Origin of the sequence: Sulfuriferula plumbiphila, from assembly GCF_009938015.1 — a bacterium.
Taxonomy (GTDB): domain Bacteria; phylum Pseudomonadota; class Gammaproteobacteria; order Burkholderiales; family Sulfuriferulaceae; genus Sulfuriferula; species Sulfuriferula plumbiphila.
In genome coordinates this window covers 3248361-3304541 of record NZ_AP021884.1, presented here as the reverse complement: position 1 = coordinate 3304541, position 56181 = coordinate 3248361, and the positions used below count along the sequence as shown (strand labels likewise).

60 protein-coding genes, 1 tRNA gene, 1 other RNA gene and 1 riboswitch (1 of these 63 cut by a window edge) are annotated in these 56181 nt (G+C 59.8%); of the genes, 43 read left to right on the top strand and 19 right to left on the bottom strand.

The genetic code is table 11. The features are described from left to right. Positions 1-483: the 5' portion of a LysR family transcriptional regulator gene (locus GZH91_RS16910; protein WP_147075038.1), read on the bottom strand. Its footprint begins 441 nt before the window's first position; only the first 483 of its 924 coding nucleotides appear in the window; the start codon lies at positions 481-483; its stop codon lies beyond the left edge, outside the window. Positions 484-689: 206 nt separating this feature from the next. Between GZH91_RS16910 and GZH91_RS16905 the strand changes: the two genes are divergently transcribed. The 22 genes from GZH91_RS16905 to GZH91_RS16805 all read left to right on the top strand — a co-directional run bounded on the left by GZH91_RS16905 (position 690) and on the right by GZH91_RS16805 (position 19567). After that, complete coding sequence (locus GZH91_RS16905; protein WP_161984313.1) at positions 690-2111, top strand: form I ribulose bisphosphate carboxylase large subunit; 1422 nt, start codon at positions 690-692, stop codon at positions 2109-2111. An 81-nt stretch (positions 2112-2192) separates the two neighbouring features. After that, entirely contained in the window at positions 2193-2525 is a 333-nt protein-coding gene (locus GZH91_RS16900; RefSeq protein ID WP_147075151.1) for a ribulose bisphosphate carboxylase small subunit, read from the top strand. A 71-nt stretch (positions 2526-2596) separates the two neighbouring features. Then, positions 2597-4933, top strand: coding sequence for a CsoS2 family carboxysome shell protein (locus GZH91_RS16895; RefSeq protein WP_147075149.1), 2337 nt, complete (start codon positions 2597-2599; stop codon positions 4931-4933). A 39-nt stretch (positions 4934-4972) separates the two neighbouring features. Next, positions 4973-6556 (top strand): carboxysome shell carbonic anhydrase, encoded by a 1584-nt coding sequence (locus GZH91_RS16890; protein ID WP_147075147.1) that lies wholly within the window; start codon positions 4973-4975, stop codon positions 6554-6556. A gap of 18 nt (positions 6557-6574) precedes the next feature. Then, positions 6575-6826 (top strand): carboxysome peptide A, encoded by a 252-nt coding sequence (locus GZH91_RS16885; RefSeq protein WP_147075145.1) that lies wholly within the window; start codon positions 6575-6577, stop codon positions 6824-6826. 1 nt (position 6827) lies between these two features. Beyond that, positions 6828-7085, top strand: a complete 258-nt coding sequence (locus tag GZH91_RS16880; protein WP_147075143.1) for a carboxysome peptide B — start codon at positions 6828-6830, stop codon at positions 7083-7085. 31 nt (positions 7086-7116) lie between these two features. Next, the gene (locus GZH91_RS16875; RefSeq protein WP_161984312.1) at positions 7117-7410 is read left to right on the top strand and encodes a BMC domain-containing protein; all 294 of its coding nucleotides are present in this window, start codon (positions 7117-7119) and stop codon (positions 7408-7410) included. A gap of 41 nt (positions 7411-7451) precedes the next feature. Continuing rightward, positions 7452-7745, top strand: coding sequence for a BMC domain-containing protein (locus tag GZH91_RS16870; protein WP_161984312.1), 294 nt, complete (start codon positions 7452-7454; stop codon positions 7743-7745). A gap of 41 nt (positions 7746-7786) precedes the next feature. Beyond that, positions 7787-8113 (top strand): BMC domain-containing protein, encoded by a 327-nt coding sequence (locus GZH91_RS16865; protein ID WP_161984311.1) that lies wholly within the window; start codon positions 7787-7789, stop codon positions 8111-8113. Positions 8114-8137: 24 nt separating this feature from the next. Continuing rightward, complete coding sequence (locus GZH91_RS16860; protein ID WP_223264667.1) at positions 8138-8581, top strand: ferritin-like domain-containing protein; 444 nt, start codon at positions 8138-8140, stop codon at positions 8579-8581. Then, a complete protein-coding gene (locus GZH91_RS16855; RefSeq protein WP_147075177.1) occupies positions 8581-8862 on the top strand; it encodes a hypothetical protein in 282 nt (93 codons plus the stop codon). The genes GZH91_RS16860 and GZH91_RS16855 overlap by 1 nt, the downstream gene beginning before the upstream one ends. A gap of 61 nt (positions 8863-8923) precedes the next feature. Then, positions 8924-9559, top strand: coding sequence for a ParA family partition ATPase (gene parA, locus GZH91_RS16850; protein WP_147075176.1), 636 nt, complete (start codon positions 8924-8926; stop codon positions 9557-9559). Further along, a complete protein-coding gene (locus GZH91_RS16845; protein ID WP_147075175.1) occupies positions 9550-9756 on the top strand; it encodes a hypothetical protein in 207 nt (68 codons plus the stop codon). The genes parA and GZH91_RS16845 overlap by 10 nt, the downstream gene beginning before the upstream one ends. 139 nt (positions 9757-9895) lie before the next feature. Continuing rightward, entirely contained in the window at positions 9896-10699 is an 804-nt protein-coding gene (locus tag GZH91_RS16840; protein ID WP_147075189.1) for a CbbQ/NirQ/NorQ/GpvN family protein, read from the top strand. 124 nt (positions 10700-10823) lie between these two features. Further along, positions 10824-13175: a nitric oxide reductase activation protein NorD gene (locus GZH91_RS16835; protein ID WP_147071070.1), complete on the top strand. Its 2352-nt coding sequence runs from the start codon at positions 10824-10826 to the stop codon at positions 13173-13175. Between the two features lie 8 nt (positions 13176-13183). Beyond that, positions 13184-14398 (top strand): SulP family inorganic anion transporter, encoded by a 1215-nt coding sequence (locus GZH91_RS17895; RefSeq protein WP_198415343.1) that lies wholly within the window; start codon positions 13184-13186, stop codon positions 14396-14398. Next, entirely contained in the window at positions 14395-15282 is an 888-nt protein-coding gene (locus GZH91_RS17890; protein WP_198415342.1) for a SulP family inorganic anion transporter, read from the top strand. The genes GZH91_RS17895 and GZH91_RS17890 overlap by 4 nt, the downstream gene beginning before the upstream one ends. Before the next feature lie 9 nt (positions 15283-15291). After that, entirely contained in the window at positions 15292-16197 is a 906-nt protein-coding gene (locus tag GZH91_RS16825; RefSeq protein ID WP_147071034.1) for a class II fructose-bisphosphate aldolase, read from the top strand. Between the two features lie 59 nt (positions 16198-16256). Beyond that, on the top strand, positions 16257-16664 hold the full coding sequence (locus GZH91_RS16820) for a phosphate-starvation-inducible protein PsiE (protein WP_147071031.1): 408 nt from the start codon (positions 16257-16259) through the stop codon (positions 16662-16664). Between the two features lie 13 nt (positions 16665-16677). Beyond that, positions 16678-17169, top strand: a complete 492-nt coding sequence (gene purE / locus GZH91_RS16815) for a 5-(carboxyamino)imidazole ribonucleotide mutase (RefSeq protein ID WP_147071030.1) — start codon at positions 16678-16680, stop codon at positions 17167-17169. A 12-nt stretch (positions 17170-17181) separates the two neighbouring features. Then, positions 17182-18303: a 5-(carboxyamino)imidazole ribonucleotide synthase gene (locus GZH91_RS16810; RefSeq protein WP_147071069.1), complete on the top strand. Its 1122-nt coding sequence runs from the start codon at positions 17182-17184 to the stop codon at positions 18301-18303. Positions 18304-18364: 61 nt separating this feature from the next. Continuing rightward, positions 18365-19567 (top strand): NAD(P)/FAD-dependent oxidoreductase, encoded by a 1203-nt coding sequence (locus tag GZH91_RS16805; protein WP_147071028.1) that lies wholly within the window; start codon positions 18365-18367, stop codon positions 19565-19567. Here the strand turns inward: GZH91_RS16805 and GZH91_RS16800 are convergent. The 8 genes from GZH91_RS16800 to GZH91_RS16765 form a co-directional block, all read right to left on the bottom strand. Continuing rightward, positions 19564-20604 carry a DUF3108 domain-containing protein gene (locus GZH91_RS16800; RefSeq protein WP_147071026.1) on the bottom strand — a complete coding sequence of 347 codons (1041 nt, stop codon included), beginning with the start codon at positions 20602-20604 and terminating at the stop codon, positions 19564-19566. The two genes, GZH91_RS16805 and GZH91_RS16800, sit on opposite strands and share 4 nt — an antisense overlap. A gap of 205 nt (positions 20605-20809) precedes the next feature. Beyond that, entirely contained in the window at positions 20810-21496 is a 687-nt protein-coding gene (locus tag GZH91_RS16795) for a DUF3108 domain-containing protein (protein ID WP_147071024.1), read from the bottom strand. Then, entirely contained in the window at positions 21493-22131 is a 639-nt protein-coding gene (gene purN, locus GZH91_RS16790; protein ID WP_170227428.1) for a phosphoribosylglycinamide formyltransferase, read from the bottom strand. The genes GZH91_RS16795 and purN overlap by 4 nt, the downstream gene beginning before the upstream one ends. Then, a complete protein-coding gene (locus tag GZH91_RS16785; protein ID WP_147071020.1) occupies positions 22131-23726 on the bottom strand; it encodes an ABC-F family ATPase in 1596 nt (531 codons plus the stop codon). The genes purN and GZH91_RS16785 overlap by 1 nt, the downstream gene beginning before the upstream one ends. A gap of 90 nt (positions 23727-23816) precedes the next feature. Next, positions 23817-26240 (bottom strand): EAL domain-containing protein, encoded by a 2424-nt coding sequence (locus GZH91_RS16780; protein ID WP_147071018.1) that lies wholly within the window; start codon positions 26238-26240, stop codon positions 23817-23819. Then, positions 26237-27082 carry a phosphate/phosphite/phosphonate ABC transporter substrate-binding protein gene (locus tag GZH91_RS16775; protein ID WP_147071016.1) on the bottom strand — a complete coding sequence of 282 codons (846 nt, stop codon included), beginning with the start codon at positions 27080-27082 and terminating at the stop codon, positions 26237-26239. The genes GZH91_RS16780 and GZH91_RS16775 overlap by 4 nt, the downstream gene beginning before the upstream one ends. Positions 27083-27091: 9 nt before the next feature. Beyond that, positions 27092-28411 (bottom strand): amino-acid N-acetyltransferase, encoded by a 1320-nt coding sequence (argA, locus tag GZH91_RS16770; protein WP_147071014.1) that lies wholly within the window; start codon positions 28409-28411, stop codon positions 27092-27094. Positions 28412-28474: 63 nt separating this feature from the next. Beyond that, a complete protein-coding gene (locus GZH91_RS16765) occupies positions 28475-29200 on the bottom strand; it encodes a 16S rRNA (uracil(1498)-N(3))-methyltransferase (RefSeq protein WP_147071012.1) in 726 nt (241 codons plus the stop codon). A gap of 69 nt (positions 29201-29269) precedes the next feature. Between GZH91_RS16765 and GZH91_RS16760 the strand changes: the two genes are divergently transcribed. The 9 genes from GZH91_RS16760 to GZH91_RS16720 all read left to right on the top strand — a co-directional run bounded on the left by GZH91_RS16760 (position 29270) and on the right by GZH91_RS16720 (position 40500). Next, positions 29270-29830, top strand: a complete 561-nt coding sequence (locus tag GZH91_RS16760) for a thioredoxin family protein (RefSeq protein WP_147071010.1) — start codon at positions 29270-29272, stop codon at positions 29828-29830. 183 nt (positions 29831-30013) lie between these two features. Beyond that, positions 30014-30799 carry an inositol monophosphatase family protein gene (locus GZH91_RS16755; protein WP_198415341.1) on the top strand — a complete coding sequence of 262 codons (786 nt, stop codon included), beginning with the start codon at positions 30014-30016 and terminating at the stop codon, positions 30797-30799. Between the two features lie 351 nt (positions 30800-31150). Beyond that, entirely contained in the window at positions 31151-33136 is a 1986-nt protein-coding gene (gene tkt, locus GZH91_RS16750; RefSeq protein WP_147071008.1) for a transketolase, read from the top strand. Between the two features lie 121 nt (positions 33137-33257). Beyond that, positions 33258-34256, top strand: a complete 999-nt coding sequence (gene gap, locus GZH91_RS16745) for a type I glyceraldehyde-3-phosphate dehydrogenase (RefSeq protein WP_147071006.1) — start codon at positions 33258-33260, stop codon at positions 34254-34256. A 136-nt stretch (positions 34257-34392) separates the two neighbouring features. After that, positions 34393-35577, top strand: a complete 1185-nt coding sequence (locus tag GZH91_RS16740) for a phosphoglycerate kinase (RefSeq protein ID WP_147071004.1) — start codon at positions 34393-34395, stop codon at positions 35575-35577. A gap of 101 nt (positions 35578-35678) precedes the next feature. Further along, on the top strand, positions 35679-37115 hold the full coding sequence (pyk, locus tag GZH91_RS16735) for a pyruvate kinase (protein ID WP_147071002.1): 1437 nt from the start codon (positions 35679-35681) through the stop codon (positions 37113-37115). A gap of 48 nt (positions 37116-37163) precedes the next feature. Next, positions 37164-38228 carry a class II fructose-bisphosphate aldolase gene (gene fba, locus GZH91_RS16730; RefSeq protein ID WP_147071000.1) on the top strand — a complete coding sequence of 355 codons (1065 nt, stop codon included), beginning with the start codon at positions 37164-37166 and terminating at the stop codon, positions 38226-38228. A gap of 241 nt (positions 38229-38469) precedes the next feature. Continuing rightward, positions 38470-39771, top strand: a complete 1302-nt coding sequence (locus GZH91_RS16725) for a cytochrome C (RefSeq protein ID WP_223264485.1) — start codon at positions 38470-38472, stop codon at positions 39769-39771. Positions 39772-39855: 84 nt separating this feature from the next. After that, on the top strand, positions 39856-40500 hold the full coding sequence (locus tag GZH91_RS16720; protein WP_147070998.1) for a c-type cytochrome: 645 nt from the start codon (positions 39856-39858) through the stop codon (positions 40498-40500). A 16-nt stretch (positions 40501-40516) separates the two neighbouring features. On the opposite strand, the gene GZH91_RS16715 is transcribed toward GZH91_RS16720, so the two are convergent. The 6 genes from GZH91_RS16715 to lgt form a co-directional block, all read right to left on the bottom strand. Further along, complete coding sequence (locus GZH91_RS16715; protein ID WP_147070996.1) at positions 40517-41344, bottom strand: HlyC/CorC family transporter; 828 nt, start codon at positions 41342-41344, stop codon at positions 40517-40519. 1 nt (position 41345) lies between these two features. Beyond that, positions 41346-41771: an rRNA maturation RNase YbeY gene (gene ybeY, locus GZH91_RS16710; RefSeq protein WP_223264484.1), complete on the bottom strand. Its 426-nt coding sequence runs from the start codon at positions 41769-41771 to the stop codon at positions 41346-41348. Between the two features lie 46 nt (positions 41772-41817). Beyond that, positions 41818-42759, bottom strand: a complete 942-nt coding sequence (locus GZH91_RS16705; protein WP_147070993.1) for a PhoH family protein — start codon at positions 42757-42759, stop codon at positions 41818-41820. After that, positions 42759-44087, bottom strand: a complete 1329-nt coding sequence (miaB, locus tag GZH91_RS16700; RefSeq protein ID WP_198415509.1) for a tRNA (N6-isopentenyl adenosine(37)-C2)-methylthiotransferase MiaB — start codon at positions 44085-44087, stop codon at positions 42759-42761. Before miaB ends, GZH91_RS16705 begins: the two co-directional genes overlap by 1 nt. 41 nt (positions 44088-44128) lie before the next feature. Next, positions 44129-44205 (bottom strand) — tRNA-Met (locus tag GZH91_RS16695). A 45-nt stretch (positions 44206-44250) separates the two neighbouring features. Beyond that, on the bottom strand, positions 44251-45033 hold the full coding sequence (lgt, locus tag GZH91_RS16690) for a prolipoprotein diacylglyceryl transferase (protein WP_147070989.1): 783 nt from the start codon (positions 45031-45033) through the stop codon (positions 44251-44253). Positions 45034-45094: 61 nt separating this feature from the next. Here lgt and ilvD point away from each other — a divergent pair, with 61 nt between their 5' ends. The 8 genes from ilvD to GZH91_RS16650 all read left to right on the top strand — a co-directional run bounded on the left by ilvD (position 45095) and on the right by GZH91_RS16650 (position 52911). Further along, positions 45095-46966: a dihydroxy-acid dehydratase gene (ilvD, locus tag GZH91_RS16685; protein WP_147070987.1), complete on the top strand. Its 1872-nt coding sequence runs from the start codon at positions 45095-45097 to the stop codon at positions 46964-46966. A gap of 6 nt (positions 46967-46972) precedes the next feature. Further along, the gene (locus tag GZH91_RS16680) at positions 46973-47587 is read left to right on the top strand and encodes a ParA family protein (protein ID WP_147070985.1); all 615 of its coding nucleotides are present in this window, start codon (positions 46973-46975) and stop codon (positions 47585-47587) included. A gap of 154 nt (positions 47588-47741) precedes the next feature. Then, a complete protein-coding gene (locus tag GZH91_RS16675) occupies positions 47742-48059 on the top strand; it encodes a c-type cytochrome (protein WP_147070983.1) in 318 nt (105 codons plus the stop codon). Between the two features lie 191 nt (positions 48060-48250). Continuing rightward, a complete protein-coding gene (locus tag GZH91_RS16670; protein WP_147071062.1) occupies positions 48251-49372 on the top strand; it encodes a branched-chain amino acid ABC transporter substrate-binding protein in 1122 nt (373 codons plus the stop codon). Between the two features lie 22 nt (positions 49373-49394). Then, entirely contained in the window at positions 49395-50324 is a 930-nt protein-coding gene (locus GZH91_RS16665; protein ID WP_147070981.1) for a branched-chain amino acid ABC transporter permease, read from the top strand. A 3-nt stretch (positions 50325-50327) separates the two neighbouring features. Beyond that, positions 50328-51428 (top strand): ABC transporter permease subunit, encoded by a 1101-nt coding sequence (locus GZH91_RS16660; RefSeq protein ID WP_147070980.1) that lies wholly within the window; start codon positions 50328-50330, stop codon positions 51426-51428. A gap of 5 nt (positions 51429-51433) precedes the next feature. Further along, positions 51434-52204: an ABC transporter ATP-binding protein gene (locus tag GZH91_RS16655; protein ID WP_147070978.1), complete on the top strand. Its 771-nt coding sequence runs from the start codon at positions 51434-51436 to the stop codon at positions 52202-52204. Positions 52205-52206: 2 nt separating this feature from the next. Next, positions 52207-52911 carry an ABC transporter ATP-binding protein gene (locus tag GZH91_RS16650; protein ID WP_198415508.1) on the top strand — a complete coding sequence of 235 codons (705 nt, stop codon included), beginning with the start codon at positions 52207-52209 and terminating at the stop codon, positions 52909-52911. On the opposite strand, the gene GZH91_RS16645 is transcribed toward GZH91_RS16650, so the two are convergent. The 4 genes from GZH91_RS16645 to GZH91_RS16630 all read right to left on the bottom strand — a co-directional run bounded on the left by GZH91_RS16645 (position 52862) and on the right by GZH91_RS16630 (position 54199). Continuing rightward, positions 52862-53488, bottom strand: coding sequence for a 5-formyltetrahydrofolate cyclo-ligase (locus GZH91_RS16645; protein ID WP_147070974.1), 627 nt, complete (start codon positions 53486-53488; stop codon positions 52862-52864). The genes GZH91_RS16650 and GZH91_RS16645 overlap by 50 nt on opposite strands. A 9-nt stretch (positions 53489-53497) precedes the next feature. Further along, a non-coding RNA gene (gene ssrS, locus GZH91_RS16640) (6S RNA) lies at positions 53498-53672 on the bottom strand. Continuing rightward, on the bottom strand, positions 53673-54002 hold the full coding sequence (locus tag GZH91_RS16635; RefSeq protein WP_147070972.1) for a cell division protein ZapA: 330 nt from the start codon (positions 54000-54002) through the stop codon (positions 53673-53675). Beyond that, positions 53999-54199 (bottom strand): hypothetical protein, encoded by a 201-nt coding sequence (locus GZH91_RS16630; protein ID WP_147070970.1) that lies wholly within the window; start codon positions 54197-54199, stop codon positions 53999-54001. Before GZH91_RS16630 ends, GZH91_RS16635 begins: the two co-directional genes overlap by 4 nt. A 75-nt stretch (positions 54200-54274) precedes the next feature. On the opposite strand from GZH91_RS16630, the gene GZH91_RS16625 reads away from it, so the two are divergent. The 4 genes from GZH91_RS16625 (at position 54275) to GZH91_RS16610 (ending at position 56099) form a co-directional block, all read left to right on the top strand. Next, positions 54275-54604, top strand: a complete 330-nt coding sequence (locus GZH91_RS16625; RefSeq protein WP_147070968.1) for a hypothetical protein — start codon at positions 54275-54277, stop codon at positions 54602-54604. Next, positions 54604-55131 (top strand): hypothetical protein, encoded by a 528-nt coding sequence (locus tag GZH91_RS16620; RefSeq protein WP_161984310.1) that lies wholly within the window; start codon positions 54604-54606, stop codon positions 55129-55131. The genes GZH91_RS16625 and GZH91_RS16620 overlap by 1 nt, the downstream gene beginning before the upstream one ends. After that, positions 55102-55260, top strand: a riboswitch (cobalamin riboswitch). It overlaps the preceding gene by 30 nt. Continuing rightward, the gene (locus GZH91_RS16615) at positions 55250-55528 is read left to right on the top strand and encodes a hypothetical protein (RefSeq protein ID WP_162596413.1); all 279 of its coding nucleotides are present in this window, start codon (positions 55250-55252) and stop codon (positions 55526-55528) included. (Overlaps the previous riboswitch by 11 nt.) After that, positions 55488-56099 carry a hypothetical protein gene (locus tag GZH91_RS16610; protein WP_147070966.1) on the top strand — a complete coding sequence of 204 codons (612 nt, stop codon included), beginning with the start codon at positions 55488-55490 and terminating at the stop codon, positions 56097-56099. The genes GZH91_RS16615 and GZH91_RS16610 overlap by 41 nt, the downstream gene beginning before the upstream one ends. Positions 56100-56181: the final 82 nt, after the last annotated feature.

Genomic DNA, 56181 nt, shown 5'->3' with positions numbered 1-56181 from the left:
GAACGAGTCGGCTTCCAGATCCAGTCCACTGGGGGGCGTCCCCATGATCGCCATGTCGGGCAAGTTGTCGGCCAGTTGCCGCAAAAGCGTAGCGCGGTTGGTCACGTCCAGATTGACGGTGATACCGGCATGCTTGCGGCAAAATTCGGCAAGCAGATAGGGCGCGAAATATTTTGCCGTGCTGGTCACTGAAATATTGAGTGCGCCGTGTTTAACACCTTTCATTTCGTCCAGAACCATGCTGATGTCGTCGAATTTTTGCGCAATGGAGCGACTGAATTCGTACATCTCGCGTCCGGCCTCGGTGAGAAAGATTTTTCTGCCCATGTGCTCGAACAAGGCCATGCCTACATCCTCTTCCAGCTGCTTGACCTGGGTCGAAACAGCGGGCTGCGTCAGGTGCATTTCTTCTGCTGCCCGGGTGTAGCTCGCGTTGCGCGCGACGGCTTCAAATAAACGGAGTTGCCTGAGCGTGAAATTCATGTCTGTCCTCGCGTGGGAAAGGGCGCGTAACTCATTCAGTAAGGTTAATGTATTTCATAATTATTATTCATTTTAAATTATGTTTTGATTTATTTATAGTGGGACGACTGCTGGGGTCGGGCTGAATCAATACAGTCGGATGTCGGTGTTTGAGAGTGCGTCGTGGGAAATGCGTCATTTTTAAGTGTTGCTTAAAGGAGAGTGTGATGAGCGTCAAAAAATTTAATGCGGGTGTGAAGGAGTATCGCCAGACTTACTGGATGCCGGAATACACCCCGCTGGATACCGACATCCTTGCGTGCTTCAAGATTACCCCGCAAGCTGGTGTGGATCGTGAAGAAGCGGCCGCCGCCGTGGCAGCCGAGTCTTCCACCGGCACCTGGACCACTGTGTGGACCGATCTGCTGACCGACCTGGACTACTACAAAGGCCGCGCCTACCGCATCGAAGACGTACCCGGTGATGACACCTGCTTCTACGCCTTCGTGGCTTACCCGATTGACCTGTTCGAAGAGGGCTCGGTGGTCAACGTATTCACCTCCCTGGTCGGTAACGTGTTTGGCTTCAAGGCCTTGCGTGCCCTGCGCCTGGAAGACGTGCGCTTCCCCATCGCCTACGTGAAAACCTGCGGCGGTCCGCCCCACGGTATTCAGGTCGAGCGCGACAAGATGAACAAATATGGCCGTCCGCTGCTGGGTTGCACCATCAAGCCCAAGCTCGGCCTGTCCGCCAAGAACTACGGCCGCGCGGTGTACGAGTGCCTGCGCGGCGGCCTGGACTTCACCAAGGACGACGAGAACGTCAACAGCCAGCCGTTCATGCGCTGGCGTGATCGCTTCCTGTTCGTGCAGGACGCAACCCTGAATGCGCAGAACGAGACTGGCGAACGCAAGGGCCACTACCTGAACGTCACCGCGCCGACTGCGGAACAGATGATTGAGCGGGCTGAATTCGCCAAGGAAATCGGCGCGCCGATCATCATGCACGACTACATCACCGGTGGTTTCACGGCCAACACCAGCCTGGCCAACTGGTGCCGCAAAAACGGTGTGCTGCTGCACATCCACCGCGCCATGCACGCCGTGCTCGACCGCAATCCGCACCACGGTATTCACTTCCGCGTGCTGACCAAGATTCTGCGTCTGTCCGGGGGTGATCATCTGCACTCCGGCACCGTGGTCGGCAAGCTGGAAGGCGATCGTCACGCCACGCTGGGCTGGATCGATCTGATGCGCGAATCGTTCATTCCGGAAGATCGCTCGCGCGGCATCATGTTCGATCAGGACTGGGGTTCGATGCCTGGCGTATTGCCGGTAGCATCCGGCGGCATCCACGTGTGGCACATGCCTGCGCTGGTCAACATCTTCGGTGATGACTCGGTGCTGCAATTCGGTGGCGGCACGCTCGGCCACCCCTGGGGCAACGCCGCCGGCGCCGCCGCCAACCGGGTGGCGCTGGAAGCCTGTGTGGAAGCGCGCAACGAAGGTCGCGAGCTGGAGCGCGAAGGCAAGGAGATCCTCACCAACGCCGCCAAGGACAGCCCGGAACTCAAGATCGCCATGGAAACCTGGAAAGAGATCAAGTTCGAGTTCGACACGGTGGACAAGCTGGACGTTGTTAACCGTTAATTTTCAATGGCTTAAACGCGCACATTTAATTTGCGCTGGCCGTGCCGGCTGGCCGGTCGGCGACTCAAGAAAGGAATAGCAATGTCAGACATTCAGGATTACATCTCGACCCCCAAGTACGAAACCTTCTCGTATCTGCCTGCCATGGCGCCGGAAAAAATACGTCGTCAGATTGCCTATATGGTCAGCCAGGGCTGGAACCCGGGAATCGAGCATGTAGAACCTGCTCGCGCAGATGCCTACTACTGGTACATGTGGAAATTGCCGATGTTCGGCGAACAGTCGGTCGACGCCATCATTACCGAGCTGGAGGCGTGCAAGCGTGCGCACCCAGGTCACCACGTCCGTCTGATCGGCTACGACAACTACTCGCAGAGCCAGGGCAGCTCGTTCGTGGTGTTCCGCGGGCGTTAATCTGCCATTTAACGGGTCATTCAGTAGACGGCCCCCGTCGGGGTCGGGTTGAACACGGAAGGATATAAAGCATGAGTGATGCTATTGCAAACACGGCAGCAACACCTCGTTCAGCGCGCGCGGCTGCCTTGGCGCGGCGCCAGGCGTTGTCGCAAAACGGGCGTACCGCGCTGACGGCAAAACTGCCACAAGCGGCAGCGCGCCCTGCAGCGGCTACGGCTTCACGCCCGGCACCGGCGGCAGTGGATATGCAGCCTGCTGTGCCAGCGCCCGGTGTTATGGCACCAGGCGGTCTGTCCGGCAAGTCGCTGTCACGTACGCGCCGCGAAGCGCTGTCGCAAGGCGGCCGGGCTGCGCTGGCTCAGGGCAAGACGAGTGCGCCTGCAGTGCGCCCGGCAACGGTGCATGCGGCTGAACCGGCGGCATTGCCCGAGGCGGCAGACTGCGGTTGTGGTTGCAAAGGCAAAAACAAGCTTGACGACAGCAAGGACGAAACAGAACAAGCGCTTGACGCCGTGTGCAGCCTGGTGGAGAGCGAACCGGTTGCGCCGGCTGGCTCGGCGGTTTCGGCAGTACGCAAGCTGTGTCAGGCGCGGCGCAGTGCGCTGGCCAGCCAGGGCAAGACCGCCGTCAAGTCTGCTTACAGAACGGCTGCGTCTGAGCGGCGCAGCAACGGCAAGTCCGCGTTCATGGCGGGTTTGAGCGGGCGCGATGCGGCGCGTGCGCGGCGTGCTGCCCTGTCTAACGAAGGGCGTGGAGACAGCCCGGCGTCGCGTCCTGCAGGGCGGGTACGCCCCAAGGCGCCGGTCAAGGTGGAAGTGGGTACGACCTTGACTGGCACCAGCGTGACAGGCACCCAGGTCGAACGGACCGGGAAAGTGACCGGTAACGAGCCGGGCAGCTGCCGCGTCATCACCGGCACGGAGTACATCGGTGCCGAGCAATACGAAGCCTTGTGTCCGGTCAAGCCCGCCCCGGCGCCGGCCAAGGTCAGCATCAGCAATACAGGTCGCGGTCAGCGCGTCAGTGGCGTGGACGTGGATCGCAGCGCACAGATGACAGGTAGCGAAGCGGGTGCGTGCAAGCCAGTGACCGGCACCGAATATCTGAGCGCGGACAAGTTTGAATCGTTCTGCGCGGCCAAACCGCTGGCCGCGCCTGCCAAGGTAAATCTGGCATCGACCCAGGCGGGACTACCGGTGAGCGGCACGCTTGTCGGGCGCAACCCGAAAGTGACGGGTGACGAGCCGGGCAGCTGTAACAGCAAGCTCACCGGCAGCCAGTATGCGCAGGATCAGTCGGTCAGCGCCTGTCGCAGCGGCAATAACGCACCGCATAAAGTCAGCGTGATGAGCACGGTCAAGCAACAGGCGGTGACTGGCACGGACGTTGCGCCGAGCGAACTCATTACCGGCGCAGAGCGCGGTGCGTGTGCCGCAGTGACCGGTACCGAGTCCAACGGTCTGGCTCAGTACCAGGCGTGCAACCGCGCGCCGCAGGCGCTGCCCGAAAAAGTCGGGCTGATGCGCACCCGCCATGATCAGCAGGTATCCGGCACCCTGGTTGAGCAAAGCAGCAAAGTGACCGGCGGAGAGCAGGGCGGCGCGCTGATGATTTCCGGTACCGAATATATCAATACGGATCCGCGCGCAGGCTTGAACGATGCCGCACAACAACAGGCTTCGCGTGCCCTGATGGCCAGTCGCGGCGCGCAGGCAGGATTGGCGTTGCGCGCCGCACGCGGTGAAAACGGCAGCAAGGTGACCGGTGCCGAACGTGGCGAAAGCCAGGTATTGAGCGGCACACCCTATGCCGGCGCGTATCAGCGCGTGTCGCAGCGCGGTGCCAACAGCAATCCGCATCCTCTCAGCCGCGCTGCGATGGATGCCCCGCGAATAGCGGCAGCGGTGCCGGAGCCTGCGCCAGTGCGGGGGGAGTTCAGCATCGCCACGCCGTCACGCACCGCGCGGGACAGCAGCTTGAGCCGTATTACCGGCACCGCGTATGGTGCAGTCGGCCGGATTACCGGCCCGGTGAATCTGGCCGCCGGGCTGGTGTCGGGTACGCCTGAATTTCGCCACCAGGAAGGCGTCTCGGCGCTGATGGCAGCACGAGCCCCGGCACCTGTCGCTGACGACATGCGCAGCCGCCTGACCGGCGACGGACGCGAGGGTGGGTTTGCGATTACCGGGGCAGCCTGGCGGCGCAATGAGAGCGTGACGGGTACCGAGGGCGATGCAACGCGCCGCAACCCCACCTTGCGTGGTGAGCAGCGCAGTCTGATGGTGGGCGCAGCGCAGCTCAAGAACCGTGAAAAGCCGGACCTGCCGATGAGCCGTATCACCGGCAGCAGCGGTAACGATGCCAAGGGTTCCGCGATTACCTACTCCGGCGGTGCGCGCGGTTGACGCAGTGTTTTTTCCAAATTTGAACAGGTCACGCACGCAATGAATACGAGAAACCGACCCGGGCGCAATCTCGGCCCGCAGCCCGCAGCAAGACGCCCGCCTTACGGCCTGGGTACGCCTGCTGGTGCGCTGCCGGCGCGCCACGGGCAGGACTTGTATGGCGCGCGGAGCGTGGCGCAGGCCTCTGTTGAGTGTAACGCCAACTGTCTGGTGGACAACGGGCGGCTGCGTCACCATCCGCTAGCCAATCAGGAAGAAAATCAGCGCCTGCTGGCGCACGAATTAAGTATAAAGGATCGCTTCGATGCCATCGTGCCGGTGCTCAAACGCATTGCGGGGCTGCAGCACGAAGTGGATTTCAGTGACCGTGCGCAACAGATTGCGCGTGAACAACTGGGGTTCGAACTGCCTGCGCAGATTCTGGCCGATGCCTGGATAGCTGATCTGGATATGCGTGCCTTGTATGGCGAATGCGTCATGCAAACCGTGCGTCTCATGGCGGCGCAGGCGGAGCTCAACAACCCGCATCGTGGTACAGACGAGGCCGTCGCATTTTTTCTGGATAGCGGCTACCACGCGGTTGATATCTCGCCCTGCTCGGATGGCCGTCTCAAGGGGCTGGTGCGTTACATACTGCGCCTGCCGGATGGTGCGGTGCGCAGCCGCAAGGCCTACGCTGGTGCGATGTTCGATGTGGACGCCAATGTCAAACGCTGGGTTGAAACCGAACTGATGCGGTTTCGCGAGGGCCGGCCGGTCACAGCCGACGCCGGTACCCGTTATCTGAAGGTGGTGGTGTATCACTGGAGCAGCTCGGATCCGACGCACGAAGGTTGTGCCGCGCATTGCAGCAATGTGACCCGCGCAGCTGAAGCGGGGTTGAAGCGACTAGGCGAGTTTCGTCAGGCGATAGAAAACAGCTTTTGCTGCGGCGCATCGGTGGACACCCTGCTGATCGGCGTGGATACCGATACCGATGCGATCAAGGTACACATACCCGACGCCAAAGGCGAAATGAGCCTGTATCGGTTCATCGACAATATGGATGTGTATCACAGCAGCGCCAATGATGATCCCAGTGCCGCGCGGCTTAAGATCTACCAGGCAATCCAGGCGGCCAGCTCAGTCGGTGGCTGGGGCAGCGGCGAGGGTGAGCCGCACGAGGGAATGCGGCGTTTGATTGCAACACTGCTGATCAACAACCTGTCGCAGATCGACTATGTATGCAGCAACTGGCGCGGGCGCTACGCCGACATCGGTCACGCCGAACGCTTCATCAGCGTGGGCGACGGTTTCGAGGAATTCCAGTTGCGCAACCTGGCGTACTTTGCCCACCTGTACACGGTGGAAGAAGGCGCGACGGACATGGATGTGGGCATCAGCATTTTTGGCAAGCTGAATATCAAGCACGGTTTGCCTGCGCCCGTGGCGATTCACTATCGCTACGACAGTCGGGTGCCGGGTTGCCGCGAGCGCACGGTAGAGCGTTGCCGCCGGGTCAAGATGGCCATTGAATCACGCTACACGTCACTTAGCCAGAAAGGTCTGCTGATTTGCGGCATGACCGTGCAAGACAAGCGTCCGGGCAGCCCGATAGAACGGGTTGAGGCGGAAACGGCATAAATTGGTACAGGAGCAGCGATGAAGATTTGCCAAGTAGAGAAAACGCTGGTTTCGACCAATCGCATCAAGGATTTGGGGCACCGTCCGCTGCTCGTCGTGCGGGAAAAAGTGGGCGGCCCGCGTCAGGTAGCCGTCGATGCAGTGGGGTGTGTAGCGGGAGACTGGGTGATCTGCGTGGGGTCGTCGGCCGCGCGTGAAGCGGCGGGCAGCAAGGATTATCCGAGTGATCTGACCATAGTCGGGATTATCGACCACTGGTCGGAGGGCTGACATGGAGATCATGCGTGTGGTGTCGGAACTGGTGGCGACGCGGCGCGTACCGGGCCTGCAAAATTCATCGCTGCGGGTGCTGGAAGATGCTCAGGGCAAGCTGAGCGTGGCCTGCGACCCGGTGGGCGCGCCACCCGGCAAGTGGGTGATCACGACCGGTGGTTCGGCTGCACGCATCGCAACGGGTGACAGGGCAATCCTGACCGACTTGACGATTTGCGGAATTATTGATGCATGGGACGCCGGTAACGGTAATTGAGCAGCTTTTTTAACAGAGAAGGAGTTTTGAAATGGCAAACGTAAGCGGAATTGCACTGGGCATGATTGAAACCCGTGGCCTGGTACCGGCGATTGAAGCGGCCGACGCGATGACCAAGGCAGCGGAAGTGCGTCTGGTGGGCCGTCAGTTTGTTGGCGGCGGCTACGTGACCGTGCTGGTGCGTGGTGAAACCGGCGCGGTGAACGCAGCCGTGCGTGCCGGTGCCGATGCATGCGAGCGCGTGGGTGACGGTCTGGTGGCGGCACACATCATTGCGCGCGTACACAACGAAGTCGAAAACATCCTGCCCAGCCCTGCAGCGTAAGGCAGACACGAATTTAACCGAAACAGAGAAGGAGTTTTGAAATGGCAAACGTAAGCGGAATTGCACTGGGCATGATTGAAACCCGTGGCCTGGTACCGGCGATTGAAGCGGCCGACGCGATGACCAAGGCAGCGGAAGTGCGTCTGGTGGGCCGTCAGTTTGTTGGCGGCGGCTACGTGACCGTGCTGGTGCGTGGTGAAACCGGCGCGGTGAACGCAGCCGTGCGTGCCGGTGCCGATGCATGCGAGCGCGTGGGTGACGGTCTGGTGGCGGCACACATCATTGCGCGCGTACACAACGAAGTCGAAAACATCCTGCCCAGCCCTGCAGCGTAAGGCAGACACGAATTTAACCGAAACAGAGAAGGAGTTTTGAAATGGCAAACGTAAGCGGAATTGCACTGGGCATGATTGAAACCCGTGGCCTGGTACCGGCGATTGAAGCGGCCGACGCGATGACCAAGGCAGCGGAAGTGCGTCTGGTGGGCCGTCAGTTTGTTGGCGGCGGCTACGTGACCGTGCTGGTGCGTGGTGAAACCGGCGCGGTGAACGCAGCCGTGCGTGCCGGTGCCGATGCATGCGAGCGCGTGGGTGACGGTCTGGTGGCGGCACACATCATTGCGCGCGTACACAGCGAAGTCGAAAACATTCTGCCCAGCTCGCCTGATGCCGGCATGGGCGGGCGTGACGGCGATATCAGCTAAGGCGATTGCCTGAGTCACAGTGCCATGTCGATGTATGCCGATCCACGATTGAGCGGATATCTGTCACGCGCCCTCAGCCACGAGCTGGCGGCGGTACAGCAGTATCTCATGCAGGCCAAACTCACTGGCCTGTGGGGCCTGTCCGAAATGAGCGCACGCCTGCGTGACGACGTGAATGAAGAGCTGGTGCATGCGGGACGCCTGATGGAAAGGATGCTGGTGTTGGGTGTGCCTTCCAATGCCACGCAGTTGCCACCTGCACGACCCGGGCGGAGCGTGACGGAAATGTTGCAGATAGACCGTGCGCTGGAAATAGAGGCGATACGATTGTACGAAGAAGCCGCACAGTATTGCGCCCGGATTCGCGACAGCGAGACGCAGGCCCTGTTCGCCGGCATTTTGCAGGATGAACTGGGCCACCTGGGCGAACTGGATCGAATGTTGATGGATTTGGCGGGGGTGGCGTGATGAGCGAAAACGAGGCTAAGCAGGCGGGTGCCGCGCCTGGAGGAGAGCGGATTGCAAGCCTGAATCTGCGGTTTGATTTTGCCAGCTATGCCGACACGCGTCGATTTCTCGACCAGATGGCGGATTTGTCCAAGCGCGAGGATTACTACCCCGACGTGAGCTTTGGCAAAACTTACGCCAACATCAGTATTGATGGCGATGGGCAAACGGCGTTGCAACAGCGCAACTCCAACTTCATCAATGAAATGAAGGCATTGGCGGCGCAACTGGGGAGCAGTTGACAACGGCGGTCGGGACAGCGCAGCAGCGGCGCACGTTGAGCCATTACGAGACGGGGTGGTCATGTCGAACCGAATCATTGCAGTCATCAATCAAAAGGGCGGTACCGGCAAAACAACCCTGGCGCTGAACCTGGCTGCAGGCTTGGCGCAGCGTGGCAGCACCCACCTGGTGGATGCGGATCCGCAGCGCTCGATCACTCAATGGGTCGGCATGGGGGGCGGCAATTCGGGTCTGCCGGGTGTCGCCCAGCTGGGGGGCAATCCGGCGGGTGTGCTGGGCAAGCTCGCGCGCAGTCACCGCTACGTCGTGGTGGATTGCCCACCGACGGTGCAAGGCGAGACGGTCGCCGCCATCATGCGCATGGCGCATCTGGCGCTGATACCGATATTGCCCTCGCCGATTGACTTGTGGGCGAGTGTGGATATGGCGCTGGCAGTCAAGCAGGCGCAGCGCGACAACCCGGATCTGCGCGCCTGCCTGGTGCTCAATCAGCTGGAATCGCGCAATGCGCTGTCGCGCGACATGCGCGAGGCAGTGGCTGAATTCGATGTGCCGGTATTGTCTGCCGGCATGCAGCGGCGCGCAGCGTATCGCAGCGCGGCAGTGGAAGGACTGAGTGTATATGGCGTCGGCAAGCGGGGTCAGCATGCCGTGTCGGATATTGAAGCAATCATCGAGGAGGTCTTATGTCTGTGAAAAAGATGGGATCCAGGCTGGCGCAGGGCGTGCGTGACATCAAGGCGCAACAAGCGCAGGAGGCCGTAGCGACGCCAGCCGTTGCAGCGCCTAAACGCGTAACTAGGCCGGAAACAACCAAGCCCGCTGCCGCGCCCAAGGCCGCCAAGCCCGACGTGCCGCCGTTCGTGCATCCGGATCGAGTGTGGCCGGATTGAGTTGTCCGCATACGGCCAAATAAAAACCGATTCGACAGTCTTTACATGATTTTTCAGGATCGCCAGCTTGCTTGACCGGCTTGTCACATCCTGTAAACCCTGTCTCATCAAAGCTGCGTAATGCAGCATGGAGTTCGATATGAGTGACCTGATCGCGCAGTACCGCATTGAAAAAGAACCCTATTACCGCGGCGTGTCCGACGAAGTTGCGCTGTATGAAGCGGCCTACTCGGTGCGCATGCCGATGATGCTGAAAGGCCCCACCGGCTGCGGCAAGACCCGCTTCGTCGAATACATGGCGTGGAAACTCAACAAGCCGCTGATCACCGTGGCGTGCAACGAAGACATGACCGCCTCCGACCTGGTCGGCCGCTTCCTGCTCGACGCCAGCGGCACCCGCTGGCAGGACGGCCCCCTGGCCATCGCTGCGCGTCACGGCGCGATCTGCTACCTCGACGAAGTCGTCGAAGCGCGCCAGGACACCACCGTGGTGATCCATCCGCTGACCGACAACCGGCGCGTGCTGCCGCTGGAGAAAAAAGGCGAACTGATCCATGCGCACCCCGACTTCCAGCTGGTGATCTCCTACAACCCCGGCTACCAGAGCCTGATGAAGGATCTGAAGCAGTCCACCAAGCAGCGTTTCGGCGCACTCGACTTCAACTACCCGGCGCATGACATCGAAACCGAAATCGTCGCCCACGAAACCGGCGTCAGTGCCGACGTGGCAGGCAAACTGGTATCGATCGCCGAGCGCGCGCGCAACCTGAAAGGCCATGGTCTCGACGAAGGCATCTCCACGCGCATGCTGATCTACGCCGGCAGCCTGATCGCCAGGGGCGTGGAGCCGACCGCCGCGTGCCGCATGGCGCTGGTGCGGCCGATCACCGATGATCCGGACATGCGCGATGCACTCGATGCAGCGGTGAGCACGTTCTTCTGAGACGTTGCCGGGCGCGGTGCAGGCAGTCCGACCCACTCCGTCCCGCTAACCCGTCTACGCCCGACTTGGCGTCGGCCTGAGGCTTGCGCCAGAGTCATTCCCGATAATTTGCCGGAGCAGCATGATGGCGCTCGAACTCGAAAAGTATCAAGACATTCTGGACGAGCTCGGAGAGCATGCAGGCGAAGTGCTGCGTGCCTCCTGGGGGGAAGCCGCGCGCGTATTCAGCCCGCGTGGACTGGAACGCTATTATCTGCAAGGCGCAACCGGGCTCAAATCCTTGGGGCGCGGCACTGATCTGGTGGTGTCGTTCATACAGAGCGCGCCCGCCGTGGCGCGCGAGCTGGGCGAAGATGCCGTCGGTGATCTGCTGGCCGCCGCAATCAAGATGTATTCCAAGACCAGCGCCGCGGTGATCACGTCGATTTTTTCGACCAGTCCGGTGGCCGCCGCGCGGTTGGGCGATCCCGAGCTGTTTCGCGGCTATCTGCACCTGCTCGACACATTGCTGGCCCAAGCGCCGCGCGGCGTGCGCCCGATGCTGGATCACCTCGGCACGTTGCTGGGCCAGCTTACCCTGGGCGGCTTGCGGCGCTGGGCGCTGTGGGGCGCGCAGGCGCACAAAACCAATTTTGACGGACAGCTGAAATATTTCAGTCTGGACAGCCCGGAATCCATCGGCGTGTTGCAGCGGGAACGCAAGGGCACCCTGTTTATCGACGTGCAGCGTCGCATCGGAATGTACCTGCGCGCCTTGTGGGGGCGCGACTTCTTTCTGCGGCCCACCAGCGGCGATTTCGAGCAGCGCGAGGGTTACCGTCCCTATATCGATGGCTACATCATCCACTTGCCCGACGCCTACGATGATTTTGTGCCGGATCCGGCCGCTGACGAGGCGGAACGGGTTGCCGGCATTGCCCTGTACCGAGCCAGCGCGGCGCATGCTGCATGCCATCAGGTCTACACCGTACGGCAGTTTGACAGTACCGGCCTGAGCAGTTTGCAAAAGGTGCTGATGGGCTTGATCGAGGATGCGCGCGTAGAAGCGCTGGCACTGGCAAAATTTCCTGGCCTTCGGCAAACCTGGCTGCCACTGCATACCGCGACGCCGCAGTCGGGCGACGGTGCAGTCGCATTGATGGCACGGCTGGCGCGCGCGCTGCTGGATGATACCTACCAGGATATGCACGCCTGGGTCGCGCTGGGGTGCCGTTTATTCCGCGTCCGCTGTACTGAATCCGAGCCCACCGTGTGGGTGCGTGAGGTGGGTATCGAGCTGGCCGATGCGCTGCTCGCGTCAGGCGCAAATTACAGCCATACCAATGACGTGATCGACATCGTTTACCGTGACGACAACCGCTACATGTGGGAGTTCGAAGACATACTCGAAGCCGGTCAGGTGGTGGCCGGTGTGACCACCCAGCAGTTGCGCAAATATGTCAGCGTGATGGAAATGATCAATACGCTGGACGTGCCAGGCGCCGGCGACGATGCCAACGAGATCTGGGTGCTGAGCAGCGAATTCTTTCGCGACGAGGAAAGCACCAGCATCAACCAGCAGGAAGGCCGCGAACCGCCGCCGGATCCCTACCACTATGCCGAATGGGATTATCAGATGCAGCTGGATCGGCCGGACTGGTGCACGGTGCTGGAGAAGCGCCCGAAAACCGGCGAGGTCGAGCTGATCGACGAGATTGTCGTCAAGCACAAGCCGCTGGTCGCGCGCCTCAAGTACCTGATCGAGGCAATGCAGCCGCAGGGGGTGCAGCGCCTGCGCAAGCAGGAGGATGGCGACGAGATCGACCTGAACGCTGCGGTGCGCGCCATGATCGAGATGCGCATGGGCGAGCAGCCCGACCCGCGCATCATGATGCGTAACGTGCGCAAGGTGCGCGATTTGTCCGTGCTGCTGCTGATAGATTTGTCCGAATCCACGAATGACAGCGTGCTGGGTTCTGACAGCACGGTGCTGCAGCTGGCGCGTGAAGCGACCGTGCTGCTGGCCGATGCGCTGGACAAAATCGGCGATCCCTTTGCGATTCATGGTTTTGATTCCAATGGCCGCCATGACGTGGAGTATTTTCGTTTCAAGGATTTCGACGAGTCTTTCAACGACAAGGCAAAGTCCCGTCTGGCGGGCATGAGTGGGCAATTATCCACGCGCATGGGTGCGGCGATGCGGCATGCCGGCTCGCTGCTCAAACGGCAGCCCAGCAACAAAAAACTGCTGCTGGTGATTACCGACGGCGAGCCGGCCGACAATGACGTGCGCGATCCGCAATACCTGCGATTTGACGCCAAGAAAGCGGTGGAGGAGCTGACGCGTAACGGCATCGCGACCTACTGCCTGAGCCTGGATCCGCGCGCCGACGAGTATGTGTCGCGCATTTTTGGTGCGCGCAATTACATGGTGGTCGATCACGTCGAACGCCTGCCGGAAAAACTGCCGCTGCTCTATATGGGATTGACCCGATGACCCGCACTATGAAGACCCTTGCGGCCACGCTGTTTCCGTTTTTGCGCTGGTTCCCGCTCAGCGGTGAAAAACCGCGCGCGGATCTGGTAGCCGGCATCACTGTCGCGTTGATGCTGGTGCCGCAAAGCATGGCCTATGCCCAGCTTGCAGGCCTGCCTGTGGTATACGGCCTGTATGCGTCACTGTTGCCAGTGGTGGTGGCCTCGATGTGGGGTTCGTCGAATCAGCTGCACACCGGGCCGGTGGTCATGCTGGCGCTGATCTCGGCGGTGATCATCATTCCATTCGCTTCGCCTGGCAGCGACAAATTCATCGAGCTGTCCATCATGCTGGCATTGATGGTCGGTGTGTTGCGTCTGGCGCTGGGGATGCTGCGTCTGGGGGCGCTGGTCAACCTGCTATCCAGCCCGGTCGTGGTCGGCTTCACCAATGCCGCCGCGCTGATTATCGGACTGTCCTTGCTTGCCGAGGTGCTGAACGTGCCGTTCCTGCGCAGCGATGTGTTCATGGCAGATTTATGGCGGGTGGTGGCGCAGGTGCAGCATGCGCACCTGTCAACGCTGGGATTTGCCTTTGCAACAGCCGCCATCATGCTCGGCTTGCGCCGTTATATGCCGAAAATCCCCGGTATTCTGGTGGCGGTGGTGTTGACCACACTGGTGAGCTGGGCAATCGGTTTTGAGCGTAACCAGACTGTGCCCTTGTCAGCCGTGACGACAGCCGCGGCGCGTTCCAACATTGATGCGTATGCCCAGACAGAACGTCAGCTGCAGGTTTCGACCAGCCAGCTTTCCGATATCAACCATCGGCTGCGTGAATTCGACATGGGTTCACCCGATGCCATGGAGAGGCGGGCAGGGCTGCATGCCCAGGCCGAACTGGCGCGTCGTAAAATAGCCCGGCTCAAGGCAGAAAACAATCAGCGCAGAGTGCAGCTCCATGCGTTCCAGTTTGTACGCGAAGCGCAGCCCGACGGGCAGGTTAGCTACCGGCCCGCAGCCGAGGGCGAAGGCGCAGAATGGCGCTTTGGCAAGGTCAAGGACGGCCAGGTCAGCTTCAGCGGCAGTGGTCGCGTGGTCGGTAACATTCCGCTCGGCTTGCCGTCATTTTCGATACCCAGGTTGCAGGGCGATTTACTGCTGCCCCTGCTGCCTGGTGCATTGGTGATGGCGTTGATCGGTTTTCTTGAGGCGCGTCGATTTCCAAGGCGATTTCAGCCATGACGCGTGAGCGCATCAACCCCAGCCGCGAACTGATCGGGCAGGGTCTGGCAAACATCGTTGGCTCGTTCTTTCAGTCGTTCGTGGTCAGCGGCTCGTTCTCGCGTTCTGCGGTGGCAGCGCGTACTGGTGCGCGTACCGGGCTGTTTGCCGTCATCAGCGCGCTGGTGGTGGCGCTGGTGCTTCTGTTCTTTACGCCCTATCTGTACCATCTGCCCCTGGCAGTACTGACGGTGATTGTCATGCTGTCGGTGTTCGACCTGATCAAAATCCGTCCGCTGTTGATGGCGTGGAAGGTCGATCGCATGGGCGCGGTGACGGGGGTGTTCACGTTTGTTGCGACCCTGGCCATGGCGCCGTCCATCGCCAATGGCGTGTTGGCCGGCGTGGCGCTGACGATTATCATATTCCTGGTGCGACGTATGAAGCCGCGTGCCGTCTTGCTGGGACAGATGCCGGATGGCAGCCTCGCCGACATGAAGGCGCATGCCCTGCCGCCGGTCAGTCCGCATTTTGTGACAGTGCGCTACGATGGTTCGCTGGATTTCCTCAATGCGGCGCACTTCGAGGATGTGATATTGCGTGCCCACGCCGATTTTCCGCAGGCAAAAACTATACTGGTGATCGGCAATGGCATCCACAACATCGATGCCTCGGGCGAGGAAAAAATACGCGAAATCGCAAAATACATGCACGATGCAGGCGTGAAGCTGGCGTTCAGCAGCCTGAAGCAGCCGGTGCGGGAGAAGTTCGACAGCGCCGGCTTGCAGCACTTGCTGGGCGAAGACAATGTGTTCAAGAGCCGCGACATCGCGTTTCAGGCATTGCAGGCGCGCTACGCGTCTGGCGTGCATGTCGATGCGCACCCGATTCAACCGGAAAAATGAAAGCACCTCATGCCACTCGTTGATATGCAGGACATGCTCGGTCATGCCTACCGACACGGTTACGCGGTGGGTGCATTTGGCGTGGTCAGCTGGAATATCCTGGAAGGCGTGGTCGCCGCCGCCGAGAAGATGCGTGCGCCCATCATCCTGAGCATTTCCAAGTCGTACCCCGGTACCGACAACATCGAATCGCTGGCACGTGCAGTGACCGAAATGGGGCATCGTGCCACCATCCCCGTGACCTTTCAAGTCGAAGTGGAGAGTGACCCTGCCAGCGCAGAAGCCGCGATTGACATGGGTTGCTGCGGCATCGTGTTCAATGCGTCCTCGCAGCTATTACCTGACAACGTGGCGTTGACGCAAAAAGTGGTCGCGCTGGCTGCGCCGCTCGGGGTGCTGGTGGTCGGTCAGGTGGGGCTGATCGAAACCGGGCTGGAAGACGATCAAGCCGATGCCTCGGGGAATGGCGCGACCACGCCGCTGGAAGCCAAATATTACGTTGATCGCACCGGAGTAGGGTGCCTGGCGGTGTCCGTCAGCCGGATCAATTCTGGCGGCAGCAGCAAGTATAACTTTACCCGACTGTCGAAAATCAACCAGGCTGTCGGTATCCCGCTTGGCATTCATGGCAGCGCCGGTTACACCGATGACCAGATGCGTCGCATGATCGGTTTTGGCGCAGCCAAGATCAATTACAGCGCGGCGCTGCTCGACATCGCCGCACGCCGCATACGCGACAATGTCACGGCCGGGGCGTCAGGCTATGCGGCGACGGTGGCCGGTGTGCGCGAGGCGGTGCAGCTTGAAACCGAACGCTGTATCCAGGTCTGGGGCAGCAGCGGCCGTGCAGCAGAGGTATTGCAGCAATGCCGCGTGCGCAAACCTTTTGCACTGCTTGCAGAAAAAACGGTGTGACTACGTAATCGGTCGCAAATCGGCTAAAATGCAACACTGATTTTAACCGGACGCGCATCATGATCCAGCAACACAACCGTTTCGCACTGCGTGTTCTGCACTGGGTCGAAAACTTCGGTCTGGGGATCATTCTGCTGGTCACCCTGGTGGCCGGATTTCAGGAACTGCGCATCATGGTCGATGCGGGCACTGTCACGCTGACCGATCTGCTGCTCTTATTCCTCTATCTCGAAATCGTCACCATGCTCGGCCTGTATTACAAACAGGGCAAGCTGCCGGTGCGTTATCCCATCTATATCGCAATCGTCGCGCTGGCGCGTTACATCGTGCTAGGCATGAAAGAAATGGACGAATGGCGTCTGCTGGGGGTGGCCGCTGCGGTGCTCATGCTCACCCTTGCCGTCTTGGCGCTGCGCTACGGGCATACCCGCTTCCCCTATCGCGAAGATGGCGCGGATGGCGAATAAAAGAAAGATCAGAATGGATACACCTCTAATCGGCATCGTGATGGGCAGCAACAGCGACTGGGAAGTGATGCAGCATGCCGCACTGATGCTCAAATCGCTGGGCTTGGCTTTCGAAGCCAAAGTTGTCTCCGCGCACCGTACTCCCGACCTGCTGTTTGACTATGCCGCCAGCGCCGCACCACGCGGACTGCGCGCCATTATCGCCGGCGCTGGCGGCGCGGCGCACCTGCCGGGCATGCTGGCTGCCAAAACCACCGTGCCGGTGCTGGGTGTGCCGGTGCCTTCCAAATATCTGAAGGGTATGGATTCATTGCTCTCCATTGTGCAAATGCCCAAGGGGATTCCAGTCGCCACCTTTGCCATTGGCGAAGCGGGTGCGGCCAACGCCGCGCTGTTCGCCGCTGCGCTGCTGGCCAATGGCGATGCAGCGTTGGCTGCGCGTCTGGAGGCATTCCGCGCCGAGCAGTCCGCAGCTGTGCTCAACATGCGCCTGCCGGAAGCCTGACCGATGAATCAGATGATATTGCCCGGTGCCACCTTGGGCATGCTGGGCGGTGGCCAGCTTGGCCGCATGTTCACCATTGCCGCCCGCACCATGGGCTACCGCGTGATGGTGCTGGATCCCGATCCCCTCAGCCCGGCCGGGCAAGTAGCGGACATGCATCTGTGCGCCGACTACCAGGACGTCATGGCGCTGTCGCGTATGGGACGCGAATGCGCAGCGGTGACCACTGAATTCGAGAACGTCCCGGCGCAAACCTTGCGTGCGCTGGCGCTGCATTGCCCGGTGAAGCCGGGCGCAGAGGCAGTGGAAATCGCGCAGAACCGGGTGGTGGAAAAAACCTGGCTGCATGCGCATGGCTTTGCCACCGCGCTGTTTGCGGTGGTCGCAGCGCAGGCGGATATCGCCGCCGCCTGCGCACAGGTCGGTTTCCCCGCCGTGCTCAAGGTGTCGCGCTTTGGCTATGACGGCAAAGGCCAGGCGCGCGTTGCCAGCCTAGATGAAGCGCAGGCCGCTTTTGCAGCGATGGGCGGCGAAGTCTGCGTACTGGAGAAAATGCTGGTGCTGGAGTGTGAGCTGTCGGTGGTATTGGGGCGCAATGAAGCCGGCGCATGCGCGCTCTACCCGGTGTCGGAGAACATTCACGAAGCGGGTATTCTCGACATCAGCATCGTGCCGGCACGGGTGGATCAAACCCTGGCGCAAACTGCGCGCGCCATCGCGCAGGCCATTGCCGACCAGCTTGACTATTGCGGCGTAATGGCGGTGGAATTTTTTGTAGTGGATGGCGGCAAACTGGCGGTGAATGAAATCGCCCCGCGCCCGCACAACAGCGGCCACTACACGCTTGACGCCTGTCTCACCAGCCAGTTCGAGATGCAGGTGCGCACCCTGTGCAACCTGCCGATTGGCGCCACCACACAGCACACTCCCGCGGTAATGGTGAACCTGCTGGGCGACCTGTGGGGCGATAGCCAGCCCAACTGGGCGGCGCTGCTGCGACATCCGGCAGCCAAGCTGCACCTGTACGGCAAACAATCCGCCCGCCCGGGGCGCAAGATGGGGCATTTCACCTGCGTGGATGCCTCGCTGGAAGCCGCGCTGGCATTGGCGCGAACCATCCGCGCACAGTTATAAGGCATGCTGATTTTTTCATAGCCTGCTAGCATGTAAGTACGCCTTCTTAAGCGGAGCTTATATGTCCGAATTTCATGACTACCTGATTGTCGGCGCCGGGCTGGCCGGCGCCTCGGCTGCACAGGCAATTCGCGAGCTCGATGCCGACGGCAGCGTGCTGATGCTGGGCGCAGAGCCGCTGCCGCCGTATCATCGCCCACCCTTGTCCAAGGGTTTATGGCTGGGCAAGGACAACCCCGACGACATTTTCGTCAAAAGCGCCGAGCAATGGCAGGCATTCGGCGTGACCCTGCGCCTGGGCGATACGGTGGCGGGGCTCGATGCGGATAGCAAGCACATCACTACCGCCAGTGGCGTGCGCATCGGTTTTGGCAAGCTGTTGCTGGCGACCGGCGGCACGCCGCGCAGTCTGGCCGCGCCACCCACGCTGGCTGGACGTATCCACGGCCTGCGCACATTGACTGACTACCACCTGCTGCGCTCACTGGCACACGATGGCTCGCAGGTGCTGATTGTCGGCGCTGGTTTTATCGGTGCAGAAATGGCGTGCGCGCTGGCTGCCCAGCCCGGGGTGAGTGTCAGCATGATCTTTCCCGGCGCGGCACCGCTGGCCCGGATACTGCCGCCGTCGCTTACCCAGGTACTGGTCGAGCGTTATCGGGCGCATGGCGTGTGCCTGTATGGCGGGGATCGCGTGGCCGAATTCAGCCCGGGGCAGCGCGGCATCACTGCCCGCACCGGGCGCGGCGAGCAGATCGAAGCCGACTGGGTGCTGGCCGGGGTGGGTCTGGATTTAAACCTGGCACTGGCACAGAGCGCGGGTTTGGCGGTGGACAATGGTGTGCGCGTGAATGCGCGCCTGCAGACCAGCCACGACGACATTTATGCCGCAGGAGACATCGCCAGCTATCCCGATCCGGTGTGGGGAGAGGCAATCCGTACCGAGCACTGGGATCACGCTCAGGCGTCGGGTCGTACTGCCGGACGCAACATGGCGGGTGCGGATGAGCCCTATACCCATCAGAGCATGTTTTTCAGCGATTTGTTCGACATCGGCTTCGAGGCGGTTGGCACTTTGTCGAGCCAGCTGGAGATCTGTGCCGATATGGCCGATCAGGACAAGGGTGTGGTTTACTATTTGCAGGACAGCCAGGTGCGCGGCGTGCTGTTGTGGAATACCTGGGATCAGGTGGACGCCGCGCGCGAACTCATCGCCGCGCGGCAACTGGTAACAGCGGACGGCCTGATGGGGCAACTGGGCTAGTGTTCGACATTGATGCTGCTGATTACCTGCTCGACGATGCCGAATTTGCTATGATCAACCCGGATTTTCACCGGCATGTAGTTGTAATCCTGCGCCAGCCACACATCAATCGCGTCTTCGCCCGCTTCCGCGTTGCGCGCCAGGTGCAGGGTGCGTAGCTGTCCCAGCGGCGTATCCAGCAATTCGTCGCCCACCACATGCGCAGTATAGGGTTTGAGGCCTTTTCCGGTGGTGACATGGAGTAGCTGCTCGTCCTGGAACGGCGCCAGCATCGCCAGCTGGAAGGTCACGCTGAGGATATCCTGCGCGCCGGGCAGCAGTGGCACGGTGATGGCGTTGCTCATCTTGCCTACGGTGACAGTGTGTTGCCGGTAATCGAAGTGGGCGGCGGCGGTTTTGTCGGGTGTGGGTTTGCCGCGTTGGATCCAGAAATCATCCGGGGCCAGTCCCAGCGCGGTGATATGCCCCTGGCTGATCTGCACCAGCTTGCCCGGCTGGATCAGCGCGATCAGGCCGGTGCCCTCGGTAATGCTGGTCAGCACGTAACGATCGCCAATGACTTGCCAGATATAGGCGGCGCGGCCCACTTTGAATCCATTGACGCCCTTGAATACGGTGTAGCGGATTTCGGCCTTGCCGGGCATGGCGTTAAGTGGCGGCGGCGGAGGCGTTGCTGGCGCGCTGGCGGATGCGTCGGCAGACGGTGCCCGGGGCGCGGCGGGCGGTGTTTCGACCGGTGCGGGTGCGGCAGGTGCTGCAGCTTCAGTTACGGGCGCGGGTGGCGCTATCGGTTCGCGGATTGGTTGCGCCGGAGGTGCAGGTTTGACACGCGGCATGGGCCTGGGACGCGGCCTGCGCGTGGCCTCGACCACCGGTTTGGGTTTGAGAACGGGTTTGGGGAGCGGCAGCGGTTCGAGACGTGCCTGAATCAGCGTTTCATGGCTGTTGTCGGCAGGTAGCTGGAAGCCGGGCGTTGCCAACAACAGCAAGTGCGTCAGCACCGATATCGCCAGCGCCAGCAAGAAAATCCTGCGCATTCGCGATGACGTATTCAACCTAGAAACCGCAGTTGGACGCGCCCGCCGGTACGTCCGGGCGCGTAGCGATGTCACCCAAAAGGTGAATGCGAACGAAGGCGGAACACTCAGTATTCATGCGGCTCTCATGAGGGAAATGAGTGGTCTACTACGGTTTTTAGGTTCAAGGCGCTGAACCGGTCACTGGCAGCAGCCATGCATGGGTTTATTCGATCTTGATCTGGTTGAGTGTTTGCAGCGCGGTGGCACCGTCATCGACGATGCGTACCTGGGCGGGCAGATAGCGCTTGTCGCGTGCCAGCCACACCTCGATCTGTTTTTCGCCTTGTTCCGGCTGGTTGCGGTAGTGCAGGGTTTTGAGCGCGCCTACCGGTGTGGCAAGAGTCTCCTCGCCCACCAGCGTGTATATTTCGTGGTTCAGGCTGTGGCCGGTGGAGACATCAAAATCCAGTGTTTTCGCACCCGGTTTGACGAACATGAACTGGTACAGTACCGATAGCCGATCCTGGGCATCCGCAGGCAATGCGACGGCCTCGCTGCGATCCTTGCTGGTGTGCGTGACCTGCCTGGTCTTCCAGTCGAAACTGGAGCTGATGTTTTTTTGTGGGGCGTCGCTGCGGGTTTGCTCAAATTTTGTTGGGCGCAGGCCGTGCGCGGTAATTTTCCCTTCGCTGATGCTCTCCAGCTGGCCTTTGAACAGCACGGCGAGCGGGCCCGCGGCGCGGGTCTGGCTGTCAATACGATAATTGTTACCGTTGCGTGTATAAGTTTCATGCACGGAGCCGACTTCAAGGCCATTATGCGTAAGGCGGTAATCAATTTGGATCTGGCGCGGGGCGGCGAACGCAGGTACAGCTATCAAGGCTAGCAGCAGAGCTATATAACGCGTCATGACGGGCTTCCGGAAATGAATAGAATCTGTTCAGACCCGTCATTGTCGCGCAAGTTTACTCGTCCGTCGCTTTGTTCCACCAGTCGGCCCTCAGCAAACCAGGCAATTGCCTTGGGGTAGATGTGGTGCTCGGCTGCCAGTACACGCGCCGCCAGGGTATCGGGCGTGTCATCGGACCGCACTGCCACCGCAGCCTGCAGGATGATGGGGCCATGATCCAGCGTGGGGGTGACGAAATGCACCGTGCAACCGTGAATTTTCACCCCTGCGGCCAGTGCGCGCGCGTGGGTATCGAGGCCGGGAAAGCTGGGCAATAGCGACGGGTGAATATTCATCAGTCGCCCTGCGTAATGTGTCACGAAGCCGTCGGTGAGGATGCGCAGGTAGCCCGCCAGCACCACCAGCTCCGGCTGGTAACGGTCAATAGCCTCGATCAGTGCGCTGTCAAAATCCACGCGGCTGGCGTGCTGCCTGTGATCCAGCGCCAGCGCCGGGATGCCGTGGCTGCGCGCCAGATCCAGCCCGGCAGCGTCGGGACGATTGCTGATCACGGCGGCGATCTCCACCGGGAGTTGGGCATCCAGTATGGCCTTGAGGTTGGAGCCGCGCCCGGAGATGAGGACGACCAGCTTCATCAAGCCACGCCGCGGCTGGCCAGGTAATCCTCGTAGTTGCCGTCGTACACGGTCGGGCCCTGGCCGGTGATCTCGATGACGCGACTGGCCAGCGAGGACACGAAGGAGCGGTCGTGCGAGACGAAAATCACCGTGCCCTTGAACAGTTCCACAGCCGTGTTGAGCGACTCGATGGATTCCATATCAAGGTGGTTGGTAGGCTCGTCCAGCACCAGCACGTTGGCACGCGACAGCATCAGCTTGCCGAACAGCATGCGCCCCTGCTCGCCGCCGGACAGCACGCGCACCGATTTTTTCGCATCGTCGCCGGAGAACAGCAGCTTGCCGAGCACGCCACGCACCATCTGGTCGTCGTCACCGGGCTGGGTCCACTGCTGGATCCAGTCGAACAGGGTGAGGTCGGAGTCGAAATCGGCGGCGTGATCCTGACCGTAATAGCCGATCTTGGCATTTTCCGACCATTTGACCGTGCCGGCCTTGGCCGGCAGTTCGCCGATCAGGGTTTTGATCAGGGTGGATTTGCCCACGCCGTTTTCTCCGATGATCGCCAGGCGATCCCCGGCCTCGATCATGAAGCTCAATTTGGAAAACAGCGGCGTGTCGTAACCAATGGCGAGATCCGTCACCTCGACCACGTTGCGGTGCAGCGGTTTTTCCTGCTCGAAGCGGATATACGGATACTGGCGCGAAGACGGTTTGATCACGCCCATGTCCTGTTTCAGTTTGTCGATCTGCTTGACGCGGGAAGTGGCCTGACGTGCTTTGGAGGCGTTGGCGGAGAAGCGCGACACAAAGGTTTGCAGTTCGGCGATCTTCTCCTTGGCGCGGGCATTGGCGGAGACCAGCCCCTCACGCGCTTGCGTGGCGGCCTGCATGTACTCGTCGTAGTTACCCGGGAAAAGCTGGATCTTGCCGTAGTCCAGATCGGCCATGTGGGTGCAGATCGAGTTCAGGAAGTGACGGTCGTGCGAGATGATGATCATGGTACTGGTGCGCTGGTCCAGCACGGTTTCCAGCCAGCGGATGGTGTTGATGTCGAGGTTGTTGGTGGGCTCGTCCAGCAGCAGGATGTCAGGGTTGCCGAACAGCGCCTGCGCCAGCAGCACGCGCAGTTTCCAGCCCGGCGCGACTTCCTGCATCGGGCCGCTGTGTTTGTTGGTGGGGATACCCACGCCCAGCAGCAGTTCGCCCGCGCGCGCTTCGGCCGAGTAGCCGTCGAGCTCGGCAAACTTGCCTTCCAGCTCGGCTGCGTGCATGTAGTCTGCCTCGGTGGCTTCCGGGTTGGCGTAAATGGCGTCCTTTTCCTGCTTGACCGCCCATAGCTCGGCGTCGCCCTGCATTACCACATCGAGCACGATCTGGTCTTCAAAACCAAACTGGTCCTGGCGCAGCCAGCCCAGCTTTTCGCCGCTATCCAGCGCGACGTGGCCGGCGGTCGGGGTGAGCTGGCCGGCGAGAATTTTCATGAAGGTGGACTTGCCGCTGCCGTTGGCGCCAATCAGGCCGTAGCGGTTGCCGTCGCCGAATTTGACGGTGACGTTTTCAAACAGGGGCTTGGCGCCGAACTGGATGGTGAGGCCGAGTGTGGAGATCAAAATGCATTACCTAAGGATAAACAGGAACAGGCGCCATTTTACCAGCGTGGCGCCGGACTTGCTGGCGTGCATTACCAGGGGCTGGCGGGCTTATGACCGGCTCGGGTTTGTCAGCCTGGTTTGCCAGTGCCCACCGCTGGGAATGTCGAGGTAATAACCCTGTACCATGTCCACGCCCATTTCTTTCAGCATCGCGTAGATTTCGCGGCTTTCCACAAACTCGGCAACGGTGGTTTTGCCCAGCCCGCGTGCCACGTCCACAATTGCTTTGACGAATACCTGGTTGTCGCGCTCAAAGATGATGTCGCGGATGAACAGGCCGTCAATCTTGAGAATGTCGGCCTTGATGTGCTTGAGATAGGCGAATGACGCAAAGCCGGTGCCAAAATCATCCAGGCAGATGATGCAGCCGGTGTGGCGCAACGCCTCGATGAAACGCTGCGCGTCCTGCAGGTCGGACAGTGCGGAAGTCTCGGTGATCTCGATCATCAGGCGGCGCGGTTCAACCTTGGCAGAAAGCAATTCGTCGGAAATGAAATGTGCCAGGCCAGGGGCGTCCAGCGAGCGTCCTGAAATGTTCACTGCCAGTGCCGGAATCTCCGGCTTGGCCTGGAGCAGCGCAATGCTCTGCTTCAGCACCCAGCGGTCTATCTGCAAAATCTGGCCGTTTTTTTCTGCCAGCGGAATGAAATGACCGGGCATGATGAGCTGTTGCGGGTCAGTCTCGTCACGCATTCGCAGCAGCACTTCCAAGTGTGCCAGTGTACCGCTTTGGGTGTGATAAATTCCCTGAAAGTGCAGTATGAAGCGGTCCTCCTCCAGCGCCCGTCCGATGCGCTCATTCCAGCTCATGCGCTGGATCATTTCACGCGAGGTGTCGAGATCGGCACGGTAGCTGCGCCAGGCATTTTTGCCCGCTTCCTTGGCCTGATACATGGCGGCATCGGCGTGGGCGACCAGTTGTTCGGCGCTGTCCGCATGCTGCGGGTAGGCGGCAATGCCGAGGCTGCAGGTCAGGCGCAGGTTTTTGCCCTCGAAGCGGAACGGAATCTGCGCCACCGCGCGCACGATGCGTTCAGCCAGCGACTGAGCGTCCGCTTCGCTCGCATCCGGCATGAGTATGGCAAATTCATCACCACCCAGGCGGCAGAAGACTTCGTTGCTGCGGATCAGTGCGCCCACTGCGCCAGCCACGCGAATCAGCATCGAGTCACCGGCGCGGTGGCCAAAGGTATCGTTGATGTATTTGAATTCGTCCAGGTCAAAAAACAGCAGGCTGCCGCTATTGCCGTGACGCGTGACGTCGCCCACCATGCGCCCGAGTTCGTCTTCAAAGCGGCGCCGGTTGTAGAGGCCGGTGAGCGAGTCACGCTCGGCCAGATAAATCAGCTGTTCAGCGGTCTGGCGTTCGCGCGTGACGTCCTCAAAAATCAGGATACGCCCGATGATGCGGCCATCCTGCTCACGCACCGGGTAGGACAGCTGGGTAATCATGCGCCCGTCGGTCATTTCGATTTCCAGGCTCTCCGAACTCTCGTGCGTGCCCATCACTCCCATGATGTGACGCGAGAAATGGTCCGGGCGCGCCAGCACGCAGCCTGAGTCGTTGAGCAGATCGGCAATCTCGCGTCCGACCAGATTGTCGGTGTTGCGGATCATCCATATCTGGGTGAAGGCCGGGTTGGTATAGGCTACGCGGTTGTTGATGGTGACAAACAGGATGCCCATGTTCATCGCCGACAGCAGCGCCAGCAGGCGGGCCTTTTCCTCGCGCGTTTCCGCGAGATAGCGGCGCTGGATGGATTCGGCCTGCTGCAGCGCTTCGATGCGGCTGCGCAGGCTGGCCGCCATGGCGTTGAAGGCGTGGTTCAGCTGTCCCACTTCGTCACGGCTGGTGACCGGGAGATGGATATTGAGATTGCCCGCCGCCATGGTCTGGCTGGCCTCGGCCAGCCGGCGCAAAGGACGGGTCAGCCACAGGCTGATGACGAACAGCAGCACAAATGACGCCGTTAACGCCACTCCGCCTATCGCCAGGGTTTTGTATTTCATGCGCGCCTCGGCGCGCGTGAGAAAATCGCTGGAAATGCCGAAATACAATGTGCCATAACGCGCATCTCCCAGCGTGATGGGCATGGCGGAGTCGAATATGCCATTGCTGCCCGCATCGGCGAAGCTCTGGTCTTGCCGGGGTAATTTGCCGTTATCCAGACCCGCCGCCGCCAGTTGCCTGCCTTGCGCGTCGGCCACGACCAGATAGCGCAGGCCTTTTTCCTGGTGCATCGAGTCAAGTAATTCCTGAATCCCGGCCAGATCGCGTTGGAACAGCGCAGTGCCGAGCGCGGCATTGAGCGGCGCGCGCAACTCCTGTACGCGCAGTTCGGCGCTTTCCAGCAGGCGTTGCCGGGTGTCATGCAGGCTGGTGAATGCCAGCAATCCCAGCATGGTGAACTGCACCAGCATGGCGGCCAGCAGCAGTTTGACCCAAAGAGGATAAGCAATGCTGCGGATCATGGGGAGGATTCTTTCATCAGGCGCTGCGTTTCCGCCCCGTAGCGTGCCATCGCTGCCAGGCTGTGCGAGTTTGCGGGGAGGATGCGTCCGAAGTGGTTATGGTCAAGGAACAGGCGCCCCTGCGGGGTGGCGCCGAAGCTCAGCAAGGCGTCCTGCACCGCCCCGGCTGTGGCTGGGGAGAGGCGGGAATTAGCCATGAAAAAAAAGCTTTTTACCGCAGTGGTTGCCCCGATGATGCGCAGCTTGCCCCGCGCTGCTTCCGGCAGCTGATTGAAAAACAGGACGTTTATTATGGCTGCCGGAACCTCGCCGTTGATCACGGCCAGGGCCGCATTGTTGTGGGTGCCCCGGTTCAGAAAGCGGTAGTCTATATCACGGCGCAGGCCGGCCTCTTGCAAATAGGCTACCCCCAGGATCGTTACGAATGCCAGGGGATCGGGGATGGCGATATCGCGGCCCCTCAATTCGGCGGCGGTGTGCAGTCCGGACGACGCAGCCACCACCAGCAAGCCGCGGATGGAGCTGGCATAAGTGGCCAGTGGTCGATAGCCGGCTTCGTGTTCGGCCAGCCATGCCAGGTGCGGTGGGGTCAGCACGATATCGAAGCTGCCGCGTTGGGTGGCTTCAATGAAGGCGCGGGGGGTTTTTGCCGTATAGAGTTGTACCGGTCGTGCGAGTCGCTGCTGCAGATAATCGGCGAGGAGCTGATACAGCCGGAATTGGCGCTGGGGCGACAGGTTGGGAAACAGTCCGATGACGAGCGGTGTGGTCGCCGCGTGGGCGCCAAGCGGCAGGCTGCAACATAGTATCAGGGCGCATAGCTGGCGTCGCGTCGGGTTCATCGCGCCGGATTATATCGGTTTGACGAACACTTTGGAGCGGCGCTGGTAGTTATACAGCGCCTGCTTCCGGGTGGGCAGCTCAGTGACATTGGCTTCTTTGAAGCCGCGCTCGATGAACCAGTGCGCGGTACGCGTGGTGAGCACGAACAGGCGTTTCAGTTTCAGCGCGCGCGCCTTTTTTTCGGCGGCTTCCAGCAGCGCGTCGCCACGGGCATTGCCGCGGTAATCGACATGTACCGCCAGGCAAGCCAGCTCGCCGGCGCGCTCGTCGGCAAACGGGTAGAGCGCGGCGCAACCAATCAGTATGCCGTCGTGTTCCAGCACGATGAAGCGTTCGATTTCCATTTCCAGCCGTTCGCGCGAGCGCCGTACCAGCATGCCGTCCTCTTCAAGCGGCCGGATCAGTTGCAGGATGCCGCCGACATCGTCTATGCCGGCCGGGCGCAGGGTTTCCAGCCGTGCCGGGGTGAGCATGGTACCGATGCCGGCGTGGGTGAACAGCTCCGACAGCAGCGCGCCGTCGACGTGGCGACTGATCAGATGGACGCGGCTGACGCCGTGCTTGCTGGCGGTGATGGCGCAAGGCAGGTAAAAACCCACGTCCTCGGGCAAGGGCCGTTTGCCGGCCGCGATCTTTTCCGCCTCCGGCACGGTGAGCACGCGTAGCAGGCCACCCCGAGCGTTCTGCACACCTTCGGTTTCCATCAGGAAAATCAGCTTGTCCGCACCCAGCGCCAGAGCGGCGTTGGTGGCCACGTCCTCCAGCGACAGGTTGAATATTTCGCCGGTGGGCGAATAACCGAGCGGCGACAGCAGCACGATGTCGTTGTCTTCCAGGCGCTGGCGGATGGCGGCGGCGTTGATCTTGCGCACCTCGCCGGTGTGCAGCAGATCCACCCCGCCGCGCACGCCCAGCGGCCGGGCGGTGACGAAATTGCCGCTTGCCACGCGGATGTCGGCGTTGGCCATCGGGCTGTTGGGCAGCCCCATCGACAGCAGCGCCTCGATTTCCACCCGCACTTCGCCTACCGCTTCCTTGACGCAGGCCAGCGCCGCATCGTCGGTGACGCGCAGGCCGTCGGCGTAACGGATCACCGCGTTGCGCTGGGTCAGGTGCTCTTCTACTTGCGGGCGTACTCCGTGCACCAGCACCAGGCGTACGCCCAGGCTGTTGAGCAGGTTGAGATCGTGCGCCAGGCGGGTGAACTGACCGTCGCTGAGCACTTCGCCGCCAAAGGCGATAACAAAAGTCTTGCCGCGAAAGGCGTGGATATAGGGCGCGGCAGCGCGGAACCAGTGGACGAAGGCGGAGGGTGGAGAGGCAGGCATACGGTCCTGTTGTTGGATTTGGATTGGATGTGCTTGAAGTGTATAACAAATTCCGCGGGCGCGTTACAGGTCTCCCCACAGGGTTTGCATTGCGGCGAGTGCCGCCAGCGCGGCAGTTTCGGTGCGCAGCACACGCGGCCCCAGCCGGATCGGGATGAACCCGGCAGTGAGCGCCGCGCTGTATTCATCCGCGGCAAAGCCGCCTTCCGGCCCCGCCAGCATGGTAACGTCGCCGCCGGGCCGGGGCAGGGTATGCAGGGTGTGTTGCGCATCCGGCGCGAACATCAGCTTGAGCGGCGCCGTGGCGGACTGTGCCAGCCAGACCGGCAAGGGGGCAATATCGGACACCTCCGGCACACGGTTGCGGGCGCATTGTTCACAGGCGGCAATCACCAGGTTTTGCCAATGGTTGCGGCGCTTGTCGGCACGCTCGCCCGACAGTTTCACCACGCTGCGCGCGCAGGCAACCGGCTGGATCGCGTGTACACCCAGTTCCACCGCTTTTTGCAGGGTGTAGTCCATGCGCTCGCCGCTGGAAACGCCTTGCGCCAGCGTGACGCGCAGCGGTGTTTCGCGTTCCACGTCTTGCCGCGCATCCACGTGCACTTCCACCTCGCGCTTGCCGATGTGGTGGATATTGCCCGCCCACTCGCCACCCTGGCCGTTGAACAACGTTACCGCGTCGCCTGCAGTCAGGCGCAATACCCGTGCAGCGTGGTGCGCGCAGGCGTCCGGCAAGGTGATGAGGGTATCCGGGGCAAGAGTGTCGGGCAGGTAAAAGCGTGGCATGGCGGCTAAAAGAGGGCTGAGGTGCGTGATATGATAATGCGCATCGCATTGTAATTGGAGTTGAAGCAAATGGTCAGCCTGCAAACCCCCGTCTGCAATTTTGGCTGGAAAGCCCCGGATTTCGATCTGCCCGGCGTGGACGGCAAGCGTTACACCCTGCAATCGGTAATGGGCGAACATGGTCTGGTGGTGATGTTCATCTGCAACCACTGTCCCTACGTGCAGGCCATCCGCCCGCGTCTCGTGCGGGATTGCCGTGAGCTGCGCGATCGTTACGGCATTAACAGCATTGCCATCATGTCCAACGATCCGGCGGACTACGCGGAAGACAGCTTCGCCAACATGCAACGGGTCGCTGCCGAGTTCGACTTTCCCTTTCCTTATGTGTACGACGCAAGCCAGGCTGTAGCACGCGCTTACGACGCAGTGTGTACACCGGATTTCTTTGGATTCAATCGTGGCTTTGAGTTGCAGTATCGTGGACGCTTCGACGCTTCGCGCAAGGAAACCGCCCCGGAGGGCGTGCGTCGTGACTTGTTCGAAGCCATGGTACAAGTGGCACAGACACAAAAAGGCCCGCTGGAGCAGATTCCCGGCATGGGCTGCTCGATCAAGTGGAGGACGGCATAAATCTGAAAAAAGCGATTAACTGCGGGGAACACGGAGAATACGGGGTAAAATCCCGGGTGAGCCGGGTGAGAGTGGTGAGTTCTGAAGTCTTTGGTTTTGCGAGACAGGTCGCCCATCCCTGCGGACCCTGCTCTCCTCGTGTCCCCGTGGTTCAATAAGCAACCGTTTTTTAGGATAACAGTCGTGCTGCAATCCGTCATTGAGGTTGTCAGGCGCGTCGCCCTGGCCGAGGTGATGCCGCGCTATCTGAAAGTTGCCCACAGTCGCAAGGCGGACGGCAGTTTGTGTACCGAGGCAGACCTGTCGTGTCAGGTGGCGCTGGTGCGTGAGCTGACCCGCATCGCTGCGTACCCGGTGCTGGGCGAGGAAATGACTGAGGCCGAGCAGCACCGGCAGTGGGCGGTGGGGACTGACGGGCTGTGGTGTATCGACCCCATCGATGGTACCTCCAATTTCGTCAATGGGGTGCCGTATTTCGCTGTATCCGTGGCGCTGATGAAGGCCGGGCGTAGTGTCATGGGCGTGATTTACGACCCGGTAGCCGACGAGATGTTTTACGCTGAAAAAGGCCACGGCGCTTTTTTGAATGGCGAACCGCTGCCGATCAGGACCCGTTCGCCCGACTTGCGCCACAGTCTGGCCGGGGTCGAATTAAAGCGCATCAGCGACGCCATCGCGATGCAGGTGGTGTTGCATCCCCCCTTCAGCTCGCAACGCAACTTCGGCGCCAGTACGCTGGATTGGTGTTACACCGCAGCAGGGCGATTCGATGTTTATTTGCATGGCGGGCAAAAACTCTGGGACTACGCTGCCGGCTGCCTGATTATGGAAGAGGCGGGCGGACAAATGTGTACCCTGGCCTGCGACGATTTCTGGGCGGATAACCTGTGGGAGCGCCCGGTGGTGGCGGCACTGGGTGTCGATTTGTTTGCGGAATGGAAAGCCTGGATACGCGCGGCGGATAAATGAACAGGACACACCAATTAAAAACTTTGATTATCGCCAGGACGATTTGAAAAACCCAGCACGGCGCCTTAAAAACCGGGCATTTCCCGCCATAAAGCCACGGCTTTCCCCGCCAATTCAGGCGCTTGCCGCGCTTGCCCAAATTGGCCGGCTCGGCCATAATCAAGAACTTTCACTGCATTTTTTGATGTGAAGCAGCGATGCTGTGCCGCTTAGACATTTGAATTATCGAGCCTGCGGGCAAACCGCTGGTTGCAAATATTCTGTACGTTCCCTCTCCGGGTATGCCGGTTGCAAGCCTGAGGGTGCGTTTTGGCAGCATTAAACGTATTTTTATCAACCAAGGAAGAAGCAATGGCAACTCGTACCGATCTCGCAAACGCTATCCGGGCGCTGGCCATGGACGCGGTGGAACAGGCCAAGTCCGGCCACCCCGGCGCGCCCATGGGTATGGCGGAAATCGCCGAAGTGGTGTGGAACCACCACCTGCGGCACAATCCGGCCAACCCCCATTGGCCTGATCGTGACCGCTTCGTGCTGTCCAACGGCCACGGCTCGATGCTGCTGTATGCGCTGCTGCATCTGACTGGCTATGACCTGCCGATGGACGAACTCAAGCGCTTCCGTCAGCTGCACTCCAGAACCCCGGGTCATCCGGAGTATGGCTACACCCCCGGCGTGGAAACCACCACTGGCCCGTTGGGTCAGGGCATCACCAATGCAGTGGGCATGGCGATGACGGAAAAGCTGCTGGCTGCCGAATTCAACAAGCCTGGCCACGAGATCGTCAATCACCATACCTATGTGTTCCTCGGCGACGGCTGCCTGATGGAAGGCATTTCCCACGAAGCCTGCGCGCTGGCCGGAACCTGGGGTTTGGGCAAGCTGATTGCGTTCTGGGATGATAACGGTATCTCGATTGATGGCCACGTCGAGGGCTGGTTCACCGACGATACCCCCAAGCGTTTTGAGGCATACGGCTGGCATGTGATCGCCGGTGTGGATGGGCACGACGCGGTTGCTGTCGAGGCCGCCGTTCAGGCTGCCAAGGCAGTGACCGACAAGCCCACCATGATCTGCTGCAAAACCATTATCGGTAAAGGCTCCCCCAATAAGGAAGGCACCCACGATGTGCACGGTGCCGCACTGGGCGCGCAGGAAATTATCGATACGCGCAAGCATATTGGCTGGGATCACCCGGCGTTTGAAATCCCTGCCGACATATACGAAGGTTGGGATGCCAGGACCAAGGGCGAAGGCCTGGAAAGACTGTGGAACAACAAATTCGCCGAATACGCTGCAGCCTTCCCGGCTGAAGCAGCCGAATTCAAGCGCCGCATGGCCGGTGATCTGCCAGCCAACTGGAACGAGCACCTGGCCCAGGCTGTTGCCGCCATCAATGCCAAGGGCGAAACCGTCGCCACGCGCAAGGCTTCGCAAATCGCCATCAATGCACTGGCACCGGTATTGCCCGAGTTTCTCGGCGGTTCTGCCGATCTGACCGGTTCCAACCTGACCAACTGGACCGGCTGCCACCACGTCCATGGCAACAGCACCGGCAACTACATTTCCTACGGCGTGCGCGAGTTCGGCATGTCCGCCATCATGAACGGCATGGCGCTGCACGGCGGCGTGCTGCCGTTCGGCGGCACCTTCCTGATGTTCTCCGAATACGCCCGCAACGCGCTGCGCATGGCCGCGCTGATGAAGCAGCGCGTGATCTGGGTATTCACGCACGATTCCATCGGCCTGGGCGAGGACGGCCCTACCCACCAGCCGGTGGAGCAGACCGCTACCCTGCGCATGATGCCCAACATGGACGTGTGGCGTCCGTGCGATACCGTGGAAACCATTGTCGCCTGGGGACAGGGCGTGCAAAAACGCAGCGGTCCCACCAGTCTGATTTTAAGTCGCCAGAACCTGGCCTTCATGCCGCGTGACGAAGCCGCCATCGCCAATATCGCCAAGGGCGGTTACGTGCTGAAAGACGCGGCCAATGCCAAGGTGGTGCTGATCGCTACCGGCTCCGAGGTCGAGCTGGCAGTGAAGGCGCAGGAAGCCCTGGCTGCTGAGGGTATCGCCGCACGCGTGGTATCCATGCCGTGCACCAGCGCCTTCGACCGCCAGGATGCCGCCTACCAGGCCAGCGTGCTGCCCAAGGGCATCGTGCGCGTTGCCGTGGAAGCCGGTGTCAGCGACGGCTGGCGCAAATACGTCGGCCTGGAAGGCGCGGTGGTGGGTATCGATACCTTCGGCGAATCCGCGCCGGCACCTGATTTGTTCAAACACTTCGGCTTTACCGTCGACAATGTGGTGAAGGCGGTTAAAGGCGTTCTGTAAAAACCATTTGAACCACGGAGTACACGGAGTAAACCTTTCATGGGTTCCCTCCGCGTACTCTCCGTGTACTCCGTGGTGAAAGATTTTGTTTTCAACTTAGTCCTTAAGGAGTAACTCAACAATGACAATCAAAGTTGGTATTAATGGGTTTGGCCGCATTGGCCGCATGGCGTTCCGCGCAATCGCCAAAGATTTCCCGGGTATCGAAGTGGTCGCGATCAACGATCTGCTTGACCCTGAATACCTCGCATACATGCTCAAGTTCGACTCCGTGCATGGCCGTTTCAATGGTGACGTCGCAGTTGAAGGCAATAAGCTGATGGTCAATGGCAAAAAAATTCGTTTGACCGCCGAGCGCGACCCGAACAACCTGAAATGGGGTGAAGTCGGTGCCGACATCATTATCGAATCGACCGGTTTCTTCCTGACCAAGGAAACCTGCCAGGCGCACATCAACGCAGGTGCCAAGAAAGTCGTGCAATCCGCGCCTTCCAAAGACGATACCCCGATGTTCGTGTACGGCGTGAACCACACCAAATACGCCGGCGAAGCGATTGTTTCCGCCGCTTCCTGCACCACCAACTGCCTGGCACCGGTCGCCAAGGTACTGAATGACAACTGGGGCATCAAGCGCGGCCTGATGACCACCGTGCATGCGGCTACGGCAACTCAAAAAACCGTTGATGGCCCGTCCAGCAAGGACTGGCGCGGTGGTCGCGGCATCCTGGAAAACATCATTCCATCGTCCACCGGCGCGGCCAAGGCCGTCGGCGTGGTGTTGCCGGAGCTGAAGGGCAAGCTGACCGGCATGGCATTCCGCGTGCCGACTTCCGACGTGTCGGTGGTTGACTTGACCGTGGAGCTCAACCAGGAGACCTCCTATGCCGACATCTGCGCGGCCATGAAATCCGCTTCCGAAGGCGCGCTCAAAGGCGTGCTGGGTTACACCAGTGAGAAAGTGGTTTCCACCGATTTCCGTGGCCACTCGGCACCTTCAGTGTTCGACGCTGAAGCCGGTATTGCGCTGGATTCCACTTTCGTCAAAGTCGTGGCCTGGTATGACAATGAATACGGTTATACCTGCAACATGCTGCGTTTTGTGCAACACGTGGCGAAATAACCGAAAGCAAGCGGCAAGTCATGACCTGCGCAAGTAACATCGCGTTTGATTGACTTGCCCTTGCGCATGTAACGATGTGAGCTTTAAGGTCTGGGACATTCCCAGTCCTTAAACCTTACTTTTCTGGAGAATCACAATGGCAGTTATCCGCGTTACCGACCTTGATCTCAAAGGCAAACGTGTTTTCATTCGTGCCGACATGAACGTGCCGGTCAAAGACGGCAAGGTCACTTCCGACGCCCGCATCACAGCGTCCATGCGCACCATAGAACATTGCCTCAAAGCCGGGGCAAAAGTCATGGTTACGTCTCATCTTGGGCGTCCGACCGAAGGTGAATACTCCGAAGAAAATTCGCTCAAGCCAGTGGCTGATGTGCTGAGCGCCAAGCTGGGTAAGCCGGTGCGGCTGGTGAAAGACTGGATCGACGGCGGCTTCGATGTCGCCGAAGGCGAACTGGTGCTGCTGGAAAACGTGCGCTTCAACAAGGGCGAGAAAAAGAGCCTGGACGAGACTGCGCAAAAGTACGCCAAGCTGTGTGACGTGTTCGTGATGGATGCTTTCGGCACTGCCCACCGCGCCGAAGGATCCACCCATGGCGTCGCCAAGTTCGCCCCGGTGGCGGCTGCCGGCATTCTGCTTACCGAAGAACTGGAAGCACTGACCAAGGCGCTGCTCAGCCCGGCGCGTCCCATGGTTGCCATTGTTGGTGGTTCCAAGGTGTCCACCAAGCTGACCGTGCTGGAAGCTCTGTCCGAAAAAGTGGATCAGATGGTAGTGGGTGGCGGCATCGCCAACACCTTCCTCAAGGCCACCGGAAAGAATGTCGGCAAGTCCCTGTGCGAGGACGATCTGGTTCCCGTTGCCCAGGCGCTGATGCAGAAAATGACCGCGCGTGGCGCCACCATTCCCGTCGCAGTTGACGTGGTGTGCGGCAAGAAATTCGACGCCAATGAACCCGCCGTGCTCAAAGATGCAGGTGCGGTGGCGGATGACGACATGATTTTCGACATTGGTCCAAAATCCGCCCAGGAGCTGGTGGATATCATCATGAAGGCCGGTACGGTAGTGTGGAACGGCCCGGTGGGTGTGTTCGAGTTCGACCAATTCGGTGCCGGCACAAAAAAAATTGCTGAAGCGATTGCCAGCACCAAGGCCTTTACCCTGGCTGGAGGCGGCGATACGATTGCGGCGATACAAAAATATGATATCTACGACAAGGTATCTTACATCTCCACCGCTGGCGGCGCTTTCCTGGAATTCCTGGAGGGCAAGAAATTGCCTGCTGTCGAAATCCTTGAGCAACGCGCGGCAGGCAAATAATCCATTAACGGTGTCTGGCTAGCTGCGGACGCCACTACGCGGGCAGGAAACTCTGCGCGCTGGCGTGTCTCTGGCTGGTCTTTTTCAGAGTAAACAAATTCATGATACGCAGAACAAAAATCGTCGCCACGCTTGGCCCCTCATCCAACGACCCGAAAGTCCTGGACAGGATGATGGAGGCAGGTGTGGACGTGGTGCGTCTCAACTTTTCGCACGGTATTGCGCAGGATCATATTGACCGCGCCGAGATGGTGCGTTCGCTGGCGCGTACCCGGGGTCGTGCCGTGGGCGTGCTGGTTGACCTGCAAGGCCCAAAAATCCGTGTCGGCAAGTTCGCCGATGGCAAGATCACGCTGCAATCCGGCGCCCGTTTCGTGCTCGACGCCACGTGCGAACTGGGCAATCAGGAACGCGTCGGTCTTGACTACAAGGATCTGCCCAGGGATCTGGAACGCGGCGCCACGCTATTGCTGGACGATGGCCGCATCGAAATGTGGGTTGAAGAAGTCAAGGGTGCGGAAATCATCTGCAAGGTGGTACAAGGCGGCGTGCTGTCCAACAACAAGGGCATCAACCGCAAGGGCGGGGGGCTGTCCGCCGCCGCGCTGACTGAAAAAGACATCGAAGACATCAAGACGGCGGCGGCACTGCAGGCCGATTATGTGGCGATTTCCTTCCCGCGTTCCGCTGCTGATATGCAGCTGGCACGCAACCTGCTCCGCGCCGCCGGCGGCCACGGCATGCTGGTAGCCAAGATCGAGCGTGCCGAGGCGATTACCGCGCTGGAAGAAATTCTCGATGCTTCCGATGCCATCATGGTGGCACGTGGCGACCTCGGCGTGGAAGTGGGCGATGCCGCTGTGCCTGCGCTGCAAAAGAAAATGATCCGCATGGCGCGGCAGCGCAACAAGGTGGTCATTACCGCCACACAGATGATGGAGTCCATGATTTCCAGCCCGATACCGACGCGCGCTGAGGTTTCCGATGTGGCCAACGCGGTACTGGACGGTACCGATGCAGTGATGCTGTCAGCCGAGACTGCCGCAGGCATGTATCCGGTGGAGGCGATTGCTGCCATGGATCGCGTGTGCTGCGAGGCAGAAAAGGAAATCGAACGTGATTTCATCAATTTCCGTCTCGACAAAAATTTCAACCGGAAAGATGAATCGGTAGCGATGGCAGCCATTTTTACTGCCACTCACCTGCCCAATGTGCGCGCCATTGCAGCACTTACCCAGTCCGGGAACACCTGCCTGTGGATGTCGCGCATGAGCACCGGCGTGCCGATCTACGCCTTGACACCAGAAGTGGAAACCCGTAGAAAAGTTACCTTGTACCGCGGCGTCTACCCGGTAAATTTCAAGACCGATTCCAGGGATCGCGATCAATTGCTGATTGAAGCCGAGAATGAACTGCGCCGCCGCGGTGCAGTGCGGGACGGTGATTTGATTGTGCTTACCATCGGCGAACCGATCGGCGAATCCGGGGGCACGAACACCATGAAAATTGTAACAGTCGGCGAGCACAAGAAAGCTTAAGGTTTTTCAGGATTTGAAATCTATTTATTATTAACCAAGGAGAAAATCATGGCACTCGTATCCCTGCGCCAACTGCTGGACCACGCCGCTGAAAACGGCTACGGTCTGCCCGCGTTCAACGTCAACAACCTGGAGCAAGTCCAGGCCATTATGGAAGCCGCCGATGAATGTGGCAGCCCGGTCATCATGCAGGCCTCTGCAGGTGCGCGCAAATACGCAGGCGCCAGCTTTCTGCGCCATTTGATCACCGCCGCGGTTGAAGCCTACCCGCATATTCCTGTTGTCATGCACCAGGACCACGGCGCCAGCGCCCCGGTGTGTATTCGTTCCATCACCGACGGCTTCTCTTCGGTGATGATGGACGGCTCCCTGCAGGAAGATGCCAAGACCCCGGCCAGCTACGAATACAATGTGGAAATCACCCGCAAGGTAGTCGATATCGCCCATGCCGTGGGTGTTTCCGTGGAAGGTGAACTGGGCTGTCTGGGTTCGCTGGAAACAGGCATGGCCGGCGAGGAGGACGGTGTCGGCGCTGAGGGCATGCTGGATCATTCCCAGTTGCTGACCGATCCGGAAGAAGCCGCCGATTTCGTCAAGAAAACCGGCGTGGATGCGCTGGCTATCGCTATTGGCACGTCCCACGGCGCCTACAAGTTCACCCGTCCGCCCACCGGCGACATCCTCGCCATCGGCCGCATCAAGGAAATCCACGCGCGCATTCCCAACACCCACCTGGTGATGCACGGTTCTTCTTCGGTGCCGCAGGAATGGCTGAAGATTATCAATGACTTCGGCGGTGACATGGGCGAAACCTATGGTGTGCCGGTGGAAGAAATCATCGAAGGCATCAAGCATGGCGTACGCAAGGTCAATATCGACACCGACCTGCGCATGGCATCCACTGGCGCAGTGCGCAAGTTCCTGGCGGAAAACAAGAAGGAGTTCGATCCACGCAAATTCCTGATTGCCTCCACCAAGGCCATGAAGTCGATCTGTAAAGCGCGCTACGAAGCCTTCGGCAGCGCAGGCCAGGCAGCCAGGATCAAGCCGGTTGATCTGGAAAAAATGGCTGCGAAATACGCCAAGGGCGAGCTGGCCGCGATTATCAAATAATTTTCGGTCCGCACCCCAATAGAAAAGGCAGCTTAGGCTGCCTTTTCTATTGGGGTGTCTTCTTTTCAAGACCGCGCGCATTGCCTGATCGGCCTCAAGCACGCGTTCAATCAATAACAATAAATTGTTTGACCTTGGCTTTAATCCTGAGACAGGATATATTCCACACTATTAGTATGGTTATTTGCCATCGTGGTAAAGCAATTGTTCGTTTTTTAAGTTATGGGATAAGGGGAAAATCATGTTGCGGCAATTGCTGATGAAAGCTTGCAGGATCGACCAGGTTGCCACCTGGTTAGTTGTATCGATTCTGTCGTTCACTTCAGTCAACGCAGATGCCGTACCTGCTTTCGCTCGACAGACCGGGCAAAACTGCGTCGCCTGTCATGCCGGCGGACAATTTCCCGAACTTACCCCTTACGGGCGCTTGTTCAAGCTTACCGGCTATACCATCGGGCAACGTGCGCTGCCGCTTTCGATGATGGCCGTGCTGACCGCCAACAAAGTGAAGGTCAATGATCCCGCCGCTACCGGACACGCACAGGACGGAAAGCCCATATTCAGCACCGCCAGCCTGTTCATTGCAGGAAAAATTTCCGACACAACGGGCGGGTTCATGCAGATCACCTATAACAATTACGCCGGTGATACCGGTTACGCGGGGCATACCGGTTCAGACAACCTGGATCTGCGTTACGTCGACCACTTCATCAACGACAAGCAGGATCTGATCTACGGCCTCACCCTGCACAACAACCCCGGCGTGCAGGACGTGTGGAACAGCACCCCGGCCTGGGGCTACGGCGTGGTGCCCGGCAGCACCGCAGCAGGGGGCGCGCTCACCCCGATGCTTGACGGCGGTCTCGCCCAGCAAGTGGCGGGAATCGGCGCCTATGCCTACTGGAACAAGACGGTGTATGCGGAACTCACCGGCTACCGCACCGGCGATGGCATCTTTTCCTTCATGACCCAGGGTAATGGTGGCCAGATCAACATCAAGGGGACCAATCCCTATTTGCGGCTGGCGCTGACGCACGAATGGGGCCCCCACAATGCGATGATCGGCCTGTCTCGCCTGGACGTCCATCAATACACGGATCCGACCAGCCACTCCGGACCAACCGACCGCTACCGTGACAATAGCATCGACTTCCAGTACCAGTATCTGCTCGACCCGTATACGGTCACCGCGACGCTCACCCGCATCCATGAAAACATCGACCCCGCAACGGCAGGGCTGCTGTCCGACACGGTCAATTCCCTGAGGGCCAAGGCATCCTTCATCTATCAGGCAAAGTACGGCGCCACCCTCTCCTATTTCGATGTCAGCAATAGCTCGAATGCAAATGGCTTCTTCGCCTCACAGAATCCACCCGTCTCCCGGACCGGAACGCGTGGCTGGACACCCGAGATATTCTGGATGCCGGTGCAATATGTGCGGACCGGCGTGCAATACACCATGTTCAACGCGGACAGCGCAGCGCCTAACCCGAAAGCCAGTGACAACAACACGCTTTTCTTCTATGTATGGGGCGCGTACTGACAAGCCGGTTTCAATGACTTGGTGCGTGCGTCGTCTTGACGGTGCACGCCCGGCATGAATGATGGAATATGCGGAGGCTGAACAATGAAAACTGCCACAATTACGCTAGTACTGGTGCTGGCCGCTATCGGCACAGGCTGCACGACGACGAAAAATTCTTCCCGCAATCTGGGCGACCCCGGCGTACCCGGCAAGACGCTGGCCGAGCAGGTGTGCTCGGATTGCCATGGCGTCACCGGCAATTCGATCAACCCCACCTTCCCCCGGCTGGCCGGACAGCAGGAATGGTACTTGATCTCGGAGTTGAAGGAATTCAGGAGTCACAACCGCCTGGATCCGGCAGGATACGAGTATATGTGGGGCATCTCCAGGAGCCTGACAGACGCGCAGATCAGGGAGCTGGCCGCCTATTATGCCGCGCAGAAGCCTGTTTCAGACACGCCGGGAAATACCAAACTGGAGAACCAAGGCAGGGCAATTTTCGCTAACGGCATCTCCAGCGAGGGTGTTCCGGCCTGCCTGGCCTGCCATGGCGCAGAAGATGCCGGCAGCGGGCAGTTCCCGCGCATTGCAGGACAGCATGCCGACTATATCGTCAGGCAACTGAATGTGTTTCAGCGGACCGAGGAGCGCTCCGATGCAGCAGCCATGAAGGTGGTCGCCCACAATCTCAAGCCGGAGGAGATTAGGGCTGTAGCCGCTTATGTCTCTACCATTTCATCGAAATAGCCGCCAACGCAGCACATTAGGCGCCGTCGGCTGATTTTTCAACCAGCAGCGTATGCAACCGCCGGCTGTCTGCACGCAGCACATGAAACTTGAGGCCGTCGAATTCGATTTCATCGCCGCGTTTGGGCAGGTGGCCGAACCGGCTCACTACCAGGCCGCCGACGGTATCGAATTCCTCGTCGGAAAACTGCGTACCCAGCACGGTGTTGAAATCGGCAATTTCGGTAACGGCCTTAACCCGATAGCGCCCGGCCTTGTCCCGGATGACATTGTCTTCGGTTTCGTCGAAATCGTATTCGTCCTCGATGTCGCCGACGATTTGCTCGAGCACGTCTTCAATGGTGACCAGCCCGGCGACGCCACCGTATTCATCAACGACGATGGCGATATGGTTGCGGCTGGCACGAAATTCCTTGAGTAGCACGTTAAGACGCTTGGATTCCGGGATGAACACTGCCGGGCGCAGCATCTCGCGCACGTTGAATTCTTCGCCCGCGTTATAGCGCAACAAGTCCTTGGCGAGCAGAATGCCGATGACGTCATCCTTATTTTTATCAATTACCGGAAAACGCGAGTGCGCGGTTTCGATGACGTACGGAATGAATTGCTCGGGAGTATCGTTAATGTCCACCATATCCATCTGCGCGCGCGGGATCATGATGTCGCGTACCTGGATTTCCGATACCTGCAGCACGCCTTCGATCATGGACAAGGCATCGGCGTCGAACAGGTTGTGCTGATAGGCGCTGTGCAGTATTTCCACCAGTTCGCCACGGCTTTCCGGCTCGCGTGAGAGGAATGCGCCGAGGCGCTCTAGCCAGCTGGATTTGGCGGGTTCTTCCATGTTAAATCTGCTCCATTTCTACATAAGGATCGGCAAAGCCCAGCGCGGTGATGATTTCCGTCTCGCGCGCTTCCATGGCCTGTGCATCGTCATCGTTTTCGTGATCCAGGCCGTGCAGGTGCAGTACGCCGTGGACGATCAGGTGCGCATAATGGGCGATAGCCGATTTGCCTTGCTGCAGTGCTTCACGACTCACTACAGGAGCACACAGAACCAGGTCGCCACTGACCACCGGGGCTGAGGCATACACGAATGACAAAACGTTGGTGGCATAGTCGCGGCCACGGTAGTCGCGGTTGAGTGCATGGCCTTCCTGCTCATTGACCAGACGGATGGTGATTTCGGCATCGCGTTCCAGTGCGGCACGCGCAAAACGCATGATCTGGGCGCGGCTGGGCGCATCGGTTGCGCGTACCGCGCGTTGCACGGATAGCGTAAGACGCGGCCGCGCCGGTCTACTTCGGGGCGAGGGTTCAGCGCGCTTGGTCACGCTTTTCATAGGCGTTGACGATGCGCGCAACCAGCGGGTGGCGCACGACGTCTTCCGACAGAAACTGGGTGAAGGCAATGCCGCGCACATCGTGCAGCACTTCGCAGGCGTCCACCAGGCCGCTTTTCTGATGGCGCGCCAGATCGACCTGGGTCACGTCACCAGTGATGACAGCCTTGGAGCCAAAACCAATACGGGTGAGGAACATTTTCATTTGTTCTGGGGTGGTATTCTGCGCTTCGTCCAGGATAATGAAGGCCTGGTTCAAGGTGCGTCCACGCATGTAGGCCAGTGGTGCGATTTCGATGGTGTTGCGTTCGAACAGCTTGCCCACTTTGTCATAGCCCAGCAAATCATAAAGCGCATCGTACAACGGGCGCAAGTACGGGTCTATCTTCTGCGCCAGATCCCCAGGCAGGAAACCAAGACGCTCGCCCGCCTCGACCGCCGGGCGTGTCAGTACAATACGTTTGACGGTGTCGCGCTCCAGGGCATCCACCGCACTGGCAACGGCGAGATATGTCTTGCCGGTTCCTGCGGGCCCGACGCCAAAGGTGATGTCATGCGCCTGGATTTGGGTGAGGTATTCGGTCTGACGCGGGGTGCGACCTCTGAGATCGGCGCGCCGTGTCATCAACACCGGTATGCTGTCTGGCGCCGGGCTGGTAGTGCTGTGGTGTGCGACTTCGACTAATGCCAGCTGGATATCATCCACGCTGATTGGCTCGCCTGCCTTGCGGTAGAATGCTTCCATCAACTGGGCGGCAAGCCGCGTCCGGCTTGTTTTTCCGGTAATGCGAAAGTGCTCGCCACGACGCGTGATGAGCACGTCCAAACCGGTTTCGATCTGGCGCAGGTTTTCTTCCAGTACGCCGCACAGATTGGCCAGCCGGGTGTTGTCTACGGGAGCGAAGGCGATTTCCATTAATTTGCAACCATTTCGCCGCGTAGCGAGTGTGGTTCCGCGCGGCTGATGACGACGTCGACAAAATGGCCGATCAGACGCGGATGACCCAGGAAATTGACCACGCGATTGTTGTCGGTGCGTCCGGCCAGTTCGCTGGCATTCTTTTTGGACACGCGATCCACCAGCACGCGCTGGCGGCTGCCCACCATACGCTGGCTGATGGCCTGCGCATTGGCTTCAATACGCTGTTGCAACTGCACCAGGCGCGCCTGTTTGACGGCGTGCGGCACATCATCAAACAGCTCGGCAGCCGGAGTGCCGGGACGTTTGCTATAGATGAAGCTGAACGAGCTATCGAAACCCACATCCTCAATCAATTGCATCGTGGCCTCGAAATCGGTGTCGGTCTCACCCGGAAAGCCGATGATGAAATCTGATGACAGCGCAATGTCCGGCCGCGCCTGGCGCAAGCGGCGGATGATGGATTTATATTCCAATACGGTGTAACCCCGTTTCATTGCCGCCAGGATGCGGTCGGAACCGGCCTGTACCGGCAGGTGCAGATGCGAAACCAGCTTGGGCAGACGCGTGTAGGCCTCGATCAGGCGCGCGGTGAATTCGCGCGGATGGCTGGTGGTATAACGGATGCGCTCGATACCGGGGATGTCATGCACGTATTCGAGCAGCAGGGCGAAATCGGCCATGTCGCCATCTCCCATCGCACCCCGGTAGGCGTTCACATTCTGCCCCAGCAGGTTGACTTCTTTCACGCCCTGGTCTGCCAGCCCGGCGACTTCGGCCAGGATATCGTCAAACGGGCGCGATACTTCTTCACCCCGGGTGTAGGGCACCACGCAAAACGAACAGTATTTGGAGCATCCTTCCATGATGGAAACAAAGGCTGCCGCGCCATCCGCCCTGGCGGCAGGCAGGTGGTCGAATTTTTCGATTTCGGGAAACGAGATGTCCACCTGGGGCTGCCCGGTGGCGCGCCTTTGTGCAATTAACGCCGGCAGGCGGTGCAGAGTTTGCGGTCCGAACACCACGTCTACATAGGGTGCGCGGGCAACGATGGCGACGCCTTCCTGACTTGCCACGCAGCCGCCTACGCCGATAATCAGATCGGGATTGGCGTCCTTGAGTTCGCGTACCCGCCCCAGGTCGGAAAACACTTTTTCCTGCGCTTTCTCGCGCACCGAGCAGGTGTTGAACAGAATGACGTCCGCATCAGCCGGGCTATCAGTGGGGGTAAGTCCGTCAGACGCGCGCAGCACGTCGGCCATCTTGTCCGAGTCGTACTCGTTCATCTGGCAGCCGAAAGTTTTGATGAAAACTTTTTTCACAATGAGCGCCGGGCAGTTATCAGACTGAGGGCGAAGAAATCGGGTGGTGGTGATGGGCGGAGTCGAACCGCCGACCTATGGGTTATGAATCCATCGCTCTAACCATCTGAGCTACATCACCCCATGAAGCAAAGCGCGGAATTATCCGGGTTATGCCCTTGTCCTGTCAAGATTGGCGACGGTACGCCCATGTCATCATCGCCACGCCAGCCACGATCATCGGCAGCGACAGCCATTGTCCCATGCTGAGTCCCAGGCTGAGCAGGCCGAGAAAATCATCCGGCTCGCGCGTGAATTCGACCAGAAAGCGGAACAGGCCATAGCCAGTCAGAAACAGCCCCGACACCGCGCCCATCGGACGCGGCCGGGCGGAATATAGCCACACGATGGCAAACAGCACGATGCCCTCCAGACCGAATTCGTACAGTTCCGAGGGGTGGCGTGGCACATTGTCCACGGCGGGAAAGATCATTGCCCACGGTAGGTCGGTAGGCCGTCCCCACAATTCGCCATTGATAAAATTGCCGATGCGCCCTGCGCCCAGCCCGAGCGGCACCAGCGGTGCAATAAAGTCGGTGATGGCGAGCCAGGGCTTGCCTGTGCGCCGCGAGAATAACCACATGGCAAAGATCACGCCGAGAAAGCCGCCATGAAATGACATGCCGCCTTCCCATACATAAAAAATTTCGATCGGATGCGCAAGGTAATAGCTGAACTTGTAAAACAGCACGTACCCGAGCCGGCCGCCGAGGACGGTACCGAGTACGCCATAAAACAATACGTCATCCAGATTCCTGGTGGTCCAGCCAGAGTCCGGATGTTGCCTGATGCGCCAGCGCCCGAGCACCAGTACCAGCATGAATGCGGTCAGATACATCAAGCCGTACCAGCGAATGGCGAGCGGCCCGATGGAGAGGGCGACGGGGTCGAACTGGGGATGGATCAGCATAGTGCGCGGTAATGGGATAAAATTGGCAATTCCGTATTATCGCACTAATCAGAGGTTAACCATGCCCGTCTACCGCTCCCATACCACCACCCACGGACGCAACATGGCCGGTGCCCGCGCCCTGTGGCGCGCCACCGGCATGCAGGATGGCGATTTCGACAAGCCCATCATCGCCATCGCCAACTCGTTTACCCAGTTTGTACCCGGCCACGTGCACCTGAAAGACATGGGGCAGCTGGTGGCGCGCGAGGTCGAAGCCGCCGGCGGTGTGGCCAAGGAATTCAACACCATCGCCGTGGACGACGGTATCGCCATGGGGCACGGGGGCATGCTGTATTCATTGCCGTCGCGCGAATTGATTGCCGATTCGGTGGAGTACATGGTCAACGCGCACTGTGCCGACGCGCTGGTGTGCATTTCCAATTGCGACAAGATTACTCCCGGCATGCTGATGGCGGCAATGCGGCTTAATATCCCGGTGGTGTTCGTGTCCGGCGGGCCGATGGAGTCCGGCAAGGTTACCATCCGCGGCAAGGTCGTCAAGCTCGACCTGGTGGATGCGATGGTATCCGCTGCCGATGCGCGCGCCTCGGATGAGGACGTGATGATCATGGAGCGTTCCGCCTGCCCCACCTGCGGCTCGTGTTCCGGCATGTTCACCGCCAACTCGATGAACTGCCTGACCGAGGCACTGGGACTGTCGCTGCCTGGCAACGGCTCCACTCTGGCGACGCATGCAGACCGCAAACAATTGTTTTTGCAGGCCGGGCGCCTCATTGTCGATCTGGCAAAACGTCATTATGAGCAGGACGACTATACGGTGCTGCCGCGTTCCATCGCCACGTTTGAGGCATTCGAAAACGCCATTGCGCTCGACATCGCCATGGGCGGTTCCACCAATACAGTGCTGCACCTGCTGGCGTCCGCCTTTGAGGGCGGCGTGCCGTTTACCATGAAGGATATCGACCGCATGTCGCGCAAGGTGCCCAATCTGTGCAAGGTGGCGCCTGCCTCGCAGCAATACCATATGGAAGACGTGCACCGCGCCGGCGGTGTGATGGCTATTCTGGGTCAGCTTGACCGCGCCGGACTGTTGCATCGTGACCTGCCCACGGTGCACAGCAAAACCATGGCTGAGGCGCTGGAAAAATACGACGTGTCACGGACTGCGGATGAAACCGTGCATCAGTTTTATCGTGCCGGGCCGGGCGGCGTACCGACGCAGGTGGCATTCAGCCAGGACAGGCGCTGGCCTGATCTCGACCTGGACCGCGCCAACGGCTGTATCCGCGACAAGGCGCATGCTTATTCCCAGGACGGTGGCCTGGCAGTTTTACACGGCAATCTGGCGCTGGATGGTTGCATCGTCAAAACGGCTGGTGTGGATGAAAGCATTTTTAAATTTTCCGGGCCGGCGCGGATTTTTGAATCCCAGGATGCTGCCGTGGAAGCGATTCTTGCTGACCGGGTTCAGGCAGGTGATGTGGTCCTGATCCGTTATGAAGGCCCCAAGGGCGGCCCTGGTATGCAGGAAATGCTGTATCCGACTTCCTACATTAAATCCAAAGGGCTCGGCAAGGTCTGCGCGTTGATTACCGATGGACGGTTTTCGGGGGGGACCTCGGGTTTGAGCATCGGCCACGTGTCGCCAGAAGCGGCCGAGGGTGGCGCTATCGGTCTGGTGGAGGAAGGCGACAGCATAGAAATCGACATTCCCAATCGCAGCATCCACCTGGCCGTGAGCGATGCTGAACTGGCGCGCCGCCGAACGGCGATGCACGCCAGGGGTGACAGGGCATGGCAGCCGCTAAAGCGTGACCGGGTCGTGTCAGTGGCGCTGCGCGCTTATGCGGCGATGACCACGAGTGCTGCCACTGGCGCTGTGCGCGATGTCAGCCAGGTGGAACGGCACAGTCGCATCGATGTGCAATGACCCTCAATGAAAACCATCCTGATCGCCAATCCCAAGGGTGGCAGCGGTAAAACGACGCTGGCGACCAACATTGCCGGCTATCTGGCTGCAACCGGTCAGCCAGTGCGCCTGCTGGATATGGATCGCCAACAATCGGCCAGCGGCTGGCTGTCGTTACGACCCGAAGCGCTGCCGCCTATCAAGCTGTTTTCAGATAAGGCTGACAACCATGTAACGCACGAAGGCTGGCTGGTGATTGATTCACCCGCTGGCCTGCATGGCAAAAATCTTGAACGTGCGCTGAAACTGGTGAATCGGGTGGTCGTGCCTATTGCGCCTTCACTGTTCGACTTGAATGCCAGCCAGGAATTTCTGGATGTGCTGCAAACCGAAAAAGCGGTGCGCAAAGGCAAGATTTCTGTCGGTGTGGTAGGCATGCGCATGGCGCCGCGCACTCGCGCTGCCGCGGCACTCGAGCAGTTCATGATACAGCTGGATATGCCGATACTGGCGTACCTGCGCGAAGCTCAGCTATACGTCAACGCTGCCTTCGAGGGAAAATCCCTGTTTGACCTGCCGCCGTACCTGGCCGAGCGCGAACTGGAGCAATGGCAGTATCTCCTGTCCTGGCTGGATGCCTGAGCTTGATGACAGGCTTTTCCTGGTAGATTTTACTGGACGTTGTGCAGCAAATTGTACGGCTTGTGGGCTGGCACAATTCGGGTAGTATTGCATCACAGACAGTAGATTCCTGATGTATTTTTTTACCCAGTTAAGTTCCAATGAGGAGAGCACAATGAAAGCATGGATGGGGATCGCTACCGCTGCGATAATCGCGCTGGGCGCGGGTCCGGCAGTTGCGGCAGATTCGGGTTTGTCACTGGCGCAGAAAAACGCCTGTATGAGCTGCCACGGCGTGGACAAAAAAATTGTCGGTCCGGCATACAAGGACGTCGCTGCCAAATACAAAGGTGACAAGGGCGCTGAGGCCAGGCTGATCGAGAAGGTCAAACGCGGCGGTGCAGGCGTGTGGGGTCAAGTGCCGATGCCGCCCAACCCGCAAGTCAAGGACGCTGATCTGAAGACTATTGTGAGCTGGATACTCAGTCTCTGATCCGGTATTGCATGTTGTTCCCCGAGCCGGCTCCTGTGGCCGGCTTTTTTTCGCCTGCAGACCGCTCTGCCAGTCGTGTGCCTGTCTTATTGCATTCACGGTTTTTGGCGTTTGTGGTATAAGTTACCGATATTTGTGTGACGGAGAACGCGTTGAAACCCACCGTATTGAACGCATTGCTGGTTGCGGCAATGGCTGCGCTGGTGCTTGGCGGCTGCGGCAAACACGACGGCGCTGCCTCGGCGGATAACCTCATCAAGATTGGTTCGGTGGCGCCCCTCACCGGGCCGCAGGCGCATCTGGGCAAGGACAACGAAAACGGCGCACGCCTGGCCGTGGATGAAATCAACGCCGCGGGCCTCACCCTGGGCGGCAGGAAAATGCATATTGACCTGTTGAGCGAAGACGACCAGGCCGATCCCAAGACGGCCACTACCGTCGCGCAAAAACTGGTGGATAGCGGCGTTGCCGGCGTCATTGGCCATCTCAATTCAGGTTCCACTATCCCGGCGTCTACCATCTACCACGACGCAGGCATCCCGCAGATATCGCCTTCCGCCACAGCCATCGCGTATACCGCACAGGGTTACAACACCGCGTTTCGCGTGATGACCAATGACGAACAGCAGGGACATGTGCTGGGCCAGTATGCCGTCAACAAACTCGGCGCCAAAAAAATCGCCATCATCGATGACCGCACTGCGTACGGTCAGGGGCTGGCCGATGAATTCGCCAAGGCCGCCGAGGCGGCCGGCGCGGAAATTGTCGGGCGTGAATACACCACCGACAAATCCACTGATTTCATGGCAATCCTTACCTCGATCAAGTCCAAAGCCCCCGACCTGGTGTTCTTCGGCGGTATGGATCCGCAGGCCGGCCCAATGGCGAAGCAAATGAAGCAGCTTGGATTAAAGGCACAGCTGCTGGGTGGTGACGGCATGCAAACGCCCGAGTTCATCAAGCTGGCAGGTGCCGACGCCGAAGGCGCGATTGCCTCCAACCCGGGTCTGACACTCGACGCCATGCCCGGCGGCAAGGCTTTCAGGGAAAAATTCACTGCGCGCTTCGGCCCGATCCAGAACTACGCCCCCTATGCCTACGATGCGGTGTATGTCATGGTGGAAGCCATGAAACGCGCCGGTTCGTCCGATCCGGCCAAATACCTGCCCGAACTTGCCAGAACCGATTACCAGGGCGTGACCGGGAAAATCCGTTTTGACAGCAAGGGCGATGTGAGCGGAGGGGCGGTGACGCTATACCAGGTCAAGAATGGGACCTGGCATCCGCTGGAAACCGTATACAGCGGCAAATAGACGATTTTTCTCAGCGCGCAGCATGGATATTTTTGTTCAGCAGTTAATCAACGGTCTGGTGCTGGGCAGCGTGTACGCGCTGGTGGCGCTGGGCTACACCATGGTGTACGGCATTCTTGAGTTGATCAACTTTGCCCACGGCGAAGTGACCATGATTGGTGCCATGGTTGCATTATCGGTAATCTCGGCGCTGGTTGGCAACGGGGTGGCCTTGCCCGGGGTGGTCATCGCGCTGCTGGGCTTGCTGGCAGCGATTCCGGCATGCATGGCGCTGGGTTTTACCATCGAGCGGCTGGCTTACCGGCCGCTGCGCAATGCCCCGCGTCTGGCACCGCTGATTACTGCAATCGGGGTATCCATCGTGTTGCAGAATCTCGCCATGCTGATCTGGGGGCGGCAATATATTTCCTTCCCACCCATTCTGCCGCAAGGCCGGCATCAATTACTGGGTGCCAGTATCACCGATGTCCAAATCGTCATTCTGGTTACTTCCGTCATGCTGATGCTGGTGCTCACCCTGCTGGTAAAAAGAACCCGCCTGGGGCGGGCCATGCGTGCCACTGCACAATCGCCACAGATTGCCGGTTTGATGGGGGTGAATGCCAATACCGTGATCTCGCTCACCTTTGTGATGGGCTCGGCACTGGCTGCGGTAGCGGGCGTGATGGTGAGTGCCTATTATGGCCTGGCGCACTATTACATGGGATTTCTGTTGGGGCTCAAGGCGTTCTCGGCAGCGGTGCTGGGCGGTATCGGCAACCTTGCCGGCGCCATGTTCGGTGGCTTGTTGCTGGGGGTGATCGAGAGCCTGGGCGCGGGTTATATCGGCGACTTCACCGGTGGCTTCCTCGGCAGCAATTATCAGGATGTATTCGCCTTCTTCGTGCTGATCCTGGTGCTGGTGTTCAGACCCTCCGGCCTGCTGGGTGAGCGGGTTGGTGAGCGCGCCTGACTTATGCCACGCAGCAAGCGTCAAGTCTGGTTAACGTTTATCGCGCTGGGTGTGATGCTGGCCTTGCTGCCGTTTGTGGTGGATTTTGGACTGGGGCGCTCGTGGCTACGCATCATGGATCTGGCATTGCTGTATGTGATGCTGGCACTCGGACTGAATATTGTGGTGGGCTATGCCGGGCTGCTGGATCTTGGCTATGTTGCTTTCTACGCAGTGGGTGCGTATTGCTACGCCCTGCTGGCCTCGCCGCAATTTGGTCTGCACTTGCCGTTCTGGGCGGTGCTGCCCATCGGCGCAGCAGTCGCGGGCCTATTCGGCGTGCTGCTGGGCACCCCCACGCTGCGCCTGCGTGGCGATTATCTGGCTATTGTGACGCTCGGCTTTGGCGAGATCATTCGCATTTTTCTCAACAATCTCAATGCCCCGGTGAATATCACCAATGGCCCGCAGGGCATCAACCAGATTGATCCGGTGAGCCTGTTGGGCATGTCGTTGGGTAAAACCCATCAGCTGTTCGGAATCAGCCTGTCTGCGCCGCACCAGTATTACTATCTGTTTTTGCTGCTCACCCTGCTGGTGGTATTCATTTCCATGCGCCTGCAGGATTCACGTATTGGCCGTGCCTGGGCGGCGATCCGCGAAGACGAAGTGGCTGCCGAAGCGATGGGTATCAATGTGCGCAATATCAAGCTGCTGGCGTTTGCCATGGGCGCCACTTTCGGCGGTCTGGCGGGCGGGCTGTTTGCCGGGTTCCAGGGCTTCATCAGCCCGGAGAGCTTCAACCTGATGGAATCGGTGATGATCCTGTGCATGATTGTGTTGGGCGGCATGGGCAATATTCCCGGCGTGATCCTGGGTGCGCTGCTGCTCACCGTGCTGCCCGAAGCGCTGCGCTATACCGGTGACCTGCAGCGCGCGTGGCTGGGACATGTGGTGGTGGACCCATCCGATTTGCGCATGCTGCTGTTCGGCATGGCCCTGATTCTGGTCATGCTGTTTCGCCCTGCCGGGCTGCTGCCGTCGCGCCAGCGCAAGCGCGAACTGGTTGCCGAGGGTGACGTCGCGGTGCAGGAGCAGGCCAGTGTTTATGATGCAAGGCGATGAAGGCGATGACCGAACTCATCAGGCTGGAGCAAATCAGCAAGCACTTTGGCGGGATTCACGCGCTCAAAAATGTTTCGCTGCAAGTGCACGGTGGTGAAATACTCGGGCTGATTGGCCCCAACGGCGCGGGTAAAACCACGCTGTTCAATATCCTCACCGGGCTGTATACCCCCAGCAGCGGTAATATCGAATTCAAACGCTGCTCCATGCTGGGCATGAAACCACACCAGGTGCTCAAGCTGGGGATTGCGCGCACTTTCCAGAATATCCGTCTGTTCGCCAACATGACTGCGCTGGAGAATGTCATGGTAGGGCGCCATGCGCGTACCCGTGCGGGCGTGATCGGTGCAGTGCTGCGCAACGCCGCCACACGGGCGGAGGAGGCAGCCATTGGAGCGCGCGCGCATCAGTTGCTGGAATGGGTGGGCATTGCCAGCCATGGCCACCTGCTGGCCAAGCATTTGTCATACGGTGATCAGCGCCGCCTGGAAATCGCCCGTGCGCTGGCCACCGATCCCCAGGTGCTGGCGCTGGATGAGCCTGCGGCAGGCATGAATCCGGTAGAACGTGACACGCTCAGGCAGCTGATCTGCCGCCTGCGCGACCAGCTCGGTTTGACGGTACTGGTGATTGAGCACGATGTGAAACTGATGATGAGCCTGTGCGAGCGTATCGCCGTGCTCGATTTTGGCGAGCTCATCGCGCAAGGCACGCCCGACGAGGTGCGCCGAGATAGGCGCGTTATCGCCGCCTATCTCGGCGGGGGGGCGGGGTGAGCTTGTTGTCAGTCGAAAATCTCGCGGTTGCCTACGGCAACATCCAGGCCGTGCGTAGCGTCAGCCTGAGTGTGGGCGAGGGTGAGCGGGTATGCCTGATCGGTGCCAACGGCGCGGGCAAAACCACCTTGCTCAAAGCGATTGTGGGGATGCTGCCGCCGGCAAAGGGTGCCGTGCACTTTGCCGGGCAGGCCATCACGCGCAAACCCGCGTATCAGATCGTACGCTTGGGACTGGCCATGGTGCCGGAAGGACGCGGCATTTTTTCGCGGCTCACGGTGGCGGAAAACCTGGCCATGGGGGCCTATGCCAGACGCGATGACGCCGCCGTGCGCCAGGAAACAGATGCCTTGTACCAGCGTTTTGAACGCCTGGGAGAGCGCCGTAACCAGCCTGCCGGGCAACTCTCCGGCGGCGAACAGCAAATGCTGGCGATAGGCCGCGCGCTGTTGTCGCGTCCGCGCCTGCTGCTTCTCGACGAGCCCAGCATGGGTCTGGCGCCGATGATGGTGGAAAAGATATTCGGCACCTTGCGCGATATTGCCGCACGCGGCGTCAGCATTTTCCTGGTCGAGCAAAATGCCCGCCTGGCGCTGGCAAGCTGTGATCGCGGCTATATCATGGCCAGCGGAAGCATCACCGGTGCGGGTGCAGCGGCTACGCTGATGGGGGATGCAGCGGTGCAGGAGGCGTATTTCGGCGCTTGAAACGGTGTAGGCCACGTTCAGTAAGCACGGCGTCGAGCGGTGCATCCCACGGGTCGTGCGGCAGTTCGCCGTTGATGCGCTGGCACTCGAACGCCACGCCCACCAGATAAGGTTTGCGCCACGCCAGCCGGCGCCGCAGATAGGCCAAGGTCGTATCGTAGAAGCCGCCGCCCATGCCGATGCGGTTGCCGCAGTCGTCGAATCCGACCAGTGGCACAAACAGCAAATCCAGCTGGCGTGCATGCAGCTGCTGGGTGGTGGTGTTTTCCGGAATGCCATAGCGGTTGGCTACCCATGATTGCCCCGCTTGCAGGCGGTTGAACCGCAGCGTCTTGCCGCGTCCGAATGGCAGCATCGGCAAATAACACGCGCGGTGCAGCGCGAGGGCGCGGTTGATCAGCGGCACGGTGCTGATTTCGGCGCCGTGTGCGAGATAAATGCCGATGCGTTGGTAGCGCGTCAACAAGCCGTGGCGCAGGGCATTGCGCGTCAAATTGGCGGCAGCGCGGCGACGCTCAGTCCGGCTGATAGCGGCGCGGCGCTGGCGCAGGGATTTACGCAGTTCGGATTTGTTCATGAGGGTGGGGTGCTCCCCGCGATGCAGTCTGGTCGCTATCTTGAACCTGCGGTTCAAGGGGTCGCAGCGCAAGTACTTTAGGCGCATTAGCTTGTAACGCGCACACCGGTACCAGATATAGCCGCAACCAGGTCAAATTTATTGGTTCAAAGAATTCGCGGCCAGGGCAACATCGCAGGGAGCATTAACTGGGTTCGGAAGAAGAGAACAGCTCGTTTTGTTCGGCCATCGCTTCGTCCAGTAACGCTTCCATGGAACTCATTCTACGCTTGATGGCGGTGATGTCAAAACCCGTGTCCTCCCTTGCGGACAATAGCTCGTAGGCAATATTCAGCGCCGCCATCACGGCAATCCGCTCAACCCCGATAACCTTGCCCTGTTCGCGTATTTCGCGCATTTTCTTGTCCAGATAAGCCGCTGCGGAGAGCAAAGCATCTTGCTCGTGTGCCGGGCAGGCGACGCGGAATTCGCGTCCCAGAATGTTGATATCCATGCCTTTGCTGTCGCGACTCATGCTTCATCCTCGGGAATTTTTTCCAGCAGGGCTTCGATACGGACGCGTGCCTGCGTCATGCGCTCGGCAAGCAGCTTTTGTTCGCCGGTTGCCGCAGCAATCTGCTGGCGCAGCTTCTGGTTCTCCGTGCGCAGATTCTGGCACAATTGCACCATCTGCTGAATTTTAGACTCAAGGGCGTTAAGTTCACTTTCCATGCAGACACTATAATTTGGAAAATTCAGTCGAGTCAACAGCTAATCGGATTAACTAAAAGTAATGTTTAAGCAGTCATGAGCGATATAAACCAGTTTGTTGATCCCAATGCGGACTTTGACGAAAATAACCCGTTGCGTGAAGATGCCGTGCATTATCCCGGCACGACCAGGCGGGGTAAAGCCTGCGAGCTGGTAGACAATACCGGCCAACAGCTTGACGCGACGGAATGTCAGGATATCCTCAATGGGCTGGTCGAGAATGAGGTGTTCGGGTTCCGTACCCTCTCAGCCAGCGGCGGCGAAACCATCAGCCTGGAGCGGCGCGAGTCCACCCACGTTCAGGTGGGCGATGACTTGTACCGTCTGATCGTGTTCCGTTATCAGGCACGCATCGAGAATTTCTGATGGCTTATCTGCTCGATTACATCAAGTCACGCTGGGTGCCGAAAGGCCGCGTGGTGACGGCTGGTGTCCCCCCGGAGGCGCGAGTGGAGCAGGTGCCGGTGACGCGCGCCCTGGTCGCGCGTCACCTTGCGGCGTCCTCCCGGCTCCCCCAGGACGCGGCAACGGAAAACGCGATTTTCATGGCGCTGTCCGACCCCCTGTTCCTGCAGACTGGCCCGCGGCCACTGGCGCAGCAGCTTATTGCGGCGGGACTCGGCGCCGAGCTGGAAGCACTGGTGAAACTGCTTACCGTACTGACGCAGGAGGTTACCCGGCGCATGTATATTGATGCGGCCAGCCGGCGTCCGGAAGCCATCGGCATTCGCCTGTTTCCGCTTCACGCCACTGCGGATGCGACCATACAGGCGCTGTGCGCGACAGATGCCCATGGACTGGGCACGGGCGTCTATCCTTTTGACGCCGTGCCCGACAACCCCACGCCCGGCCAGCCGTGCCCTTTCTACATCCGTGTCGTCACGCAGAATTAGCCGTTTAAACGGGAAACTGATGCAATACCAGTGCTGCCCCCGCAACGCTAAGCGAGTGTGGGCGTGTCATCTGAGTGCGGCGCTGGGGCTGGGCAGCTATGACACGGTGAATGGCCGCGTGGGCTGTGCAGGTCAGGCAGGTGCAACGCGCTTTAGTCTGGGTGCGGGCTATGACAAAACCAATGGCGGTTTCTCCGCGGCACGTCCGGGCACATTTGGCCTTGTGGCGGATGACGACGGCGCCAGGAGGCGTAATGCCAGCTTGAGTCTGGAGCATGCGCTGAATGCCGGGAACAGCATTGGCCTGAGCGGCTTTTATAATCATGACCGGGTCGAGTACGACGCCGGTACTGCGAATGATTACGCGCAAAACCAGGTCAGCAGCTGGCCGGCATAAAATCAAAGCCAGCGTTGACTGGCAAAATCCGCAAGACCGCACCACCGGCAATGTGCTTGCGTATCGCGCCAGCCGTCACGGCACACTGGATTTGTCCAAAATCCCTGGCGACCTGGAATTGGGCACACAAGTAATCGCCTCGGACAAGGATTATCAACTGGTGAATGGCTACAATACGCCGGGTCTGAATGCTTTTTGCCGGCGTGGAGTACAATCCACCCTGATTCGTATCAGGGAGATCGCCGTATCGTTGCCGCTTAAGCACCGTTTGTGGATACTCGCTGTCCTGGCTGCGGTCATGGCGGCTACGCGCATGAGTGACTTCGGCACCTCCGCGCTGCTGCCCGACGCCGGCGTATTTCGGCCTGATTCCCACCTGCGCGTTGTTGTGGGGTGCGGGGCGCTGGCTGACGCGTCGTGGGTGTGGTGGCGTACACGCTGGCCGTTGTCAAATATTTTCCGCCGTATCTGGGCAGCGCTGCGCTGTATCTGGTGCCTGCCTGGCTGGTTTTCCGCCTCATGCATAACCGCCGCGCCACTGCAAACTGACCGGGAATCCGTGCGCTCTTAAGGTGTGAGCAGGCAAGCCCTGCCCTGCCGCAGAGCAGTCTTCGCATAAACCTGGAAAAGCAGTTAGCTACGGAGTTCACGGA

Coding starts and splice junctions, on each gene's coding strand:
- GZH91_RS16905 (WP_161984313.1), top strand. CDS start 690: ATGAGCGTCAAAAAATTTAATGCGGGTGTGAAGGAGTATCGCCAGACT.
- GZH91_RS16900 (WP_147075151.1), top strand. CDS start 2,193: ATGTCAGACATTCAGGATTACATCTCGACCCCCAAGTACGAAACCTTC.
- GZH91_RS16895 (WP_147075149.1), top strand. CDS start 2,597: ATGAGTGATGCTATTGCAAACACGGCAGCAACACCTCGTTCAGCGCGC.
- GZH91_RS16890 (WP_147075147.1), top strand. CDS start 4,973: ATGAATACGAGAAACCGACCCGGGCGCAATCTCGGCCCGCAGCCCGCA.
- GZH91_RS16885 (WP_147075145.1), top strand. CDS start 6,575: ATGAAGATTTGCCAAGTAGAGAAAACGCTGGTTTCGACCAATCGCATC.
- GZH91_RS16880 (WP_147075143.1), top strand. CDS start 6,828: ATGGAGATCATGCGTGTGGTGTCGGAACTGGTGGCGACGCGGCGCGTA.
- GZH91_RS16875 (WP_161984312.1), top strand. CDS start 7,117: ATGGCAAACGTAAGCGGAATTGCACTGGGCATGATTGAAACCCGTGGC.
- GZH91_RS16870 (WP_161984312.1), top strand. CDS start 7,452: ATGGCAAACGTAAGCGGAATTGCACTGGGCATGATTGAAACCCGTGGC.
- GZH91_RS16865 (WP_161984311.1), top strand. CDS start 7,787: ATGGCAAACGTAAGCGGAATTGCACTGGGCATGATTGAAACCCGTGGC.
- GZH91_RS16860 (WP_223264667.1), top strand. CDS start 8,138: ATGTCGATGTATGCCGATCCACGATTGAGCGGATATCTGTCACGCGCC.
- GZH91_RS16855 (WP_147075177.1), top strand. CDS start 8,581: ATGAGCGAAAACGAGGCTAAGCAGGCGGGTGCCGCGCCTGGAGGAGAG.
- parA (WP_147075176.1), top strand. CDS start 8,924: ATGTCGAACCGAATCATTGCAGTCATCAATCAAAAGGGCGGTACCGGC.
- GZH91_RS16845 (WP_147075175.1), top strand. CDS start 9,550: ATGTCTGTGAAAAAGATGGGATCCAGGCTGGCGCAGGGCGTGCGTGAC.
- GZH91_RS16840 (WP_147075189.1), top strand. CDS start 9,896: ATGAGTGACCTGATCGCGCAGTACCGCATTGAAAAAGAACCCTATTAC.
- GZH91_RS16835 (WP_147071070.1), top strand. CDS start 10,824: ATGGCGCTCGAACTCGAAAAGTATCAAGACATTCTGGACGAGCTCGGA.
- GZH91_RS17895 (WP_198415343.1), top strand. CDS start 13,184: ATGAAGACCCTTGCGGCCACGCTGTTTCCGTTTTTGCGCTGGTTCCCG.
- GZH91_RS17890 (WP_198415342.1), top strand. CDS start 14,395: ATGACGCGTGAGCGCATCAACCCCAGCCGCGAACTGATCGGGCAGGGT.
- GZH91_RS16825 (WP_147071034.1), top strand. CDS start 15,292: ATGCCACTCGTTGATATGCAGGACATGCTCGGTCATGCCTACCGACAC.
- GZH91_RS16820 (WP_147071031.1), top strand. CDS start 16,257: ATGATCCAGCAACACAACCGTTTCGCACTGCGTGTTCTGCACTGGGTC.
- purE (WP_147071030.1), top strand. CDS start 16,678: ATGGATACACCTCTAATCGGCATCGTGATGGGCAGCAACAGCGACTGG.
- GZH91_RS16810 (WP_147071069.1), top strand. CDS start 17,182: ATGATATTGCCCGGTGCCACCTTGGGCATGCTGGGCGGTGGCCAGCTT.
- GZH91_RS16805 (WP_147071028.1), top strand. CDS start 18,365: ATGTCCGAATTTCATGACTACCTGATTGTCGGCGCCGGGCTGGCCGGC.
- GZH91_RS16800 (WP_147071026.1), bottom strand. CDS start 20,604: ATGCGCAGGATTTTCTTGCTGGCGCTGGCGATATCGGTGCTGACGCAC.
- GZH91_RS16795 (WP_147071024.1), bottom strand. CDS start 21,496: ATGACGCGTTATATAGCTCTGCTGCTAGCCTTGATAGCTGTACCTGCG.
- purN (WP_170227428.1), bottom strand. CDS start 22,131: ATGAAGCTGGTCGTCCTCATCTCCGGGCGCGGCTCCAACCTCAAGGCC.
- GZH91_RS16780 (WP_147071018.1), bottom strand. CDS start 26,240: ATGATCCGCAGCATTGCTTATCCTCTTTGGGTCAAACTGCTGCTGGCC.
- GZH91_RS16775 (WP_147071016.1), bottom strand. CDS start 27,082: ATGAACCCGACGCGACGCCAGCTATGCGCCCTGATACTATGTTGCAGC.
- argA (WP_147071014.1), bottom strand. CDS start 28,411: ATGCCTGCCTCTCCACCCTCCGCCTTCGTCCACTGGTTCCGCGCTGCC.
- GZH91_RS16765 (WP_147071012.1), bottom strand. CDS start 29,200: ATGCCACGCTTTTACCTGCCCGACACTCTTGCCCCGGATACCCTCATC.
- GZH91_RS16760 (WP_147071010.1), top strand. CDS start 29,270: ATGGTCAGCCTGCAAACCCCCGTCTGCAATTTTGGCTGGAAAGCCCCG.
- tkt (WP_147071008.1), top strand. CDS start 31,151: ATGGCAACTCGTACCGATCTCGCAAACGCTATCCGGGCGCTGGCCATG.
- gap (WP_147071006.1), top strand. CDS start 33,258: ATGACAATCAAAGTTGGTATTAATGGGTTTGGCCGCATTGGCCGCATG.
- GZH91_RS16740 (WP_147071004.1), top strand. CDS start 34,393: ATGGCAGTTATCCGCGTTACCGACCTTGATCTCAAAGGCAAACGTGTT.
- pyk (WP_147071002.1), top strand. CDS start 35,679: ATGATACGCAGAACAAAAATCGTCGCCACGCTTGGCCCCTCATCCAAC.
- fba (WP_147071000.1), top strand. CDS start 37,164: ATGGCACTCGTATCCCTGCGCCAACTGCTGGACCACGCCGCTGAAAAC.
- GZH91_RS16725 (WP_223264485.1), top strand. CDS start 38,470: ATGTTGCGGCAATTGCTGATGAAAGCTTGCAGGATCGACCAGGTTGCC.
- GZH91_RS16720 (WP_147070998.1), top strand. CDS start 39,856: ATGAAAACTGCCACAATTACGCTAGTACTGGTGCTGGCCGCTATCGGC.
- GZH91_RS16715 (WP_147070996.1), bottom strand. CDS start 41,344: ATGGAAGAACCCGCCAAATCCAGCTGGCTAGAGCGCCTCGGCGCATTC.
- GZH91_RS16705 (WP_147070993.1), bottom strand. CDS start 42,759: ATGGAAATCGCCTTCGCTCCCGTAGACAACACCCGGCTGGCCAATCTG.
- lgt (WP_147070989.1), bottom strand. CDS start 45,033: ATGCTGATCCATCCCCAGTTCGACCCCGTCGCCCTCTCCATCGGGCCG.
- ilvD (WP_147070987.1), top strand. CDS start 45,095: ATGCCCGTCTACCGCTCCCATACCACCACCCACGGACGCAACATGGCC.
- GZH91_RS16680 (WP_147070985.1), top strand. CDS start 46,973: ATGAAAACCATCCTGATCGCCAATCCCAAGGGTGGCAGCGGTAAAACG.
- GZH91_RS16675 (WP_147070983.1), top strand. CDS start 47,742: ATGAAAGCATGGATGGGGATCGCTACCGCTGCGATAATCGCGCTGGGC.
- GZH91_RS16670 (WP_147071062.1), top strand. CDS start 48,251: ATGGCTGCGCTGGTGCTTGGCGGCTGCGGCAAACACGACGGCGCTGCC.
- GZH91_RS16665 (WP_147070981.1), top strand. CDS start 49,395: ATGGATATTTTTGTTCAGCAGTTAATCAACGGTCTGGTGCTGGGCAGC.
- GZH91_RS16660 (WP_147070980.1), top strand. CDS start 50,328: ATGCCACGCAGCAAGCGTCAAGTCTGGTTAACGTTTATCGCGCTGGGT.
- GZH91_RS16655 (WP_147070978.1), top strand. CDS start 51,434: ATGACCGAACTCATCAGGCTGGAGCAAATCAGCAAGCACTTTGGCGGG.
- GZH91_RS16645 (WP_147070974.1), bottom strand. CDS start 53,488: ATGAACAAATCCGAACTGCGTAAATCCCTGCGCCAGCGCCGCGCCGCT.
- GZH91_RS16635 (WP_147070972.1), bottom strand. CDS start 54,002: ATGAGTCGCGACAGCAAAGGCATGGATATCAACATTCTGGGACGCGAA.
- GZH91_RS16630 (WP_147070970.1), bottom strand. CDS start 54,199: ATGGAAAGTGAACTTAACGCCCTTGAGTCTAAAATTCAGCAGATGGTG.
- GZH91_RS16625 (WP_147070968.1), top strand. CDS start 54,275: ATGAGCGATATAAACCAGTTTGTTGATCCCAATGCGGACTTTGACGAA.
- GZH91_RS16620 (WP_161984310.1), top strand. CDS start 54,604: ATGGCTTATCTGCTCGATTACATCAAGTCACGCTGGGTGCCGAAAGGC.
- GZH91_RS16610 (WP_147070966.1), top strand. CDS start 55,488: ATGATTACGCGCAAAACCAGGTCAGCAGCTGGCCGGCATAAAATCAAA.